The sequence below is a fragment of the Streptomyces sp. XM4193 genome (genome assembly GCF_023072595.1).
Taxonomy (GTDB): domain Bacteria; phylum Actinomycetota; class Actinomycetes; order Streptomycetales; family Streptomycetaceae; genus Streptomyces.
Map to the genome: position 1 here is coordinate 458026 of NZ_JALLGK010000003.1, position 56467 is coordinate 514492.

General features: G+C 72.4%; 50 protein-coding genes (1 of these 50 cut by a window edge). 28 read left to right on the forward strand and 22 right to left on the reverse strand.

The window, feature by feature from the left end:
* Positions 1-262, forward strand: partial view of a maleylpyruvate isomerase N-terminal domain-containing protein gene (locus MTQ01_RS13125; RefSeq protein ID WP_247489876.1) — the end only. It extends 626 nt beyond the left edge of the window; the window shows 262 of its 888 coding nt (coding positions 627-888); its start codon lies off the left edge, out of view; it ends in the stop codon at positions 260-262.
* Positions 263-693: 431 nt separating this feature from the next.
* Here the strand turns inward: MTQ01_RS13125 and MTQ01_RS13130 are convergent, their stop codons facing one another.
* Entirely contained in the window at positions 694-1347 is a 654-nt protein-coding gene (locus MTQ01_RS13130) for a CatB-related O-acetyltransferase (protein WP_247489879.1), read from the reverse strand.
* Between the two features lie 379 nt (positions 1348-1726).
* Positions 1727-3388: an ABC-F family ATP-binding cassette domain-containing protein gene (locus MTQ01_RS13135; RefSeq protein WP_247489881.1), complete on the reverse strand. Its 1662-nt coding sequence runs from the start codon at positions 3386-3388 to the stop codon at positions 1727-1729.
* A 157-nt stretch (positions 3389-3545) separates the two neighbouring features.
* Here MTQ01_RS13135 and MTQ01_RS13140 point away from each other — a divergent pair, with 157 nt between their 5' ends.
* Positions 3546-4277: a TetR/AcrR family transcriptional regulator gene (locus MTQ01_RS13140; protein WP_247489883.1), complete on the forward strand. Its 732-nt coding sequence runs from the start codon at positions 3546-3548 to the stop codon at positions 4275-4277.
* Positions 4278-4413: 136 nt separating this feature from the next.
* On the opposite strand, the gene MTQ01_RS13145 is transcribed toward MTQ01_RS13140, so the two are convergent.
* Together MTQ01_RS13145 and MTQ01_RS13150 are read right to left on the reverse strand one after the other, a co-directional pair.
* Positions 4414-4950 (reverse strand): fibronectin type III domain-containing protein, encoded by a 537-nt coding sequence (locus tag MTQ01_RS13145; protein ID WP_247489885.1) that lies wholly within the window; start codon positions 4948-4950, stop codon positions 4414-4416.
* 197 nt (positions 4951-5147) lie between these two features.
* Positions 5148-5978 carry an RNA polymerase sigma factor SigF gene (locus MTQ01_RS13150; protein ID WP_374207732.1) on the reverse strand — a complete coding sequence of 277 codons (831 nt, stop codon included), beginning with the start codon at positions 5976-5978 and terminating at the stop codon, positions 5148-5150.
* Between the two features lie 389 nt (positions 5979-6367).
* Between MTQ01_RS13150 and MTQ01_RS13155 the strand changes: the two genes are divergently transcribed.
* The 4 genes from MTQ01_RS13155 to MTQ01_RS13170 all read left to right on the forward strand — a co-directional run bounded on the left by MTQ01_RS13155 (position 6368) and on the right by MTQ01_RS13170 (position 9847).
* Positions 6368-6760 carry an STAS domain-containing protein gene (locus MTQ01_RS13155; protein WP_247489889.1) on the forward strand — a complete coding sequence of 131 codons (393 nt, stop codon included), beginning with the start codon at positions 6368-6370 and terminating at the stop codon, positions 6758-6760.
* A 223-nt stretch (positions 6761-6983) separates the two neighbouring features.
* The gene (locus MTQ01_RS13160; RefSeq protein WP_247489891.1) at positions 6984-7499 is read left to right on the forward strand and encodes an anti-sigma regulatory factor; all 516 of its coding nucleotides are present in this window, start codon (positions 6984-6986) and stop codon (positions 7497-7499) included.
* 87 nt (positions 7500-7586) lie between these two features.
* On the forward strand, positions 7587-8540 hold the full coding sequence (locus MTQ01_RS13165) for a hypothetical protein (protein WP_247489893.1): 954 nt from the start codon (positions 7587-7589) through the stop codon (positions 8538-8540).
* Positions 8537-9847 (forward strand): hypothetical protein, encoded by a 1311-nt coding sequence (locus MTQ01_RS13170; RefSeq protein WP_247489894.1) that lies wholly within the window; start codon positions 8537-8539, stop codon positions 9845-9847. Before MTQ01_RS13165 ends, MTQ01_RS13170 begins: the two co-directional genes overlap by 4 nt.
* A gap of 54 nt (positions 9848-9901) precedes the next feature.
* On the opposite strand, the gene MTQ01_RS13175 is transcribed toward MTQ01_RS13170, so the two are convergent.
* On the reverse strand, positions 9902-10801 hold the full coding sequence (locus MTQ01_RS13175) for an alpha/beta hydrolase (protein WP_247489895.1): 900 nt from the start codon (positions 10799-10801) through the stop codon (positions 9902-9904).
* Positions 10802-11097: 296 nt separating this feature from the next.
* A complete protein-coding gene (locus MTQ01_RS13180) occupies positions 11098-12597 on the reverse strand; it encodes a peptide MFS transporter (protein ID WP_247489897.1) in 1500 nt (499 codons plus the stop codon).
* A 378-nt stretch (positions 12598-12975) separates the two neighbouring features.
* Here MTQ01_RS13180 and MTQ01_RS13185 point away from each other — a divergent pair, with 378 nt between their 5' ends.
* Both MTQ01_RS13185 and MTQ01_RS13190 read left to right on the forward strand, forming a co-directional pair.
* On the forward strand, positions 12976-13653 hold the full coding sequence (locus MTQ01_RS13185) for a response regulator transcription factor (RefSeq protein WP_247489899.1): 678 nt from the start codon (positions 12976-12978) through the stop codon (positions 13651-13653).
* Between the two features lie 57 nt (positions 13654-13710).
* Positions 13711-14964, forward strand: coding sequence for an ATP-binding protein (locus MTQ01_RS13190; protein ID WP_247489901.1), 1254 nt, complete (start codon positions 13711-13713; stop codon positions 14962-14964).
* Here the strand turns inward: MTQ01_RS13190 and MTQ01_RS13195 are convergent.
* A complete protein-coding gene (locus MTQ01_RS13195) occupies positions 14896-15405 on the reverse strand; it encodes a GtrA family protein (protein ID WP_247489903.1) in 510 nt (169 codons plus the stop codon). The two genes, MTQ01_RS13190 and MTQ01_RS13195, sit on opposite strands and share 69 nt — an antisense overlap.
* Positions 15406-15555: 150 nt before the next feature.
* On the opposite strand from MTQ01_RS13195, the gene MTQ01_RS13200 reads away from it, so the two are divergent.
* Together MTQ01_RS13200 and purE are read left to right on the forward strand one after the other, a co-directional pair.
* Complete coding sequence (locus MTQ01_RS13200; RefSeq protein ID WP_247489905.1) at positions 15556-16695, forward strand: 5-(carboxyamino)imidazole ribonucleotide synthase; 1140 nt, start codon at positions 15556-15558, stop codon at positions 16693-16695.
* Positions 16692-17222, forward strand: a complete 531-nt coding sequence (gene purE, locus MTQ01_RS13205) for a 5-(carboxyamino)imidazole ribonucleotide mutase (RefSeq protein WP_247489908.1) — start codon at positions 16692-16694, stop codon at positions 17220-17222. The genes MTQ01_RS13200 and purE overlap by 4 nt, the downstream gene beginning before the upstream one ends.
* Positions 17223-17400: 178 nt before the next feature.
* Here the strand turns inward: purE and MTQ01_RS13210 are convergent, their stop codons facing one another.
* Positions 17401-18078 carry a triacylglycerol lipase gene (locus MTQ01_RS13210; protein WP_247489909.1) on the reverse strand — a complete coding sequence of 226 codons (678 nt, stop codon included), beginning with the start codon at positions 18076-18078 and terminating at the stop codon, positions 17401-17403.
* A gap of 371 nt (positions 18079-18449) precedes the next feature.
* Between MTQ01_RS13210 and MTQ01_RS13215 the strand changes: the two genes are divergently transcribed.
* Positions 18450-19646 (forward strand): dipeptidase, encoded by a 1197-nt coding sequence (locus tag MTQ01_RS13215; protein ID WP_247489912.1) that lies wholly within the window; start codon positions 18450-18452, stop codon positions 19644-19646.
* A gap of 194 nt (positions 19647-19840) precedes the next feature.
* Here MTQ01_RS13215 and MTQ01_RS13220 read toward each other — a convergent pair whose 3' ends face one another.
* On the reverse strand, positions 19841-20296 hold the full coding sequence (locus MTQ01_RS13220; RefSeq protein ID WP_247489914.1) for an RICIN domain-containing protein: 456 nt from the start codon (positions 20294-20296) through the stop codon (positions 19841-19843).
* Positions 20297-20500: 204 nt separating this feature from the next.
* Between MTQ01_RS13220 and MTQ01_RS13225 the strand changes: the two genes are divergently transcribed.
* Complete coding sequence (locus MTQ01_RS13225; RefSeq protein ID WP_247489916.1) at positions 20501-21028, forward strand: GNAT family N-acetyltransferase; 528 nt, start codon at positions 20501-20503, stop codon at positions 21026-21028.
* Positions 21029-21133: 105 nt separating this feature from the next.
* On the opposite strand, the gene MTQ01_RS13230 is transcribed toward MTQ01_RS13225, so the two are convergent.
* From MTQ01_RS13230 to MTQ01_RS13240, 3 genes are all read right to left on the reverse strand, one after another.
* On the reverse strand, positions 21134-21769 hold the full coding sequence (locus MTQ01_RS13230; protein ID WP_247489918.1) for a hypothetical protein: 636 nt from the start codon (positions 21767-21769) through the stop codon (positions 21134-21136).
* Positions 21770-21934: 165 nt separating this feature from the next.
* Complete coding sequence (locus tag MTQ01_RS13235; protein WP_247489920.1) at positions 21935-22498, reverse strand: hypothetical protein; 564 nt, start codon at positions 22496-22498, stop codon at positions 21935-21937.
* Positions 22499-22796: 298 nt separating this feature from the next.
* On the reverse strand, positions 22797-23969 hold the full coding sequence (locus tag MTQ01_RS13240) for an acyl-CoA dehydrogenase (protein ID WP_247489922.1): 1173 nt from the start codon (positions 23967-23969) through the stop codon (positions 22797-22799).
* Between the two features lie 212 nt (positions 23970-24181).
* Between MTQ01_RS13240 and MTQ01_RS13245 the strand changes: the two genes are divergently transcribed.
* The 4 genes from MTQ01_RS13245 to MTQ01_RS13260 all read left to right on the forward strand — a co-directional run bounded on the left by MTQ01_RS13245 (position 24182) and on the right by MTQ01_RS13260 (position 27252).
* Positions 24182-25522 (forward strand): UDP-glucose/GDP-mannose dehydrogenase family protein, encoded by a 1341-nt coding sequence (locus MTQ01_RS13245; protein WP_247489924.1) that lies wholly within the window; start codon positions 24182-24184, stop codon positions 25520-25522.
* 150 nt (positions 25523-25672) lie between these two features.
* Positions 25673-25867 carry a hypothetical protein gene (locus MTQ01_RS13250; RefSeq protein WP_247489926.1) on the forward strand — a complete coding sequence of 65 codons (195 nt, stop codon included), beginning with the start codon at positions 25673-25675 and terminating at the stop codon, positions 25865-25867.
* 251 nt (positions 25868-26118) lie between these two features.
* Complete coding sequence (locus MTQ01_RS13255) at positions 26119-26715, forward strand: hypothetical protein (RefSeq protein ID WP_247489928.1); 597 nt, start codon at positions 26119-26121, stop codon at positions 26713-26715.
* Between the two features lie 159 nt (positions 26716-26874).
* Entirely contained in the window at positions 26875-27252 is a 378-nt protein-coding gene (locus MTQ01_RS13260) for a VOC family protein (protein WP_247489929.1), read from the forward strand.
* Between the two features lie 96 nt (positions 27253-27348).
* On the opposite strand, the gene MTQ01_RS13265 is transcribed toward MTQ01_RS13260, so the two are convergent.
* A complete protein-coding gene (locus MTQ01_RS13265; protein WP_247489931.1) occupies positions 27349-28611 on the reverse strand; it encodes an LCP family protein in 1263 nt (420 codons plus the stop codon).
* A 205-nt stretch (positions 28612-28816) separates the two neighbouring features.
* Between MTQ01_RS13265 and MTQ01_RS13270 the strand changes: the two genes are divergently transcribed.
* Positions 28817-29368: an acyl-CoA thioesterase gene (locus tag MTQ01_RS13270; RefSeq protein WP_247489933.1), complete on the forward strand. Its 552-nt coding sequence runs from the start codon at positions 28817-28819 to the stop codon at positions 29366-29368.
* Between the two features lie 198 nt (positions 29369-29566).
* Complete coding sequence (locus MTQ01_RS13275; RefSeq protein WP_247489934.1) at positions 29567-30514, forward strand: oxidoreductase; 948 nt, start codon at positions 29567-29569, stop codon at positions 30512-30514.
* Positions 30515-30706: 192 nt separating this feature from the next.
* On the opposite strand, the gene MTQ01_RS13280 is transcribed toward MTQ01_RS13275, so the two are convergent.
* Entirely contained in the window at positions 30707-32128 is a 1422-nt protein-coding gene (locus MTQ01_RS13280) for an LCP family protein (RefSeq protein WP_308294392.1), read from the reverse strand.
* A gap of 325 nt (positions 32129-32453) precedes the next feature.
* Here MTQ01_RS13280 and MTQ01_RS13285 point away from each other — a divergent pair, with 325 nt between their 5' ends.
* A complete protein-coding gene (locus MTQ01_RS13285; protein WP_308294393.1) occupies positions 32454-33485 on the forward strand; it encodes a glycosyltransferase family 2 protein in 1032 nt (343 codons plus the stop codon).
* Positions 33486-33630: 145 nt separating this feature from the next.
* Here MTQ01_RS13285 and MTQ01_RS13290 read toward each other — a convergent pair whose 3' ends face one another.
* The 4 genes from MTQ01_RS13290 to MTQ01_RS13305 all read right to left on the reverse strand — a co-directional run bounded on the left by MTQ01_RS13290 (position 33631) and on the right by MTQ01_RS13305 (position 39776).
* On the reverse strand, positions 33631-35358 hold the full coding sequence (locus tag MTQ01_RS13290) for an LCP family protein (protein ID WP_247489936.1): 1728 nt from the start codon (positions 35356-35358) through the stop codon (positions 33631-33633).
* A gap of 33 nt (positions 35359-35391) precedes the next feature.
* Positions 35392-37155: an LCP family protein gene (locus MTQ01_RS13295; RefSeq protein WP_247489938.1), complete on the reverse strand. Its 1764-nt coding sequence runs from the start codon at positions 37153-37155 to the stop codon at positions 35392-35394.
* Positions 37156-37504: 349 nt separating this feature from the next.
* Positions 37505-38851 carry an LCP family protein gene (locus MTQ01_RS13300; RefSeq protein WP_247489939.1) on the reverse strand — a complete coding sequence of 449 codons (1347 nt, stop codon included), beginning with the start codon at positions 38849-38851 and terminating at the stop codon, positions 37505-37507.
* 175 nt (positions 38852-39026) lie between these two features.
* Positions 39027-39776: a TIGR03089 family protein gene (locus MTQ01_RS13305; protein ID WP_247489941.1), complete on the reverse strand. Its 750-nt coding sequence runs from the start codon at positions 39774-39776 to the stop codon at positions 39027-39029.
* Positions 39777-39924: 148 nt separating this feature from the next.
* Between MTQ01_RS13305 and MTQ01_RS13310 the strand changes: the two genes are divergently transcribed.
* From MTQ01_RS13310 to MTQ01_RS13320, 3 genes are all read left to right on the forward strand, one after another.
* A complete protein-coding gene (locus MTQ01_RS13310; protein WP_247489944.1) occupies positions 39925-41376 on the forward strand; it encodes a peptidoglycan recognition protein in 1452 nt (483 codons plus the stop codon).
* A 134-nt stretch (positions 41377-41510) separates the two neighbouring features.
* Positions 41511-42590, forward strand: a complete 1080-nt coding sequence (locus tag MTQ01_RS13315) for an NDP-sugar synthase (RefSeq protein ID WP_247489946.1) — start codon at positions 41511-41513, stop codon at positions 42588-42590.
* Positions 42591-42639: 49 nt separating this feature from the next.
* Complete coding sequence (locus tag MTQ01_RS13320) at positions 42640-43560, forward strand: DNA-3-methyladenine glycosylase (protein ID WP_374207725.1); 921 nt, start codon at positions 42640-42642, stop codon at positions 43558-43560.
* Between the two features lie 197 nt (positions 43561-43757).
* Here MTQ01_RS13320 and MTQ01_RS13325 read toward each other — a convergent pair whose 3' ends face one another.
* The 3 genes from MTQ01_RS13325 to MTQ01_RS13335 are packed head-to-tail and all read right to left on the reverse strand — an operon-like array spanning position 43758 to position 46616.
* Positions 43758-45113, reverse strand: coding sequence for a coenzyme F420-0:L-glutamate ligase (locus tag MTQ01_RS13325; protein ID WP_247489948.1), 1356 nt, complete (start codon positions 45111-45113; stop codon positions 43758-43760).
* Positions 45110-46084, reverse strand: a complete 975-nt coding sequence (gene cofD / locus MTQ01_RS13330) for a 2-phospho-L-lactate transferase (protein WP_247489950.1) — start codon at positions 46082-46084, stop codon at positions 45110-45112. The genes MTQ01_RS13325 and cofD overlap by 4 nt, the downstream gene beginning before the upstream one ends.
* A 13-nt stretch (positions 46085-46097) precedes the next feature.
* Positions 46098-46616, reverse strand: a complete 519-nt coding sequence (locus MTQ01_RS13335; protein WP_247489951.1) for a cupin domain-containing protein — start codon at positions 46614-46616, stop codon at positions 46098-46100.
* A 649-nt stretch (positions 46617-47265) separates the two neighbouring features.
* On the opposite strand from MTQ01_RS13335, the gene MTQ01_RS13340 reads away from it, so the two are divergent.
* The 3 genes from MTQ01_RS13340 to MTQ01_RS13350 all read left to right on the forward strand — a co-directional run bounded on the left by MTQ01_RS13340 (position 47266) and on the right by MTQ01_RS13350 (position 53080).
* Positions 47266-47529 (forward strand): WhiB family transcriptional regulator, encoded by a 264-nt coding sequence (locus MTQ01_RS13340; RefSeq protein ID WP_016910644.1) that lies wholly within the window; start codon positions 47266-47268, stop codon positions 47527-47529.
* Between the two features lie 317 nt (positions 47530-47846).
* Positions 47847-51548 carry a glycosyltransferase gene (locus MTQ01_RS13345; protein ID WP_247489953.1) on the forward strand — a complete coding sequence of 1234 codons (3702 nt, stop codon included), beginning with the start codon at positions 47847-47849 and terminating at the stop codon, positions 51546-51548.
* Positions 51545-53080 carry a DUF5719 family protein gene (locus MTQ01_RS13350; RefSeq protein ID WP_247489955.1) on the forward strand — a complete coding sequence of 512 codons (1536 nt, stop codon included), beginning with the start codon at positions 51545-51547 and terminating at the stop codon, positions 53078-53080. Before MTQ01_RS13345 ends, MTQ01_RS13350 begins: the two co-directional genes overlap by 4 nt.
* Before the next feature lie 63 nt (positions 53081-53143).
* Here the strand turns inward: MTQ01_RS13350 and MTQ01_RS13355 are convergent, their stop codons facing one another.
* Complete coding sequence (locus MTQ01_RS13355; protein ID WP_247489957.1) at positions 53144-53602, reverse strand: metallopeptidase family protein; 459 nt, start codon at positions 53600-53602, stop codon at positions 53144-53146.
* A 347-nt stretch (positions 53603-53949) separates the two neighbouring features.
* On the opposite strand from MTQ01_RS13355, the gene MTQ01_RS13360 reads away from it, so the two are divergent.
* The 3 genes from MTQ01_RS13360 to MTQ01_RS13370 all read left to right on the forward strand — a co-directional run bounded on the left by MTQ01_RS13360 (position 53950) and on the right by MTQ01_RS13370 (position 56334).
* Positions 53950-54330: a DUF3499 domain-containing protein gene (locus MTQ01_RS13360; protein WP_247490061.1), complete on the forward strand. Its 381-nt coding sequence runs from the start codon at positions 53950-53952 to the stop codon at positions 54328-54330.
* 164 nt (positions 54331-54494) lie between these two features.
* Entirely contained in the window at positions 54495-55853 is a 1359-nt protein-coding gene (locus MTQ01_RS13365) for a phosphomannomutase/phosphoglucomutase (protein ID WP_247489959.1), read from the forward strand.
* 271 nt (positions 55854-56124) lie between these two features.
* Positions 56125-56334 carry a Trm112 family protein gene (locus MTQ01_RS13370; protein WP_247489961.1) on the forward strand — a complete coding sequence of 70 codons (210 nt, stop codon included), beginning with the start codon at positions 56125-56127 and terminating at the stop codon, positions 56332-56334.
* The last annotated feature ends 133 nt before the right edge of the window (positions 56335-56467 follow it).

A 56467-nucleotide genomic window follows, 5' to 3' on the forward strand; every position in this document is an offset into this window, starting at 1 on the left:
CGGCCGTCCGCTCGCCCGTACGCTGCTGCTCCGCACCGGTGCGCTCGAACTGGCCGTCCACGGCTGGGACGTACGCCGGGCGAGGAGCGCGCCGGACGCCGGCCCGCCGCCCGGCGCGCTGGCCGAGCGGCTGCTGACGGTCCTGCCCGCGCTGCTCCCGCAGCCCCACGACCGGGGCACGCTGTTCGCGGCGCCCGTTCCGGTCGCGGCGGACGCGGACGCGGGAACGCGCCTGCTGGCCGCCCTCGGCCGCCCCCTGTGACGCGGGCGGCCGGTACGTGCGAAGCCGTGGTGCGGCACGGTCGTGACGGACAGAGCCGTGACGGACGGTCGTGGCGGACAGAGCCGACGCGCGGAGCCGCAACTCGCAAGCCGCACGCCGCAACTTGCAAAGCCACGACGCGGACGGCTGTGACAGGGCGGTCCCGACACCGGTGAGCACGTAGTCGACGACCACCGCGGCACGGCCCGGACACCGACGACCGCGACACCAACGGCCGTTCCGCGCGCGGCTCCCGCCCGCCGCTCCCGCCGGCGACGGCCGACGCGGACGTCCCGCACCGTTGAACGCCCCGCCCCGCCCCGCCCCGCCCCGCCCCGCCCCGAGCCCGCGGGCCCGAGCCCGCCCCGCCTGCGCCCCTGCCCGAGCCCGAGTCCCGGCGGTGGCGGCCCCGGGCCCGCTCCCGCCGGAGGTCACTCCTCCCGCGAGGGCGCCACCGCTTCCAACTCCTCGACGCTGCCCGCCATCACGGTGCGCACATGGGCGGTCAGATGCTCCAACGGCCAGTCCCACCAGGCCAGTTCGAGCAGCCTGCGGATGTCGCTCTCGCTGTGGCGGTGCCGGATGAGGCGGGCGGGGTTGCCGCCGACGACGCCGTAGTCGGGTACGTCCTGCACGACGACGGAGCCCGCGGCGACGATCGCCCCGTGGCCGATCCGTACGCCGGGCATCACCATCGCCCGGTAGCCGAGCCACACGTCGTGGCCCACGACCGTGTCGCCGCGGCCCTCGAGTCCGGTCAGGAGGTCGAAGTGGTCGCCCCACGAAGCGCCCATGATCGGGAACGGGTAGGCGGAGGGCCCGTCGAGGCGGTGGTTGGCACCGTTCATCAGGAACCGCACGCCCTCGCCCAGCGCGCAGAACCTTCCGATGACGAGCTTCTCCGGCCCGTAGTGGTAGAGCACGTTGTGCCGTTCGAAGGCGGTGGGGTCCCCGGAGTCGTCGTAGTAGGAGAACTCCCCGACCTCGATGAGGGGCGAGGTGACCAGCGGCTTCAGCAGAACGACCCGCGGGTGGTCGGGGATCGGATGCAGCACGGTCGGGTCGGCGGGGGCAAGCGGTGGCACGGTTTTTCCCTTCGGAGTGAGCCCGGCCGTCGGTCGGGCGAGTGGTGAACACGGTGTGCGGCGAACGCCGTTGGGGCGGCCGCGGCCTCGGGCGGACGCGCCGCTCGCCGGACGCGGCATCGGGTGGATGCGGCGCCCGGCGTCCCCGCGCGCGGTGGTGAACGCGAGTGTGCGGAGCGTGCGGTGGTGAGCGCGTGGTGGGTGGCGCACTCGATGGTGTTGCGCCGACGGTCGAGCGCGGGCTCGATCCGTGGGTGACACTGCGCGCGGCGGGCCGCCCGGTCGAGAGGACCCCAGTGTGGCCCGTGGCGGGCCCGGTTGCCGGTCGGCCACGCGCCCCGTTCGAGCGCATGGCCGACCGGAGGCGCGTCCGCGGTGGTCAGACGGGGTGTGGTCGTACGGCTGCGGCGTCCGGGGAGGCGACCGCCGCGCGGGCGGGGAGGTGCAGTCGGTCGCCCTGCCAGCGCTCCCGCAGCCGCCGGTCGTGACTGGCGACCACCACGGCGCCGGGGTACCGGGCGAGCGCGGCCTCCACCTCCTCCATCAGCACGGGGGACAGGTGGTTGGTCGGTTCGTCCAGCAGCAGCACGTCCGAGGGACGGCTGACCAGCCTGGCCAGGGCGAGTCGCTGCAACTGGCCGGTCGACAGCCGTCCGACCGGCACCGTCAGCAGCTCGCGCTCGAACAGCCCGAGCTCCAGCAGCTCCTCGGCGTGGTCGGCGGCCTCGCCCGGCAACCCCCGCGCGTACGCGGCCAGCACCGTCTCGTGCGGCCTCCCGGGAGCCGGGTCCTGCGGCAGGTGGCCCAGCCTGCCGCGGCGTACGACGGTGCCGCTCGCGGGCGGCAACTGGCCGGCGAGCACCCGCAACAGGGTGCTCTTGCCCGCTCCGTTGGGACCGGTGATCAGCAGCCGCCCGCCCGCCCCGACGGCGAGGTGCAGCGGGTCGAGCCGGTTCGGCACGGCGATGCCGGTGGCGTCCAGCACGTCGCCCGCCAGCTGTGCGGCCCGCAGCACGGGCGCGAAACGCAGCGGCTGCGGGGGAGTCGGCACGGGGTCGGCCAGAAGCCTGCGCAGCCGTTCCTCCGCGTTGCGCACTCGGCCGGCGAGCGACTGCTGCACCCGGCCGGCTGCCCGGTCGTACGCCATCTTGTTGCCGTCCTTCATCCCGCGGCCCGGGGCCACCCGACGGGCCGTGGTCGCGGCGGTCTCGCGCAGCCCCGCGACATCGGCCTGCCACTGCTCGTACGCCTGGGACCAGCGCCGCCGGCCCGCCGCGTGCTCGGCGAGGTAGCCGGCGTAGCCGTTGCCGTGCCGCACGATCCGGCGGCGGTCCGGGTCGACCTCCAGCAGGCCGGTGGCGACGCGCTCCAGGAAGGTCCGGTCGTGGGAGACGGCGACGGTGGTTCCGCGCCGGGTGCGCAGATGGTCCTCGAGCCAGCTCACGGCGCTGTCGTCGAGGTGGTTGGTGGGTTCGTCGAGCAGCAGCACCTCGGGTGCGGACGCCAGCAGCGCCGCCAGCCGCAGCCGGACGCGTTCGCCGCCGGAGAGGCTGCCCGCCGTGCGGTCGCGGGCCACCAGTCCGAGGCCCAGGCCGTGCAGCGCCCGTTCGACCCGTGCTTCGGCCTCGTAGCCGCCGCGCAGCTCGAAGAGGGTGAGCAGATCGCCGTACTCCGCCATCGCCGCCCCGTCGGCGTCCGGCATCGCGGTGTCCGACATCGCGGCCTCCAGCTCGTGCAACCGCCGTTCGATCCGCCGCAGTTCGCCGAGCGCGCGGTCGACGACCGACTGGACGGTGGTGTGCGGGTCCAGCCGCTCCTCCTGGGCGAGGTGGCCGACGCCGCCGTCGGCGCTGACGACGATCTCGCCCTGGTCGGGACGGTCCTCACCGGCGAACAGCCGCAACAGGGTGGACTTCCCCGAGTCGTTCTCGCCGACGATCCCGATGCGCTCGCCGGCGGCGACCGAGCAGGTCACCGAGTCAAGAACGACCCTTCCGCGGAAGGATCTGCTCACCGCGCGGGCGGTGATCTGCGTGGGCATGAGTGGTCTCCAAAGCATTCGTGAACGAGGCGGCTCCACGGAGCCGTGTGGCCGGGCGAACGCTTGGAACGAGCATGCGGGACTCCATTAGTGCGACAACTGATGCATTAAGATGCTGCCACACCACCACCGGCCGCTGCAACGGAGTACGTACCCCATGACTCCACCCGAGTCCGCCGATCCCATCGCCTCCACCGATCCGACCGGCGCCGAGCCGTCGCGTCCGGCGTCGACGTCCCCGCGGCGACGTCCCGGCGGCCGAACCGCCCGTACCAGAAGGCTGGTTCTCGACGCGGTGCTCGCAGAGCTCGGTGAGCACGGTTACGACGGGCTCACCGTGGAAGCCGTCGCCGCACGGGCCGGGGTCCACCGCACGACCGTGCACCGCCGCTGGCGGGACGTCGGCGGACTGTTGACCGATGTGTACGACGCCGCCGACGGCGACGACTGGCAGCCGCCCGACACGGGCTCGCTGGAGGGCGACCTCGTGGCGCTGAACCAGGAGGTCCACGACGCGCTGACCGCGCAGCCGTCCGTGGTGGGCGCCCTGATCGCGGCCTCGTTCCGCTCGGAGCGGGCCGCCGAAGCGCAGCGACGGCTCTGGGAGGGGCGCTACGGGCGCAGCGAGACGGTCGTCGAACGAGCCGTGGAGCGCGGGGAGTTGGCGGGCGCCGTCGATGCGCGGAGCCTGCTGCTGACGGCCACCGCGCCGCTCTACCACCAGCTGGTGCTGCTCGGCGGTTCCGGCGACCCGGGCCTCCCGGCCCGCGCCGCACGGACCGCCGTCCTCGCCGCCGCCGCCGGGGCCTTCGATACGCCCCCGGGCGACGGGTCCGCGGGCGACACCCCCTCGGGCGACGCGACCCGGGTGGCGCAGGCGGACGTGTGAGCGGTGGGTGCCCGTGCGGAACGGCCGAGTGCGCCGCGACTGCGCCGGGGCGGCCCGGAACGTACGTCGCCGCCCGGGCGGACCCGTCCGGGCGCCGGTGTTTCGGTCCGGCGTTTCGGTCCGGTGTTCGGTCCGGTCAGTCCTGGTCGGGCTCGGGGGAGGGGCGCTGTGCGTCGGTGGTGTCCGGCGGTTCGACGTCGGCGCGCGGCGGCATCACCAGCTCGACCCGGCGCGGTGCGGGGGAGACCCGCCCCTTCTCGTCGACCGAGTGCACGGTGAACGTGTAGCTGATGCCCGGCTCCAGGCTGCCGACGTCGGTGCTGAGGGTGTCGGCCTCGACCTCGGCGATCGGGGTGCTGGTGCCCTGCTGGAAGACCACGTAGCCGTTCACTCCGTCGTGGTCGCGGGGAGGCTGCCAGCTGAGTCGGGCCGTGGTCGGGCCGGTGGCCTCGACGCGCAGTTCGGCGGGTGCCGCCAGGCCGGGTGCCGCCGGCCGTGCGGGGATCGCCGCCCGGTCGACCGGCGAGGGCGCCGCTGTCCGTGGGGAGTCGGGGAGGGGTGGCGCCGCCTGGGCCGGCGCGGGTGCGACGCTCGCGAGGAGCGCCGCGGCGGCGAGTGCGACCGCGGTGCGTGCGGCGCGGACGGAGTGCGTCATCGGAGAACGACGGGCCACGAGCTGCCTCCCTGGCTGTGCACGGACGATTACCGGCCAATTGTCGTGTTTATGTGACCGCATACCGCAAGTCGACAGGCCGTCCGTCCGGACGAAGGCGCTCCTCGTACCGCCGCCGGGCCGCCCCGTTCGGAAAAGGGGCGGCCCGGCGGCGGTACGGCGTCGGTCGATTCCGCACGAACGCGCGGGCGACCGGCTCAGTTCTCGGTCATCAGACCCGCACGGAGCTTGCCGAGGGTGCGGGAGAGCAGCCGGGAGACGTGCATCTGCGAGATGCCCAGCTCCTCGCCGATCTCCGACTGCGTCATGTTGGCGACGAAGCGCAGCGAGAGGATCTTGCGGTCGCGCGGGGCGAGTTCGGCGATGAGCGGCTTCAGCGACTCGACGTACTCGATGCCCTCCAGTCCGTGGTCCTCGTAGCCGATCCGGTCCGCGAGGGCGCCCTCGGAGTCGTCCTCCTCCGGCTGGGCGTCCAGCGAGCTCGCGGTGTACGCGTTGCTCGCGGCCATGCCCTCGACGACCTCCTCGCGGGTGAGGCCGAGCCGCTCGGCCAACTCGCCCACGGTGGGAGCCCGGTCGAGCTTCTGCGCCAGCTCGTCGCCGGCCTTCGCGAGGTCCAGGCGGAGCTCCTGAAGCCGCCGCGGTACGCGGACCGACCAGGAGGTGTCCCGGAAGAAGCGCTTGATCTCGCCCACGATGGTGGGCATCGCGAAGGTGGGGAACTCGACGCCGCGGTCGTGCTCGAAGCGGTCGATCGCCTTGATCAGGCCGATGGTGCCGACCTGGACGATGTCCTCCATCGGCTCGCTGCGGGAGCGGAAGCGGGAGGCCGCGAACTTCACCAGGGCCAGGTTCAGCTCGACCAGGGTGTTGCGCACGTAGGCGTACTCGTGGGTGCCCTCCTCCAGCGTCTGCATGCGCTCGAACAGGGTCTTCGACAGGGCCCGTGCATCCACCGGTCCGACCTCGTCGAACGGCGGGATGTCGGCGAGCTGCTCGTAAAGCTCGTCGAGCGCCTCGCCCTCCATCTCCGGCCGGTTCTCCTCGGACGGGGTTGCCGACGGTGCGGTCCGTGCGTTCTCATGGGCGCCGTGTCGGTCGGCCTCATGAGTGGCACCAGTGGTGCGCGACTCGTCGAGCTGGGGTGACATGCTGTCCTCCATGATCCTCGGCATATGGCTGCCGAAGCCGTGACGTGCACTGCGGGGTGCGGCGCCTCCAAAGCCGGCGTTGTTGGTTGTCCCCAATAGGCCTACCCGCATTTGCACAGACATGGCAAGTGGGTTATGTCCGTATCGAGTTGATTGTCGTGGTTGTTCCGGTACCCGGCTCGGACGTCAAGGCGTAGTGTTTGAGAGGTTTCGACCCCGATCACCGGGGGACGAGAAGTGGCCGCGCGCGATCAGAAGAGGTGTACATGGACCGCGGGATACCCGGCAGCACCAGCCACCGGGGTCGACTGACGGTCGACGTGCACGACCACGGGGCCAGCGCGGTGATCGCACCGCGGGGTGAGCTCGATCACCACACCGCCGATCTGTTGCGCGCGTCACTGGAGCGCTGTGTGGAGGAGGGGCGCAAGCTCCTGGTGGTGGACTGCTCCGGACTGGACTTCTGCGACTCGACCGGCCTCAATGTGCTGCTGGGCGCCCGGCTCCAGGCCCAGGCCGCCGGCGGCAGTGTCGCCCTCGCCGACATGTCGCCGCTCGTGGCCCGCCTGTTCGAGATCACCGGCGCCGGCGCCGTCTTCTCCGTGTTCGACGCCGTGGACGAGGCTCTTTCCGCCCCTGAGCAGCCCAGCGGCTCGTGATCCGGACGTTGTGCGCGTCACACGAGCGGGTTTGAACAAGGGGGTGTTCTCCGCTCCGAGCAGGGCAGAAGACCCCCGAGCCCGTCAGCCGCACACGCTTCCAAACCCGGCCGTACCGGTCGGGGCCGAATCCAATCGGTGTGAAGCGCGCGGAAGTGGCGATACGAAACGATGTGCATGCGCGAGCAAGACGACTCGGTGAGACCGGCGAGGTGAAGCACGGATGAGCACCACCCGGCAGTCCCCGGCGGGCGATTGCGGCCCCGAAGCCGAGGAGGTCGTGACATCGGTCGAGGCATCGTTGCGTGAGGTGCGTGAGGTGCGCGAACTGCGTCAGGTGCGCCGTCTGAAGCTCGTCGGGGCCAGCGGCACCGTGCAGCGCTCCCGCGACTTCACCAGAGAGGCGCTGGAGGACTGGGGCTGGCTGCCGGCCGCGAGCGCCGACCGGCGCGAGGCCGTGGAGGACGCCCTGCTGGTCGTCTCGGAGCTGGTGACCAACGCCTGTCTGCACGCCGGAGGCCCCCAGGAGCTGCGGATAGGACACGGCGCCGGGATGCTGCGCGTCGAGGTGACCGACGACGGCGGGGGCAAGCCCTCGCCGCGCACCCCGCACCAGGCCGGACGGCCGGGCGGGCACGGCATGTTCATCGTGCAGCGGCTGTGCCGCGAGTGGGGCGTCGAGGCCGACCCGGGCGGCTCGGGCAAGACCGTCTGGGCCGAACTCCCCGCACCTGTCTGACATTTCCCCTTCCGTGCCGCGGTCGAGGCCGGAATGTGCCCGGCCTCACGGGTCGTACCCGCCGCCCGCCGGGTTAGCCTTCCGCTCATGCCGCGTCGCCTCCTCCTCATCGCACTGGCCGCTGTGCTCTGTTGGACGACGGGTACGGCCGGCTCCACGGCACTCGCCGTGGCACCCGCCGCCGGACCCGGCGACGACTGGACCGCACGGCCCCTCAGCTCCGGCCGGGCCGAGGGCGATCGGCCACTGGTCTATCTGGAGGGTGCGCCGGGCTCGGTGCTCAACGACACCCTCGTCCTCACCAACAGCGCGCAGCAGGCCCGCACCTACCGGCTGAGCGGGGCCGAGGCCCAGGGCTTCGGCGAGAGCGAGGCCAAGAAGTGGGTCGGCTTCGCCGAGGACCGGATTCGGGTGCCCGCGCGCACCCGTGCGGAGATCCCCTTCAGCGTGACGGTCCCCGGCAACGCCCCTCCGGGCGACCACCCGGGCGCCGTACGGGTCGCCGGGCCCGGCGGGGCGGTCGACGTACCGCTGCGGCTGCGGGTGACGGGCCGTACGCTCCCGGCGCTCGCCCTCCAGGACGTGCGGATCGACGGCGAGCGGGTGCGCTACACCCTGGTCAACCGCGGCAACACGGTCCTCTCGCCGAAGCTCGCGCTCAAGGCCGACGGTTGGCGCGGCACGGTTGTCGAACGCGGCCCGAAGGCACTGAAGGTCGGGCTGGCGCCGGGGGAGCGGGTCACCCGCAGCGAACCCTGGCCCGGCACGCCGGCGTTCGAACGCGTCAGCCTCACGCTGACGGTCACCGCGGGCGGCGGCGCGCAGGCCACCGCAGAGACCGGCGAGTCCACCGTTCCCTGGCTGCCGATCGGCCTCGGCACGCTGGTACTGGTGGGCGCCGCGGGCGGCGCGTGGTGGGTGCGCCGCGGGCGGCGAGCGGACGGGAGCGGCGAACAGCCCGCGGCGGAGCCGCAGTTCGAGGGCGACGCGGCGACGGAGGAGCTGGTGAGCAACCGGGCTCGAAAGGGAGCGAACACGTGACACGAGGCGTCATGTCGCGGCTGCCGGCAGCGCTGCTGCTGGCAGCCGCGGTCCTGGCCGGCAGTGCGGGAACCGCGTACGCCGCCCCCTGGGCGGCGCCGCACCGGCCGTCGGCGGAGTCGGCCTCCGACGGCGAGCCGTCGATCACGACGGAGGCGAAGGCGGGCGCCGAGGGCGGCACCGTACGGGTCAGCGGCGCGGACTGGCAGCCGGACACCGCGGTCACCCTGCTGCTGTGCGGGCAGAACGGCCTCGTCGGCACCGAGGCGTGCGCCAACAGCGACAGCAGGGCGGCGACCACCGACGCCCGAGGCGCCTTCAGCCGCACCCTGCCGGTGGTGGCGCCGCCCGAGGCGTGCCCGTGCGTCGTCAAGGCGGTCGCGGTCACCGGTGAACACGCCTGGGCGGAGGCGGAGTTCGCGGTCACCGGCCACCCGGTCGAGCCGCTTCCCGAGGACGGCCGCTCCGGCACCGAACGCCTCGCAGTGCTCGACGCGAAACTGGAGGGCTCCGAGGGAGTGCTCAACTGGTTCGGCGTCCCGCCCGAGCGGCGGCTGGTGCTGACCGTCGCCAACCAGGGCACCGGGCCGGCCCGCAACCCGGTCTTCGAAGTGGGCACCGCACAGGACGTGTACGCCCACGACTGGGTCGACCAGCGCTGGAACGGCACCCTGGAACCCGGCGAGCAGAAGACCGTGACCCTCGACGTCGAACTGGGCGCCGCCGCGTACGGCGACCACCGGGTCGGCGTGCGGTACGCGCAGACCGTGCTGGCCGAGCAGCCGTGGCAGGTCGGCCGACCGTGGGGGCTGCATCTGGTCGGCCTCCTGCTGGTGGTGGCGGGAGCCTGGGGCCTGTGGCGGGTGGCCCAACTGCTGCGCCGCCGACTGCGTCCGAGGGGCGGCTGGCGTGCGAGCGTCCACACTTCGCGGCCGGGCACCGCGGTGGGCCGCCTCCGCGACCGGATGGAGACGTACGCCGAGCCGGCCGACGACGTGGACCGGCCCCGCGAGCCGAAACCGCGCAGGAGAAGGGGCCCGCGACTGCCCTGGCTCTCCCCGGACCTCCCGGCGACGCCCGGCCAGGCCGAGTCCGGACGGCCGCCCGGCGGGCACGCGGCGACGGGGACGGGGACGGGGACTGCCACTGCGACTGCGACTGCGACGGGAACGGGAACGGGAACGGACGCGCCCGGGTCCGCCGCTGCCGAGTCCGGTGCGGAACCGGAGCCCGGTACGGACGGGTCGGCCGCTGCTTCGACCGGCGCTTCCGCCGGCGCGTCGGCCGGCAGGGACGCCTCCGGCTAGGAACCAGGAGCTGGGGACCACGACCCGGCGGGCTTGTGGCGGGGGCGGGGCGGGTCAGCGCACGCGGTCCTTGGCCCAGCGCACCATCTCGGCGGTGACCTCGGGCGACAGCAGACCGCGGCCGTGTCCGCCGCCCGGCACCACCCGTACCGTCGCCGACGGCATCCGGCCGGTGACGGCGCGGGTGTTCGCGGCGGGTACGTAGTCGTCCGAGGAGTGCAGCAGCAGCATCGGCGCGGCCTCCTTCGAGGCGTACCGTCCGACGCTCGCGCTGCGCCAGCGCTCGCGACAGGCCGGGTCCGAGCGCACCGGTCGGCAGCCGACCAGTTCCTCCGCCGCGTCGCGCAGCCGCCGCTGCCGCGGACTGGCGCCCTTGCGCCCGCCGTTGACCCAGGCCCGGTAGGGCGAGACGACCGGGGAGAGCGCGACGACACCGCGCAGCTTTCCGCGCGCGCCCGGGTGGGCGCCGAGGACGGTGGCGACGTGGCCGCCGGCCGAGGAGCCGAGGGCGACGATGCGGTCCGGGTCCACCCCCAGCCGGTCGGCGTTCTCGATCGTCCAGTCCAGCGCGCGGCGGGCGTCGTCGATCTGTGCGGGCCAACGGCCGTGGGGACTCAGGGCGTAGCCCGCGTCGAGCACCACGAAGCCGTCGTCGGCCAGGTCGTACGGCAGGCTGCTCCAGGTTCCGCGGTAGGACCAGTAGCCGCCGTGCAGCAGCAGTACGGCGGGCCTGGGCCCGGTCCCGCCGCGGTTCTCGTAGACGGTGACCCGTTGGTCGCGCCGGCTGCCGTACGCGTGGTCGGTGACGTCGGTCTCGCCCGCGGTGCGCGCGTACGGAGCGTCGGCGACGGGGACGGGGAACGAGGCCGCGGGCGGCGCGGCGGAGTGGATCGCGCTGCCGCCCGGCACCAACGCGACCGTACAGAGAGCCAGCCAGCCCGTTACGCGGCGCACCGCCACATCGTCGCGCCCGCGCGAGCCCCGGCGCGTGCGGGACGCGCCATCCGGGTGGCTCCGCCGCCGGAGCGCGGGCGGCCGTACGAGCGGGCGTGCGCACCGGCGTACCGGCGCGAACGCGGGCGGGCGTACCGGCGTACGTGTACGGGCCCGGGGGCGGCGGACGGCGGCGACCGTCCGCGGTCGGCTCGCCGCCCACCACCCCACCACCACGACGAGGGGCGGCGTCGCCCGGTGGAGACCACCGGGCGACGCCGCCCCTCTGCACTGTCGTCCGCCCCGGCGGGCCGGGGTCAGTGCACCTCGCCGGTCAGCGAGCGCAGCTTGCGGGCGCCCAGCATGAAGGCGACACCCGTCAGTCCGGCGACCACCGCCCACAGCGTGTAGTACAGCGAGTCGCCCAGCGGCTCGTTGAGCCTGGTCGCCCAGCCGTTGAGCGCGTTGCCGGTGGCCACCGCGAGGAACCACAGGCCCATGATCTGGCTGATGAACTCCTTTGGGGCCAGCTTCGTCGACAGCGAGAGGCCGACCGGCGACAGGCACATCTCGCCCATGGTCTGCACGCCGTAGACGGCCAGCAGCCAGAAGACGGTGACCTTGCCGGTGTCGCTGGCCGCGGCAGCCGCGCCCGCCAGGCCCATCAGCGCGAACGAGCCGCCGATCAGCAGCATCGCCAGCGCGAACTTCACCGGGGTGCTGGGCTCGCGGTTGCGCTGAGCGAGCTTGACCCAGAGCGAGGCGAAGATCGGCGCGAGGATGATCACCCAGGCCGGGTTCGCGGACTGGAGCCAGGACGCCGGGAACTCCCAGCCGCCGATCAGACGGTTGGTCTTCTCGTCGGCGAAGATGTTCAGCAGCGAACCGGACTGGTCGAAGATCATCCAGAACAGCACCGCGGTCATGAAGAACCAGACGAACGCCACGATCTTCGGGCGCCCCTCGGCCGTCAGCTTGGGGCTGCGGAAGATCACCACGAAGTAGCCGATCGGCACGACCACGCCGAGGACGGCCAGCGCGTTCACGATGTGCTCGATGTCGTACGTGCCGAGGAGCACGTCGATCAGCAGCGCGCCGGCCGCGACACCGGTCCACAGCAGCACGCGGTTGAGCGCGCTGCGCTTCTCCGCGTGGGAGGCCGGGTTGGTCGGCTTCGTGCCGGCGTCGCCGAGGTGCTTGCCGCCGAGGACGTACTGCACGACGGCCAGCGACATGCCGACGCCGGCGAGGCCGAAGCCCAGGTGCCAGTCGACGTGCTCGCCGAGGTAGCCGACCGTCAGCGGAGCGAGCAGGCCACCGATGTTGATGGCCATGTAGAAGAGGGTGAAGCCGGCGTCCCGGCGGGCGCTCGGCTGGTCCTGGTAGAGGTCGCCGACGAGCGCGGAGATGTTGGGCTTGAGCAGACCCGTGCCGATGGCGATCAGACCCAGGCCCAGGAAGAAGACGGCGCTGTGGGGGATCGCCAGGGTGAAGTGGCCGGCCGCGATGATGACACCGCCGACCAGGACCGCCTTGCGCGCGCCCCAGAGCCGGTCGGCGACCCAGCCGCCGGGCATCGCGACCATGTACACCACGGCGTTGTAGACGCCGTAGATCGCGACCGCGGTGGTGTGGTCGATGCCGAGACCGCCGTCGGAGACGGCCGAGTACAGGTAGAGGACGAGCAGGGCGCGCATTCCGTACCAGGAAAAGCGCTCCCACATCTCCGTCATGAAGAGGGTGGCCATACCGCGGGGGTGGCCGAAGAAGGTCTTCTCGCCCGAGGGGGCGGGGTCCTTCGACTGGATGGACGCCATGGGGTTCCTTGCTTGTGCGGGACGCACACCGGGAGTGTGGGGAGCGCCCGGACGGTGCGTACGGGCCGCCGGCCGCCGGTCCGTACGCAGTTGATCACGCTGAGTCCCGGGCGGCGGGGTCGACGTCGCCGGGACGGGCCACCTGGGGCGCCGTTCACCAATAGGTGCAATCCCCATGAAGCGCCCCCACCCTACGGCACAGCGACCACGGTTCGAGAAGTGAATGCGCCGTAGATCACAGGTAAAGAAGTCGGTAATGCGGGTCAATCAGAGGTAAAGAAGGGCCCTGGCGTGCGATTCGTCGGAAGGTGTCCGGTTGTCCACAGCTGTGCGCACACGCTGTCCCCGGGCGACCGCGTGAGGTCTACCATCGGGCGCATGACCCGAGTACTGCTCGCTGAGGATGACGCCTCCATCTCGGAACCCCTGGCTCGTGCGCTGCGGCGCGAGGGGTACGACGTCGAGGTCAGGGAGGACGGGCCCGGAGCGCTCGACGCGGGCCTGCGCGGTGAGGTCGATCTCGTGGTGCTGGACCTCGGGCTGCCGGGGATGGACGGCCTGGAGGTGTGCCGCCGGCTTCGCAACGGCGGCTGCGGATTCCCGGTGCTGGTGCTCACCGCCCGGGCCGACGAGGTCGACACCGTCGTGGGGCTGGACGCCGGCGCGGACGACTACGTCACCAAGCCCTTCCGGCTCGCCGAGCTGCTGGCCCGGGTCCGGGCCCTGCTGCGGCGCGGCATGGTCGAGCCCGTGGTGCCGCCGGCGACGCACGGGGTGCGGATCGACGTGGACAGCCATCGCGCCTGGATGGGCGAGGAGGAACTCCAGCTCACCGCGAAGGAGTTCGACCTGCTGCGGGTGCTGGTGCGGGACGCCGGCCGGGTCGTGACCAGGGATCAGCTGATGCGGGAGGTCTGGGACACCACCTGGTGGTCCTCGACCAAGACCCTGGACATGCACATCTCCTGGCTCCGCAAGAAGCTCGGTGACGACGCCGCCAACCCGCGCTACATCGCCACCGTCCGCGGAGTGGGTTTCCGCTTCGAGAAGAGCTGACGCCCCGCCTGCGGAGCAGTTCCGCCCGGGACCGACCCGAATCGAGACCCAGCCGCCATGCGCCGCCGACTGATCAACTCCACGCTCGCCGTGGTGCTCTTCGTGATCACCGTCTTCAGCGTCTCGCTCGTCGTCGTCGAGACGCAGGCCATCGAGCGCAACGCCCACGAGAGCGCGCAGTCGGACGCGGGACGGATAGTCGCGGTCGTCGAGGCGCGGATCGCCGCGGGCGAGAGCGTGACCGCGGAGGCGATGCGCAGCGCCGTGCCATCCGACCGGTATGTGAGCATCCAGCTCCCCGGGCAGCGGGCCTTCGCACTCGGGGACAAGCCGGACGACGGGGTGATCGAGGCCTCCGAGACCGGTTCGCACGGCGAGCAGGTCACCGTCCAGCAGTCCAGAAGTGTGGTGACGGACGAGGTCGGCCGCATTCTGGTCATCGTGCTGGCGGTCGGTCTGATCACGGTGGCGATCGCGGTGCTGCTGGCGGTCGGTCAGGCGCGGAAGGTCTCCGCTCCGCTCACCGACCTCGCCGAGACCGCCGAGCGTCTCGGCTCCGGCGACCCCCGCCCCCGGCACCGCCGCTACGGCGTCCCCGAGCTCGACCGTGTCGCCGATGTGCTGGCCGCCAGCGCGGAGCGCATCGGCCGGATGCTCACCGCCGAGCGCCGACTGGCCGCGGACGCGTCCCACCAGCTCCGTACGCCGCTGACCGCGCTGTCGATGCGGCTGGAGGAGATCATCGAGACAGCCGACAGCGAGCCGGAGACGGTCAAGGAGGAGGCGGCCGTGGCGCTCGCCCAGGTGGAGCGGCTGACGGACGTGGTGGAGCGGCTGCTCACCAACTCGCGGGACCGCCGCTCGGACTCCGCGATCACCTTCGACCTGGACGAGGTCGTGCTCCAGCAGGTGGAGGAGTGGCGGGCCGCCTACCGCAGCGCGGGCCGGGCGGTGGTGCACTCCGGCAGACCGGGGCTCCAGGCCGTCGGCACGCCCGGCGCCGTCGCCACGGTGCTGGCGACCCTGATGGAGAACGCGCTGATGCACGGGGACGGCACGGTGGCGCTGCGCACCCGCATCGCGGGCAACCAGGTCGTCGTCGAGGTGTCCGACGAGGGGCCGGGTGTCGCGCCCGAGCTGGGGTCCCGTGTCTTCGAACGCACCGTCTCGGGGCGCAACTCCACCGGTCTCGGCCTCGCGGTCGCCAGGGATCTGGCGGAGGCGGACGGCGGGCGGCTGGAGCTACTTCAGCAGCATCCGCCGGTTTTCGCGCTTTTCCTCAGCGGAGAGGCCGAGGAGCCGACCCGCTGAGGAGTCGGGGTCGGTGCGGAAGACCCAGGTGCGGAAGGACCAGAAGCGGAAGATCGAGGCGATCCCGAGGCCGATCACGTTCTTGGCGATGTTGTCCGCCAGCGGCGAGGTGAATCCGAAGCCGTAGTGGGACAGTGCGAGGACGCCGTTCTCGATGGCCATCCCGAAGCCGCTGAAGACCATGAAGAGCGTGACTTCGCGGCGCACCCGGTTCTTGTCGCTGTCCTGGTAGGTCCAGTAGCGGTGGCCGACGTAGTTGCAGCAGATCGCGGCGAAGGTGGCGATGACGCCGGAGCGCACGGACGCCAGCTCGAAGGTGCGCAGGCACAGGTTGAAGACGACGACGTTCACCAGAAAGCCGAAAGCTCCCACGGTGCCGAATTTGCCCAGCTCACCGGCGAGATGCCGCAGCCTGGAACGCAGCGTGCGCTTTTCACCCATAGTGATGTTGATCGCCCCGTTCGGTTGGGTGGTGCGGTCGGTCCTCGGGTCGTGCTGGTCGTACGGGGGCTCCCCCGGGTCGTGTGCCGAATCCCACCGCAGTCCGCTCCCTCATGCTAACCACGACCGGGCGACCCGTACTCTGGGACGGTGACGTACCCGGTAGTCGGCATGGTCGGTGGCGGTCAGCTCGCCCGAATGACCCACGAGGCGGGCATCCCCCTCGGCATCAGATTCAGGCTTCTCAGCGATACTCCGGTGGAGTCGGCCGCTCAGGTCGTCGGCGACGTCGTCGTCGGCGACTACCGCGATCTGAACACGCTGCGTGAGTTCGCCCGCGAATGCGACGTGATCACTTTCGATCACGAGCATGTCCCGGGCGACCATCTGCGTGCTCTTCTGGAGGACGGAATCGCGGTCCGGCCAGGGCCGGAGGCGCTGCGGTTCGCCCAGGACAAGGGAGAGATGCGGAAGCGTCTGCACGCGCTCGGTGTGCCGTGCCCGCGCCATCGGCTGGTCGCCGATCCGGCCGACGTCTCCGCGTTCGCGGCCGAGGGCGAGGGCTTCCCCGTCGTGCTCAAGACCGTGCGCGGCGGCTACGACGGCAAGGGCGTGTGGGTGGTGCGCTCCGAGTCCGAGGCCGCCGACCCGTTCCGCGCGGGGGTGCCGGTGCTCGCCGAGGAGAAGGTCGACTTCGTACGGGAGCTGGCGGCGAACGTCGTACGGTCCCCGCACGGCCAGGCCGTCGCCTATCCGGTCGTGGAGTCGGTCCAGGTGGACGGGGTCTGCGACACCGTGATCGCACCCGCGCCCGAGCTGCCCGCCGACCGCGCCGTGGCTGCGCAGGAGCTCGCGCTGCGCATCGCCGAGGAGCTGGGAGTGGTCGGCCATCTGGCGGTCGAGCTGTTCGAGACCCGGGACGGCCGCGTCCTGGTCAACGAGCTGGCGATGCGCCCGCACAACTCCGGCCACTGGACCCAGGACGGCGCGTACACCTCGCAGTTCGCCAACCATCTGCGGGCGGTTCTCGACCTGCCGCTCGGCGACCCGCGTCCGCGCGCCCGCTGGACGGTCATGTCCAACGTTCTGGGCGGCGACTACCCGGACATGTACAGCGCCTACCTGCACTGCATGGCCCGCGACCCGCAGCTGAAGATCCACATGTACGGCAAGGACGTCAAACCCGGTCGCAAGGTCGGGCACGTCAACACCTGCGGCGACGACCTCGCGGACGTACGCGCCCGCGCCCGGCACGCCGCCGACTACCTCCGAGGGACGATCACCGAATGAGCCCCGCACCACTGGTCGGCATCGTCATGGGTTCCGACTCCGACTGGCCCGTGATGGAAGCCGCCGCCAAGGCGCTCGACGAGTTCGAGATCCCGCACGAGGTCGATGTCGTCTCCGCCCACCGGATGCCGCGCGAGATGATCGCCTACGGCGAGCAGGCCGCCGAGCACGGGCTCCGAGTGGTCATCGCCGGCGCCGGGGGCGCGGCCCATCTGCCGGGCATGCTCGCCTCGGTGACGCCGCTGCCGGTGATCGGCGTGCCGGTGCCGCTGAAGCACCTGGACGGGATGGACTCGCTGCTGTCGATCGTCCAGATGCCGGCCGGCGTCCCCGTCGCCACGGTGTCGGTCGGCGGCGCGCGCAACGCGGGGCTGCTCGCCGCGCGCATCCTGGGCACCGAGGACGCCGAACTGCGGGAGCGCATGCGCCAGTTCCAGGACGAGTTGAACGAACAGGCCACCGAGAAGGGCAAGCGGCTGCGGAACAAGGTCGCCGCGGGCCAGGCGAGCTTCGGCTTCGGCGGCTGACCCGGTCCCGGTCCCGGGCCCCGGGACCGGCGACGAGCGCAACGGGCCCTGCCTCCCGAGTGGTTCGGGGGCAGGGCCCGTGTGCTTCGGCCGTGCGGTCCGCGTCGGCGCGCGGTGGGGGAGCGTCGGCGCGTGGCGGGCACGGATCTGCGCGTGTCGTGCCCGCCGGGCCGAGGGGTCAGCGCACCACGTCGCGCACGGCGTCGATGACCCCGCCGTTGGAGATCATCCCGATGTGGCCCAGGCACGAGGTCTCGCGGTTGTCCGCGCCGTCCAGAACCGTGCTGGAGATCGGGTTGATGATGAGGTCGCAGGGCGAACGGAAGGTCGTGTAGTTGACGCTGCCGGGGGTGGGGTCGCCCGCGTTGAGCTTGTTCAGGAAGTCCGAACCCGCCTTCATCTCCTGGCAGGAGGTGACGACGATGTCGCAGAAGCCGGCCACCGCGGTGCCGTGGTTGGGCCCGCCGATCGAGACCCAGTCGTCCACACGGTTCGCGCCGCCGAGCTCCTTGATGTAGTGGCGCGAGGAGAGCCCGCCCATGGAGTGGGTGACGATGTCGACCTTCGCGGCGCCGGTCTTGTTCAGTACGTCGGAGATGAAGCCCGAGAGGTTCTGCGCGGTCGTGCCGTTGGAGCGCAGCGAGTCGTAGCCGAAGACGTGCAGACGGTCGTCCGCGTAGCCGTTGGCGCGGAAGTTGTCGGTCATCGCCGAGAACTGGTCGCCCTTGCCGGCGAATCCGTGCACGAAGACCACCGGGTCGGGCGCGGCGGCGTTCGCCGTGGTCGAGGTGACGGGGACGAGGAGGGCCGCACCGACGACGGTCGCGAGGCCGGGCAGGACATGACGCAGGCGCATCTGAACTCCTGTGTGCCTGGGCAGCGTTGGGTGAGCTGCCGGGTGGGGGATCAGGTGGGGCAGGGAGCGCGCATCCCGTGGCCGGAAGCAGGCCAGTGCCTCCGCCACAGTTAGATTACTCACACGTAGCAGGGCGTTCACATCACGGAAACGTCACGGTGTCGGGGTGGTGTCGTGGTGGCCCCGGGCTCCTCACCCGTTCGCTGCGCGCCCGCGCTGCCCGTACGCCCCCGCTGCGCACTCCGCGCCGGTCGTACAACTCCCGTACGCCCGTACGGCCGGGCCGGCGACTTGGCATGATGGCGCGGACAACCAGGACCGGCGGCGGCGTGAGCACCAGCGACCACGCCCGGCACGTGTGCGGAGGCGCAGTGGCAGAGGAAAACGAACACCTGGCGACCGCGAGGCAGTTGCTCGCCGAGCACCCGGTCGTCGACGGGCACAACGACCTGCCGTGGGCGCTGCGTGAGCAGGTCCGCTACGACCTCGACCGGCGGGACGTCGCCACCGACCAGTCCGCCCACCTCCACACCGACATCCCGCGGCTGCGCCGGGGCGGCGTCGGCGCACAGTTCTGGTCGGTGTACGTGCGCACCGATCTGACCGGGGACGCCGCCGTCAGCTCCTGCCTGGAGCAGATCGACGTCGTGCGCCGACTGGCCGCCCGCTACCCCGCCGACCTCGAACTCGCCTTCTCCGCGCAGGAGATGGAGGACGTACGGGCCCGCGGCCGGATCGCCTCCCTGATGGGCGCCGAGGGCGGCCACTCCATCAACAACTCCCTGGCCACGCTCCGCGCGCTGCACCGCCTGGGGGTCCGCTACATGACGCTCACCCACAACGACACCATCGACTGGGCGGATTCGGCCACCGACGACCCCCGGCACGACGGCCTGACCGCCTTCGGCGAGGAGGTCGTGCGCGAGATGAACCGCTGCGGCATGCTCGTCGACCTCTCGCACGTCGCGCCCGCCACCATGCGCGACGCGCTCCGGGTCACCGAGGCGCCGGTGATCTTCTCGCACTCCTCCTCCCGCGCGGTCTGCGACCACCCCCGCAACATCCCCGACGACGTGCTCGCCCAGCTCCCGGCCAACGGGGGCGTGGCGATGGCGACCTTCGTGCCGAAGTTCATCCTGCCCGCGGCGGTGGAGTGGACGCGCACCGCCGACGAGAACATGCGCGCCCACGGGCTCCACCACCTCGACGGCACCGAGGAGGGCATGCGGGTGCAGCGCGCTTTCGAGGAGGCCAACCCCCGCCCCCGCGCGAACGCGGCCACCGTCGCCGACCATCTGGACCACATGCGCGAGGTCGCCGGGATCGACCACCTCGGCATCGGCGGCGACTTCGACGGCACCGCCTTCCTGCCCGACGGGCTCGACAGCGTGGCCGGCTACCCGAACCTCGTCGCCGAGCTGCTCGCCCGCAAGTGGTCCGCGGCCGATCTGGCCAAGCTCACCTGGCACAACGCCGTACGGGTGCTGCGCGACGCGGAGTCGGCCGCCCGCGAGGTGCAGTCCCGGCGGGAGCCGTCCATCGCCACGATCGACCAACTCGACGGCTGAGCAGGGGAACCGGGCCCGGCCCGAGCCGCAGACCGGGCCCGGCCGGAGCCGCAGACCGGGCCCCGCTTGCGGGCCGGGCGGGCCGAGCGAGTCGGACGGAAGCGGACCGAGCGAGCAGGGCGAACCGGACGCCCCGTACGGGCGGAACGCGCCGCACGCGCCGCACGCGCCGCACGCGCCGTGTGCGGTCGGGTTCAGACCGCTTCCAGGGTCCACCACTGGAAGGGGGAGTCGATGTCCTCGCCCTGGAGGGCGGGAGCACCCTCCTCCTTCGAGGAGTCGGGTATCTCCAGCAGCAGGCCGCTGAGGTAGCTGACCAGGGAGTACGTGCCCGGCTTCGCCACGTGCTCCTCCAGCAGCCACTCCTGGGCGCCGAAGTTGTTGGCCCGCCACTGCTGGATCGGTGCGCCCGGCTCCAGCGAGGCACCGGTCACGTCCAGCCGCTTGCCGCTCGCCACGCTCACCACGTGGCGCAGCGCGCTGCCCTCGTAGACCGGCGTGATCCGCCACAGCTGGCCGGGCAGGTCCCCGCTGCCGGGCCGGCTGCCCTGCTGCACCCGAACACCTCCGGCGGTGCGGCCCTCGTACACCTCCAGCAGCAGTCCGCTGCCGACGTTCCGCACCCGGTAGCTCCGGTCGATCTCCGACATCCCTCACCCCGTCCGCCCTCGTGGACTGCTTCGCTCGAACTGATCCACTTCGCAACCGCACCGGAGTCCACGCACCGGTCGGCTGCATGTTCGTCATGCTAGGCGCGGCCTCTGACAGCCGCCCCGAACGGCCGTTCGCGGACCACCGGGAGGCCGTGCGCGGGCCCGCGAACCGGAGCGGAGGCGTCGTGCGAGACTGCCCGGATGCTGCTGCGACGTGAAGCGCCCACCGACCTCCCCGCGGTACGTGCCCTGACGGCCGCCGCCTTCGCCGCCGTCGGCGACAACGAGAGCCGCGAAGTGCCCGTCGAGGTGCCGCTGTTGGACGCCCTGCGGGAGTGCGAGGGCTGGATCCCCGAACTCTCCCTGGTCGCGGTGGACGCCGAGGACCGGCCGATCGGCCATGTCGTGTGCACCCGCGCAGACGTCGACGGCGCGCCTGCCCTCGGCCTCGGCCCGCTGAGCGTGGCGCCCGGGCACCAGCGCGCGGGGGTGGGCAGCGCCCTGATGCACGCGGTGGTGGCAGCGGCCGAGGCACGGGGCGAGACGCTGGTCGCGCTGCTCGGCGAGCCGGCCTACTACGGCCGGTTCGGCTTTCGCGCGAGCACGGCGGACGGCGTCGTCGCTCCCGAAGCCGAGTGGGGCGCGTACTTCCAGACCCGCGCGCTGACCGCCGACGGCCCGTCCCCGCAGGGGCGGTTCCGCTACGCCGCACCCTTCAACGAGCTGTAGGGGGCGCGTTGCGCGGGGCGGCTCGGGCCGGGTCCGCGCCCGCCTTCCCCGGTTCTCGCCGTCGCGGGCCGGCCGGTGCCGCCGACCGGCCCCGCTCGCGGCCGCTCAGGGGCAGGTCTCGCCGAACTTCACGGCGGTGAAGGAGACCGGGCGCCCTTCCAGCGCCTCGCCGGCGGCCGGTTTCTGGGTGCACACACGCCAGTTGGACTCCAGCACGATCAGCCGCTTCTCGCCCGTCGCGTCCTCGGTGGAGATGCCGGACGTCTCGTCCAGCGCACCGCGGGCCGCCCGCAGGGACTTCCCCGAGAAGTCCGGCATGGTGGCGCCGGCCTTCTCCGGACGCTGGTCCTTCTCGGGGCACTCCTCGTCCAGCTTCACGGCGCCCAGGTCGACTTCCGTGCTGGTCGGGTGGGTGCCGGCGGCGGGCGACTGGAAGCAGACCTGCCAGTTGCGGGTGAACGCCTGCGCCCGGTCGCGCCCCAGCGCGTCGTGGGTCTTCAGCTTGCGGAATCCGGCGTCGCCGGCGGCCTTGCGGGCGGAGTCCAGGCCGCGGTCGACCAGGTTCGGCAGCGCGGCCTCCGCCGAGTCGTCCGAACCCTTGTCGTCGGCGTCGGAGCTGCTGTCCGCACCGGCCGAACTCCCGGTGTCGGCACGTTCGTTGTCGGCTGCGTCGCAGGCGGAGGCGGTCAGGACGAGGCCCGCGGCGAGCAGGCCGGCGAGGGAGGCGCGACGGATACCCATGCCCCGATGGTCGCCGTACGCACAGCGTGGCCGGGCGCTTACCGGTGGCTTGTGACGTTTCCGTGATGCGGGCCGGGGGCCGTCCCGGAGGCACTCGCGCCCGTGCCGCAGCGGCCGGCGGCGGTCACCGGGACCGCCGCCGGCCGCTGCTCGACTGCTCTTGCCTCAGTACTTCTTGGGACGGTAGGCGTCGTACTGGTCGGCCTTCAGGCCGTAGCTGAGCTTGCGGTAGTCGGTGCCGTGGCCGCCGCGCTGCTCGTACGCCCAGTAGGACGTCTTGCTGGAGTTGACCCACTTGTGGAAGATCACCACGTGGCGGCTGGTGTTGCTGCCCACGGGGTCGATGACCAGGTCGCCCTTCTTGAGGCTGGCCATCTTGATCTTCTTGGTGTATGAACTGGTCGCCAGGCCCACGGTGTTGGTGCCGGGCTTGCCGTACTTCAGCGCCATGCCGACGTAGCCGGAGCAGTCGGTGCGGTAGCCGCCCCAGGTCTTGCTCTGGCTGTAGGGCACCTGCTTGCCGCCGTTGGCGGTGAGCCACTTCTTGGCGCGGTTGATGACGGTCGCGCGGGAGATCGCCGCTGCTTCCGCCTTGGTCTCGACCTGACCCTGCGCCGAGGTGGCCGGCGCCTGGGTGGGCGCCTGGGCGGCGCTCGCGGCAGGGGCGAGCGGCAGCAGGAGTGCGGCCGTCGCCAGCGCGGGGACGAGGGTGCGGGTTGTGCGTTTCATTGGTCCTCCCGAGGAATGCAGCGGGCAACGCTAGTCGTGCGCATGTCAATGCGTCGGACGGTCGCCCGCGAACGACGCTCTACCCAGGCTCACGTGAAGGATTCGCGCCGCGGAACGAGCGCGGCGACCTGATGACGAGTGTCACCGCATGGATGCCGGATGCACGCGCCCCGAGCTGCCCGACCGTGCCCGCTGTCCTCCCGCCCCCGCCGTACGGGCGGGCTGCCGGGAACGCCGAACGGCCCCCGGCGCGTGGCCGGGAGCCGTTCGGTGCGAGGCGTGCGGGGGAGTGCCCGGACTACGGCAGGTTGCGCGCCATGACGATGCGCTGGACCTGGTTGGTGCCCTCGTAGATCTGCGTGATCTTGGCGTCGCGCATCATGCGCTCGACCGGGTAGTCGCGGGTGTAGCCGTAGCCGCCGAGGAGCTGCACGGCGTCGGTGGTGACCTCCATGGCCGCGTCCGAGGCGTAGCACTTGGCCGCTGCGCCGAAGAAGGTCAGGTCCTCGTGCGGGCCGCCGCCGCCGACGCGCTCGGACTTGGCCGCCGCCGCGTACGTCAGCTGCCGCGCGGCCTCGATCTTCATCGCCATGTCGGCCAGCATGAACTGCACGCCCTGGAAGTCGCCGATCGGCTTGCCGAACTGCTTGCGCTCCTGCACGTACCCCTTGGCGTAGTCCAGGGCGCCCTGGGCGACGCCGAGCGCCTGGGCGGCGATGGTGATGCGGGTGTGGTCCAGGGTCTTCATCGCGGTGGCGAAGCCCGTGCCCTCCTCGCCGATCATGCGGTCACCGGGGATGCGCACGTTGTCGAAGTAGACCTCGCGGGTCGGAGAGCCCTTGATGCCGAGCTTCTTCTCCGGGGCTCCGAAGGAGACGCCCTCGTCGCCCTTCTCCACCACGAAGGCGGAGATGCCCTTGGAGCGCTTCTCGGGGTCGGTGACGGCCATCACCGTGTAGTACTCCGATACGCCGGCGTTGGTGATCCAGCGCTTGACGCCGTTGAGCACCCAGTCGTCGCCGTCGCGCACGGCCTTGGTCTTCATGCCCGCGGCGTCCGAACCGGCGTCCGGCTCGGAGAGGCAGTAGGAGAACATCCCGTCGCCCTTGGCGAGCGGTCCGAGGTACTTGCGCTTCAGCTCCTCGGAGCCGGAGAGCACCACCGGCAGGGAGCCCAGCTTGTTCACGGCGGGGATGAGCGAGGAGGAACAGCAGACGCGGGCGACCTCCTCGATGACGATGCAGGTCGCGAGCGCGTCGGCACCGGCGCCGCCGTAGGCCTCGGGTACGTGGACGGCGTGCAGGTCGTTGGCGGTCAGCGCGTCCAGGGCCTCCTGCGGGAAGCGGCCCTCCTCGTCCACCTCCGCGGCGAACGGAGCGATCTTCGCCTCGGCGAGCGAGCGCACCGAGTCGCGGAGCATGTCGTGCTCCTCCGCCGGCCGGTACAGGTCGAATTCAGCGGATCCCGCCACGGTTCTCACTCCCTGGATTCTGCCTAAATTACTGTCTAGTAACTCAATTCTAGGCGCTGCGCCCGAGGCGGGGATACGTGAGGTTCCCGACAGCGCGCACCGCTATGCTCGCGGATTGGGCCCAGCCTTACACCCGGTCCGGCGCCCGGGCACCACGGCGGCGCGACCCGCCGACGCCACCACCCCCACACGACCTCAGGAGAAACCGTCACATGGCTCCCAAGCTCACCGTGATCGGTACCGGCTACCTCGGTGCCACCCATGCCGCCGCGATGGCCGAGCTCGGGTTCGAGGTGCTGGGCCTGGACGTCGTCCCGGAGAAGGTCGAACTGCTCTCCCGCGGCCGGGTGCCGATGTACGAGCCGGGGCTGGAGGAGCTGCTCGGCCGGCACGTCGCCGGTCTGGAGGGCGCGAGCGGGCGGTTGCGCTTCACCACCTCCTACGAGGAGGTCGCCGAGTTCGGCGATGTGCACTTCGTCTGCGTCAACACCCCTCAGAAGCAGGGCGAGTACGGCTGCGACATGTCCTTCGTCGACTCCGTCGTCGAATCGCTCGCGCCGCTGCTGCGCAGGCCCGCCCTGGTGGTCGGCAAGTCGACCGTCCCGGTCGGCAGCGCCGCCCGACTCGACGCCCGCATACGGGAGTTGGCGCCCGCGGCGCAGGACGTCGAGCTCGCCTGGAACCCGGAGTTCCTGCGCGAGGGCTTCGCGGTCCGCGACACCCTGCACCCCGACCGGATCGTCGTCGGCGTCGAGTCGGAGCGGGCCGAGCGCGTGCTGCGCGAGGTGTACGCGACGCCGGTCTCCGAGGGCTCTCCCTTCGTGGTGACCGACTTCCCGACCGCCGAGCTGGTCAAGACCGCCGCCAACTCCTTCCTCGCCACCAAGGTCTCGTTCATCAACGCCATGGCCGAGGTCTGCGAGGCGGCGGGCGGCGACGTGGTGAAGCTCGCCGAGGCGATCGGGCACGACGACCGGATCGGCGCCAAGTTCCTGCGGGCCGGCATCGGCTTCGGCGGAGGCTGCCTGCCCAAGGACATCCGGGCGTTCATGGCCCGCGCCGGAGAGCTCGGCGCCGACCAGGCCCTGACCTTCCTTCGCGAGGTCGACTCCATCAACATGCGCCGCCGCGGCCACATGGTCGAGCTGACCAGGGACGCGGTCGGCGGGGCGCTCCTCGGCAAGCGGATCGCCGTGCTCGGGGCCACCTTCAAGCCCGACTCCGACGACGTACGGGACTCGCCCGCGCTCAACGTCGCGGGCCAACTGCACCTCCAGGGCGCCCAGGTGACGGTCTACGACCCCAAGGGCATGGAGAACGCCCGCGCTCTCTTCCCCACGCTCGCCTACGCGGACAGCGCGATCGAGGCAGTGCGCGGCGCGGACGTGGTGCTGCACCTCACCGAGTGGCGCGAGTTCCGCGAGCTGGACCCGACGGAGCTCGGCGAGGCCGTCGCCGTGCCGCACATCCTGGACGGGCGGAACGCGCTCGACCCGCAGCTGTGGCGCAAGGCCGGCTGGACCTTCCGCGCGCTCGGCCGCCCGACCGCCTGAGGCCGCCGCGGCGGCGCGGCGGCGGCCCCGAACAGGGGTCGGCCCGCAGTGCTGTCGGCCTCGCTCGAACGCAGCAGTCCGAAAGGCGACCCCCGGGGCCCGGTGCCACGCTGGCAACGCCACGCAGGCACACCGAGCCGAGGAGTCACCATGGGTATTGCGGACGAGTTCAAGGACAAGGCCGAGCAGATGAAGGACAAGGCGCAGGACTCGATGGGCAAGTCCGGCCAGTCCGACAAGGACAAGGGCAAGGAGCGCTCCTCGCAGGACAAGGACCCGAAGGACAAGGCGCGAGGAATGGCCGACAAGGCCAAGGACCACATGCAGGACCGCCTCGGCGACTGACGCCACCTTCCGGTCCGGCCGGGCGCCCCGTGCCCCTCGTCGACTGACGCTGCCCCGCCCGGAGCCTTCCGGGCGGGGCGGCATCGCGTCGGGCGGCCCTGCGTGCGGGAAGGCGCGTGTCGGGAGAACCGCGTACGTCGGCGTCGAACCTTTCCGGCCCCGGTGCGAGCACCTCGTACCGGGGCTGCGGCGCGCTCTGCTCCCCCGTGTTCGAGGAGTCAGGCGCTCGATGAGGCGAGTGGAAGAGCTCAGTGAAGCCTTTCGTGGTCCCCGTCGTCGAGCCAGTAGAGCGCGGCAAGGCCTCTGTCCACGCTCGTTTCTCGCTCTCGCTCAGCGAGTTCCATCCCGGGTGTGCGGTGGTCCGTTCGGCCACCCACTCCCATCTGCTGATGTTTCCCGAGAGCCGGTATGTCTCTCGCCATGCTTCCGCTCTGCCGGGTTTTCCCTCTTCCTCGTGGGTTGCGACAATGTTTTCGAGCAGGCTTGTCAAAGAGCCGGCGAAAAACGGACTTCCGGCGAAGACATCCGCCGATCCCGGTGGGGGAATGTACTGGAAGGACGTCTCCTGGATGTCGTACGGCTTGTCGCTCCACGCGGAGGAACTGGCGCACATGTTTCCCGGCGGTGCGCTCTTCGAAGTGCTCGATTTCTCGTTTCCCCTTGCGGACTACAGGCCGGAGGTGGCGGCTCTCGCTGTCGACGGGTGGCTTCGGGAGAACCTCGGTCTGCGATCCGTCGGGCCGTCGGTGTCGTTCAACGAGGCAGTGTCCGGGTACGAGTTTTACTGGCCTCACGACGATCCGTTCTCCGAACATCCGGGTTCTCCCGGCGAAACGGGCGGCGAGTAGGGCCTGTCGCGGTCCGGACTTTCGGGTTCCTGTCGCGGCCCCGGGCCGGGCGGTGGGTCGGGCGGTGGGTCGGGCGGCCAACTCCGGGTCGTTGTCGGTGGGCTGGGAGAGACTGTGGCAGTAGCAGGAACACCACCAGCTCAGACAGAGAGGTCGACGATGGCTGCCATCACCATGGGCGTGACCGCGCTGGACTGTCCGGACCCGCATGCCCTGGCCGCGTTCTACGCCGCCGTTCTCGATTGGAAGATCGACCCGGAGAGCGACGACGAGTGGGTGGAGCTGATCGGTCCGCAGGGCCGGACCCTGGCCTTCCAGCGCTCGGAGGGGTACCGAGCGCCGCAGTGGCCCGGCGTCCAGCACTCCCAGCAGATGCATCTGGACTTCGACGTCTTCGAGGAGCAGATGGACGAGGCGGAGGCCCAGGTGCTGGCGCTCGGGGCGACGCTGCTGGAGGGCGACCACGACGGTGCGCGCGCCTGGCGGGTGTACGCGGATCCGGTCGGCCATCCGTTCTGCCTCTGCGCCAACGGCTGAGCGCTCCGCCGGGCGCAGCACGATGCCCCGGTCGCTCTCCCGCGGCCGGGGCATCGTCGTGTGCGTGTGCGCTGCGGTGCGGCGCCCGCGGGTGGGTCAGTCGCCCTTGACGGTGATCTTCTCGCCGTCCTTCAGCTCCTGCACCAGCTGCTTGACCCGGGTCATGTCCCATTTGAGCGCGGAGCCGGCGGGGCTGCTGACGTTGCCCGCGATCGGCATGTTCATCTGCGTGCCGTCACCGCCGGAGACGCCCTTCATCGCCCAGAACATCCTCAGCAGCTCGTACAGGCTCATGTCCTTGTCGACGATGAGCGCGTCGAGGCCGGTGCCCATGGCGGGGTAGAGCTTGAAGGGGTTGAGGACGGTGCTCGGGGTGGCGCTCTCGTTGGCCAGTGCGGAGAGCAGCTTCTGCTGGTTCTTGGTGCGACCGAGGTCCCCACCCTCCGCGTTGTAGCGGTTGCGGACGAAGGCGAGGGCCTGGGCGCCGTCCAGTTCGTGGCAGCCCTCCTGGAAGTCGGCGCCGGAGTTCTTGTCCTTGACCGGCTTGTCGAAGCACATCTCGACGCCGCCCAGGGAGTCGACGAGCCCGGCGAAGCCGCCGAAGCCGATCTCCGCGTAGTGGTCGATCTTCAGGCCGGTGTTGTACTCCACGGTGCGGACCAGGAGTTCGGGGCCCTCGATCGCGTAGGCGGCGTTGAGCTTCTGCTGCTGTGCGGGGATGCGGCGGCCGGAGGAGGAGCCGGTGAACTCGGGGATGGTGATGAGCGAGTCGCGCGGCAGGCTGACCATGGAGTTCCCGCTCGGCCCGCGGTGCAGGATCATCATGGAGTCGGTGAGCTTGCCGGTGCCGGAGCCGGTTTTGAGCCGCTTGCGGTCCTCGGCGCTCAGGCCCTCGCGGCTGTCCGAGCCGACGATCAGGTACGTCGTTCCCTCGCCGCCGTCCGGCCGGTCCTCGACCTGGCTGAGGTCGACCTCCCGGCGCAGCTTGCCGTCGGCCCAGAAGTAGGTGGCGACGCTGGTCACCAGCAGCACCACGACGAGCGTGAGCACGGTCCACTTGATGCGCCTGGCCCAGTTCGGGCGCGGCCGGGCGTCGCCGTCGCCGTACCCCCGGCCGTACTCGTCCCCGGGCCCACCGGGTCCGCCCGGTCCGGCCGGACCGTTGCCGTACACCTGACCGTCGCTGTAGCCGGAGTCGTAGCCCCCGCGGTTCTGGGCCGGGACGCCGGGGGTGCGCACCCCGCCCGGGTTCACGGTCGGCATGACACGGGCGCCCTCCGGACGCGCGCTACGGGAGCCGCGACCGTATCCGTCGCCGCTCCTGCCGTCGTTGCTCAACCCCTGGGGCCACTCATTCATGCGGTGCAGTCTGCCTCCGACCGCGCCCCGCAGAACAGTCCGGGTGCCGCACTGGAGCAGTCCTGTAGCAGAGCCGTGGAAAAATGCCCGGCTTATTTGCTTTTGCCGGCGGGTCGGACCCGTCGCGCGGTGGCAATCGCCACAACGGCGGCCCCCGGTCCGCTTCCGGCGATGTTTGGCCGAAACCCGCCTCTACCCTGGAGCAATGACCGACCCCGCCACCAGCGCTCCGGAGAGCGAGCTGCCCGGAAAGCCGACGGCCGCCTCCCGCACGACGCTCAGCCACATCATGTCCCACAACGACACCAACCTCCTGGGCACCGTCCACGGTGGCGTGATCATGAAACTGGTCGACGACGCCGCGGGCGCGGTCGCGGGCAGGCACTCGGGCGGCGCCGCGGTGACGGCCTCCATGGACGAGATGGTCTTCCTCGAACCGGTACGGGTCGGGGACCTGGTCCATGTGAAGGCGCAGGTCAACTGGACCGGTCGTTCCTCGATGGAGATCGGGGTCCGGGTGCTGGCGGAACGGTGGAACGAGTCCACCCCCGCGACCCAGGTCGGAACCGCCTACCTCGTCTTCGCAGCGGTCGGCGCGGAAGGCAGGCCGAGGACCGTACCCCCGGTGATCCCGGAGACCGAACGCGACAAGCGGCGCTACCAGGAGGCCCAGATCCGCCGTACGCACCGCCTCGCCCGCCGCCGGGCGATCAAGGAGCTGCGCGACCGGCGGGCCGCCGAGGGCCTGTCCGACTGAGCCCCCGGCGTGGGGCGACCCCGGAACCGGGCACGGCGGCCCCCGGGCGGTGGGGAGGGCGACCCGGGACCGTTCACGGCGGCCCCGCGAGTGGTGACGGTGGAGCCCCGGCGCCGGGAGGCGAAGAGGCGGCTGGCATCGTGGGCCGCCCGCGGCGCAGGGTCTCCTGCGCGACCGCGCACCGACGACGGGAGCGAAATGAACGGCTGGGACGCCCGCGACATCCCCGACCTCCACGGCCGCACGGCGGTCGTCACCGGGGCCAACAGCGGGATCGGCCGGGCCACTTCGCTCTATCTGGCGCGCGCCGGCGCGACGGTCCTGCTCGCCTGCCGCGACACCTCGCGCGGCGAGGAGGCGATGGGCGCCATCCGTGCCGCCGCGCCGCGTGCCGACCTCGCCCTGCTGCCACTGGACCTCGCCGACCTCGCCTCGGTGCGCACGGCCGCCGAGCGGATCACCGAACTGGCAGACGGTCGACTCGACCTGCTGGTGAACAACGCGGGAGTGATGGCGCTGCCGCTGCGGTACACCGCGGACGGCTTCGAGATGCAGTTCGGCACCAACCACCTCGGCCACTTCGCTCTCACCGCACGACTGCTGCCGATCCTGGGCGTACGGGGCCCGGCGAGAGTGGTGACGGTCTCCTCGCTCGCGCACCGCTACGCGGCGATGGACTTCGCCAACCTCAACGCCGAGACCGGCTACCGCAAATGGACGGCCTACGGACAGTCGAAGCTCGCGAACCTGCTGTTCACCGACGAGTTGGGCCGACGTGCGCGCGAGGCCGACCGTGAGCTGACCGCCTGCGCGGCCCACCCGGGCCTGTCCTCGACCGAGTTGGGGCAGGCGGGGCTGCGGATGTCCGGGCACGCCCGGCTTGCGCGGCTGGAGCGCCTCACCCGCTTCTACACCCAGACCGCCTCCGCGGGCGCGCTCTCGGTGGTCCGCGCCGCCACCGACCCCACCGCCGGCAACGGCGCGTACTACGGACCGCGTCGCGGGCTGGAGGCGTGGGGCTCACCGGCCCCCGCCAGGCTCTCCCGCAACGCGCGCAGCGTCGAGGACGCCGCGGCGCTCTGGGAGGCGAGCGTCCGACTGACCGGCGTCGCCCCGGACTTCAGCCCCGAGGGCTTGACGGCCTGAGGGCTTGGGGGCTTGGGGAGCTGAGCGCTTGACGGCCTGACGGCTTGAGGCGCTGAGTCTCCGTCCGCAGCTCCGCCCCGTCCCGGCTACTCCGCCCGCCGTACGCGGGGAAGCCCGAGCCGGCAGCCCGAACCCGTGAGCAGTGTCGGGCTGCCGGGCTGCCGGGCTGCCGGACCGCCGGGCTGTTGTGCGTCAGCCGCAGCTGACCTCGTCGCCGCTCACCGCCCCGAACCGGTTGCCCTTGCCCGCGGCGTCGAGCGGTTTGTCCTCGCGCACCGGCGTGACCTTCTCGAAGTCCTCGCCGAGGGTGACCTTCATCTGTGGCCCCCGCCCCTGCTCCTTGCGCAGTTTGGCGCCGGGCAGCGCGGCGGCGAGTGTCCTGGCGGAACGGTCCCAGCGGGGGTCGTAGGAGATCTCGGTGCGCTCGACGTCGTCCTTACGAGCGTTGCCGGGGATCCCGGTCGTCCGGAACCCGGTGGCCCGCAGCTCCTCGTCGGCGCGATGGCCGAGACCTGCCCGGCCGGTGCCGTTCTCCACCTGGACCCGGATGCTGCCGGGCGCGACCTCCACGAGCACGGCCTTCCGGTCGGCCCGGCCGCCGTCCCCGCCGCCCTTCTCCTTCTGCGACTTCTCGGCGACCGGTGCCAGCGGCTTGTCCTCGCGCAGCGCGCCGAACAGCTTCTTCGACTTGGGGCCGTCCCAGCGAACGGTCTCGCCGAGACCCGGCACCCGGTGCTTGGAGTCCGCGACCGGCACCGTGGTGAACTCCGAGGACGAGGCGTCGAAGTCCTTCATCGCCTTGCCCAGCGCCAGCATCTCGTCCTTGCCGAAGCCCCGGTCGGCGCGCACGGATCCGAGCACCGCGCTGCTGACCCGGCGGAACCGCACCGGGTTCAGCAGCACCTCGTTGGAGGCAGCCTCGTCGATCAGCGAGGCGACGAACCGCTGCTGGCGCTGCATCCGTCCGATGTCGGCGGCGCCGTCGACCGAGCGTGCGCGCACGTACGCGAGCGCTCCCGCGCCGTCCAGTTTGGTGGTGCCCGCTGGCATGTCCAGGCCGGCCTTCTTGTCCTTGAGCGGTCGTGTGCTGCACACCGGTACGCCGCCCACCGCGTCCACGGTCCGCATGAAGCTGGCGAAGTCCACCTCCAGGTAGTGGTGCACATGGACGCCGGTCATCCGCTCCACCGTGCGGACGGTCAGGCTCGGACCGCCGCGCGAGTAGGCTGCGTTCAGCTTCTGGCGGCTCTCCCCGCGACGTTCGCCGGTGGCCGGATCGTGGTGCGGCGGCAGCTCGGCGAGCGAGTCACGGGGGAGGCTGACGACGCTGGCGCGGTCCCGGTCCTCGGAGAGGTGCACCAGCATCATCGTGTCGGTGCAGTTGCAGGAGGCCCCGCCGAGGCGGAGCTTGGCGCGCTCCTTTTCGGTCAGGGCGTCCCGCTGGTCCACGCCGACGACCAGGAAGTTCACCCCGCGGCCGGCGTCCGGCCGGTTCTTCAGGTCCTGGAAGGGGTCGACGCGGTCGATGCCGGCACCGATGCCGTTCACCAGCAGATGGCCGGCGCCGCTGACCGTGAGCACGGTGCCCGCGGTGAAGAGGGTCAGCCGGCGCACCCAGCGGCGGGGTCCGCCTCCCGGGCGTCGGGCCGGGGGAGCGGCGGAGCGTCGTACCCGTCTGGAGGGGCGGGACGGACGGGCAGGGCGTGCGGAGCGTGCGGTGCCTGCCGGTCGGGCGGGGCGGGGGCGAGGTGTGGGGGACAAGAGCGGCACCTCATCTTCGGCCGACGGCCGCGCGGGCTGCCGGCCCGGGTCGGGGCTGTGACTGGCCTGCCGACGACGGTTGACACCACCGCCTCGGCGGTACTGCACCGTAAGCCCGCCGCCCGGGCCCCCACGGCTGCCGTGCGGCCCCTTCCCCCGTTCGCGGTAACGTGACCCGGTGACCTCCGCAGTAGACGAGCCCGACACCACGCCCGCCGTATCGGTGATCATGCCGGTCCTCAACGAGGAGCGGCATCTGCGCACCTCGGTCCGGCACATCCTGGAGCAGGACTACCCAGGCGAACTGGAGGTGGTGATCGCCCTCGGCCCCTCCGAGGACCGTACGGACGAGATCGCCGCCGAGCTGGTCGCCGCCGACCCCCGCGTGCGCACGGTGGCGAACCCGACGGGCCGGACACCGGCCGGTCTGAACGCGGCGATCGAGGCGTCCAGCCACGACGTGGTGGTGCGTGTCGACGGCCACGGGATGCTCTCGCCCGGCTACATCGCCACCGCGGTGCGGCTGCTGGCGGAGACCGGCGCCGCGAACGTCGGCGGCATCATGCACGCCGAGGGCGAGAACGCCTGGGAGCAGGCCGTCGCCGCCGCGATGACCTCTCGCATCGGCGTCGGCAACGCCGCCTTCCACACCGGCGGCAGCGCCGGCGAGGCGGAGACCGTCTACCTCGGGGTGTTCCGCCGCGAGGTGCTGGAGCAGCAGGGCGGCTACAACACGGAGTTCATCCGCGCCCAGGACTGGGAGCTGAACTTCCGCATCCGCCAGTCCGGCGGCCGGGTCTGGTTCTCGCCGGAGCTCCTGGTCTCCTACCGGCCCCGTCCCAACGTGCGCGCGCTGGCCAAGCAGTACCGCAACTACGGCCGTTGGCGGCACGTCGTCGCCCGCTACCACTCCGGTTCGATCAACCTGCGCTACCTCGCCCCGCCGGCCGCCGTGCTGGCGATCGCCGCAGGCACGGTCGCGGGCGCGGTGCTGACGCCGTGGGCGCTGGTGGTCCCGGGCGGCTATCTCGCCGCGATCACCGCCGGTTCCCTTCCCGCCGGACGCGGTCTGCCGCCGGCGGCCCGGGTCCGGATCCCGCTCGCGCTGGCGACGATGCACATGTCCTGGGGCTGGGGGTACCTGACCAGCCCGAAGAAGCTCGCGCGCAAGGTCATCGCCAGCCGCAGGGAGCCGGTCCCGAGCCGCTGACGCCGTACGGGCGCCCGGGCAGCGGGCGCCGGGCGCGGGGGCAGCGGGCGCCCTCCCGAGCCGCCCGCCGCACGGCGCGGAACGCACGACACGAGGGAGGGGCCCGACGAACGGTCGGGCCCCTCCCTCGTGTCGTGCGCCCGGTTCACCAGGTGTGCTGGCGGCTTACGTTCATACAGGCCGAGTCGTCGTCGCCGTTCATCCCGTCGAGGCTGTCCGGCGCCTTGCCGTCGTCCTCGGGCTTCTCGTCGGACGAGCCGCCGGCGGGGGCGGGGTACGAGCCGCCGGTGCGCCAGTCGGCGCCGACGACCAGAGTGATGCCCTCTCCCTCGGAGGACCGCTTCACGGCCTTCTCCGGGATTCCCAGCGCCTTCGCCACAGCCTGTGCGTCGCCCTCCAACTCCGGGTCGGAGTAGCTGAGTTGGGTGTCCCACTTGGAGGTGGGGGTCTGGTCGGGGTAGGCCCGGGCGAAGCCCTTGCCCTGCAACTGCGAGCTGATCGCGTTGGCCCGTCCGGTGACCGGTGTCTGTGTCGAGGTGCCGGTCCCGTTCATCACCCGCACGGATATCTCACCGGGCGGCGCCGCGGTGTCGGCGGGCTCCGGCTCGTCCGGCACCTTCTTGCCCTTGTCCTTGCCGTCCAGCGCGATGTCGGCGCGGATCATGCTGAACACCCGCTCGGCGTCGGCCTCCTTGGGCAGTACGTAGCTGCCCCCCTGCGAGTACGTCCACGGCATCGTCGCCATGGTGATGCGCTTGGTCGGCACCCGCCGCAGGTCCTCGCCGAGGTCGTAGAGCTTCATCACGGTGTTGAGGCTGTCGTCCACGGTCAGCGCCTTGGTGCCCTCCTCGGCGAGCTTGCGCAGCTTTCCGGGGTTGGTGAGCTTGGTGCCGGCCTTCAGCTCGCGGACCATCGAGTTCATGTACATCTGCTGGGCCTTGGCACGGCCGATGTCGCTGCCGTCCTCGAAGCCGTGCCGGGTGCGCAGCCACTGGAGCGCCTGCTCGCCGCGGACGACGCTCTCGCCCTTCTCCAGCTTCAGCCCGGACTTCCGGTCGTGGACGTTGGCGTCCACACAGACCGGTACGCCGCCCACCGCGTCGGCCATCGAGACCACACCGGAGAAGTCGACCATCATGAAGTGGTCGATGGATATCCCGGTGAGCTCCTCCCAGGTCGCCACCGTGCAGCCCGGACCACCGTTCTGCAGGCTGGTGTTGATGCGGTCCGAGCGCTGCTCGTAGACCTTCCCGTCGTCGGTGTCGGTGCACTTGGGGATGGTCACCCGGGTGTCCCGGGGGATGGAGAGGACCGACATGTTGCTGCGGTCGGCCGACACGTGGACCAGCATCTGCACGTCCGCGAGCGGGGGCCGGCCGGCGTCGGCGTGCGAGCCGCCGAGCCGTACGTTCTCCTTGCTGTTCCTGCTGTCGGAGCCCAGCAGCAGGATGTTCATGGGGGTCTGGCCCTCGGCGTTGGGCTTGTTCTTCTCGAGCTTGTTGTCGCCGAGGTGCAGGGCGTCCTTGGTGAGGTTGCCGTTCAGGTGCTGGTAGTAGAGGAAGCCGGCGCCTCCGGTGCCGAGCACGATCACGGCCAGGCCGATCACGGTCCACTTCAGGGCGCGGCGCTTCTTGCGCGGCGGCCCGGCCTCCGGCTCACCGTCTTCTCCGCCGCCTCCCGCACCGCCCGCCCCCGCGCTGCCCGCCCCCGCGCCGCCTCCTGCGCCGGCTTCGGCCCGGCGCAGCGGAACGGTGTGGCCCGCGTCCTTCGTCTTCCCGTTCTCGGGCAACCGGTCGCCCGCTCCGTCCTCGGTACGGGCGCCGGCCTGGCGTATGCCCTTGTCGTCGTCGCTCTCAGTGGTCCGTCGTCGCACAGGACCCTCCCCCTCAATCAGTCCTCGTCCGACTCACTTGGCGCAGACGTCTTTGTCGTCGCCGTTGATGTTCTGCACGCCGTCCGGTGCCTTGTCCGGGGCCTCGATCGGTGTGCCGGCGGCCTTGAAGTCCGCTCCCAGCGTCAGGGTCATGGGAACCGAGTCGCCCGCGGGTGAGGACTTCTTCTTCAGTGCGGACTTGGCAAGTCCCATGAGGTCGGCGAGCGTCGCCGCCTGCGCCTCCTGGTCCGAGCCGAATTCCAGTGTGGTGGTGTCGAGTTGGGCCGGAGCGTTGCCGGAGTTCGTGGACAGACGCACGCCGTGGTCGTTCTGCAGCCAGCTGACGGTCTGCTGTGCGGAACCGATGGGCCCACCCCCGTTGTAAATGTCCACCCGGACTTCACTCTTGGGGGCCTTCTCGATCTGCTTCCCCTTCTTGTCTGACTGGTTTTCGTCCTTCTTGGTTCCAGCCAGGGACTTGTCCGCCTTGATCATTTCGAACAGGGGGGTGGCCTTGGCGTGGTCCAGGACGACCGTCGACTTCACCGTCTCGTTGGGGTTGTCCAGCACCGGGACGGTGGCGAAGGTGATGTTCTTCGGGCTCACGCTCTGCAGGTCGGAGGCGAGAGCGGCGAGCTTCTTGACGCTGCCGATGCCGGTGTCGACGGTCAGCGCGTCGGTTGCGGCGTTGGCGAGGTTCCACGCCTTCTTCGGGTTGGAGAGCGAGCCGCTGCTCTTGACCTCGCGGAACATCGAGCTCAGGAACTGCTGCTGGAGCTCGATCCGGCTCAGGTCGCTCCCGAGCCCGACCGAGCCGCGGGTGCGTACGAAGGCCAGCGCGTCCTCGCCCTGGACCTTGTGCTTGCCCTTGGTCAGCTTGAGCTTCGACTTCTTGTCGTCGATGTCCTTGGCGACGCACACCTCGACGCCGCCGACCGCGGTGGAGAGTTCCTTGACGGCGTTGAAATCGGCCATCATGAAGTGGTTGATCTTTATCCCGGTCAGTTCCTCGACCGTTCGCCAGGTGCAGCCCGGGTCCCGACCGTTCTGGCCGAGGCTCTCGTTGAAGCGCGCTCCGCGGCTGCCCGGTACGGTCTGCTCGCCCTCGTCGGTCTGCGTCGGGCAGTCGGGGATGTCCACCACCATGTCGCGCGGGATGCTCAGCGCGGTGGCGTGCGAACGGTCCTTGGCGACGTGCAGCAGCACGGTGGTGTCCGCGTGGCCCTTGCTGTCGCGGTCGCCGTAGCCGTCGTTGCCCTTGCCGCTGCGTGCGTCGGTGCCGAGGATCAGTATGTTGACCGGCCCGTCGGTGGTGGCGTCGTTCTTGATGCCGACGTCGACCTTGTCGATGTTGTTGTTGAAGTGCTGGTACACCAGGTAACCGGTGGTGCCGAGGACCACCAGCAGCAGCGCGAGCGAACCGCCGCCCCAGCGCAGCACCTTCTGCTTCCGGCTGAGGCCGGGCTTGCGCTTGCGCCGGCTGCGGCCGGCCTGCGGCTCGGCGGCCCTGCGCCGCGAGCGCTGCCCGGGAACCGCCGCCCGGGAACGGTCCTCGGACTCCTCGTCCCCGCTCTTCGGCGAGGGCCCGGATATGTCACCCGGTTCGGTGTCCCGGCGCCGCCGCCCGCCACCGGTGGCGTTGCGTTGGCCTGGAACAGCGGAGGGTGACCCCGTATGGTCGTGGCCCGGTCCGTCGGGGGCGTTCAGTCGCAGTTCGTAACTGCCGGTCTCGGGGTCGAACACCCACTGATCTGCGGGGTCCACGTCTCCCGAGCGTCCACGGCCATGCGTGTCCACGTCGCGCGAGTCCTCCGTTGCGGCCCGGTACGCGCCTCTCCCCTCGGAGCGCTCCGGACGGTCGGGGCCGTATGTTTGAGCGCACACCTTATCCGCCCAGTTCAGCGGCGGACTACGTCGGTGAGGCTTTATCGGGCGCTACATGCGGGGGTATCCGGGCATATCGCCCCGGACCGGTGGGTGATTCCCCCGACCTCGTGCCCCGGCGCCGCTCCCGCCCGCGCTCCGGGGCCCCGCCCCGCGCTGTTTCGTGCCGCTCGCGCCGGGTTCGCAGTGCTCCTGACGCCCGGTTCGCGGTGCTCCTCGCTCCGGGCTCGCGGTGTCGCTTGCGCGCCGGGACCGCGGTCGTTCAGTCGTCGTCCGCGCAGACTCCGCCGCTCTCCGTCGGCGAGGGCTCGTCCCCGTCGGGTGCCGGGCTCTGCGAGGCCGGATCCTGCGGCGAGGAACTCTGCGTACGGGCGCCCTCGTTCCGTTCCCGCGCCCCGGTGCGGCCGCCCTCGTCCACCGGCCGGTCCGCCCGCAGCTGCGCGAACAGCCGGGCCGCGTCCGGCTGTCGCAGCTCGTCCCGGTTGGGGTTCTGGCGGTAGGGCTGCCGCGGCACGGTCATGAACCGCACGTCCTCCGCCGGGATGTTGCGCACGCTGCGCACCAGGTCGTACAGCTCGGTCAGGGAGTTCATGCCCGAGTCCGCAGTGACGGAGGAGGTCGCGGCGTCCAGCACGGGGAAGAGCTTGGCGGGGTTCATCAGTACGCCGTTGCCGCGCACCTTGCGCACCAGCGAGGCCAGGAAGTCCTGCTGACGGGCCATCCGGTCGGTGTCGCTGCCGTTGCCGAAGCTCTGGCGGGCGCGTACGTAGCCGAGGGCGTCCTCGCCCCGCAGGGTCTGGCGCCCGGCCGGCAGGTCGAGCTTCGCGTCCCGGTCCCTGACCGGGTCCGGCAGGCAGACCTGCACGCCTCCCACGGAGTCGACCAGCCGTTTGAAGCCGTCGAAGTCGATCACCATGTGGTGGTCCACGCGTACGTCGGTGAGCTTCTCGACCGTACGGATCGTGCAGGCCGCCCCGCCGAACTGGTAGGCCCAGTTGAACTGGGCGAGCTGCCCCTTGGCGCGGGAGCCGTCCGGGCGGTCGCACGTGGGGATGTCCACCATCAGATCGCGGGGCAGCGAGACGGCCGTGGCCCGGTCCCGGTCGGCGGACAGGTGCAGCAGGATCGCGGTGTCCGAGCGCGCCGTGCCGTTGTCCCTGCCGTACCGCCGGTTCTGGCCGCTGCGGTCGTCCGAGCCGATCACCAGGATGTTGGAGGCGCCGTCGACCTCGGGGTCGGGCCGCTCCCGTTCGTACTTCTCCAGCAGTTCGGCGGTGGCGGTGTCGGTGGTGATGTTGCCCTCCAGCCGGTGGTACATCACCCAGCCCGTGCCCGCGCCCGCCAGGATGACCACCGAGGTGGCGAGCGCCGCCCACCGCAGCCACCGTCCCGCGCCCGCCCGCCGTCCGCCGCCGTTCCGTCCGTCGGGGCTGTCGGGGCTGTCGGGGCCGCCCGGTCCGTCGCCCCGACCGTCCGGGCCGCCCGGTCCGTGCGAGCCTCCGCCCGGGCCCGGTCCGCCGGGGCCTTCGCCGTTCGCGCCTTCGGAGCCCGCCACCGGTCCGGGCTGCCGGTGCGGTGTTCCCTCCGGGCCGGTCTCGGCGTCGCTCACGGCAGTTGTCCATCCCTCCGGCTCGGCGGCGTACGCCCCGGAGCGCCTGGGGGCTCGGGCCGCGGGCGGCCCTGCCGGGCAGCCGGCGACCGCCGGGGTGTGCGAGGACCCGCCCCGAATCCGGGACAGGTCCTCCAGCGATCCTCGGGGCGTCCGCCGCCGCCCACCACCGCCGCTACGCCGTGTGAGTGATGCGCTCGCTCTCCCGGCGGGCGGCGAGCGCCTCGGCGTCCAGCCGGTCGGCGTTGCGGTTGAGCACCACCGAGGCGCCGGCCGCCAGCGGGGCCAGCAGGCCGCGGGAGATGCCGGTCCAGTCGTCGTAGTCGCGCACCGAGAGCACTCGGGAGCCCGAGGTCAGTCCCAGTGCGGCGGCATCCCCCCTGGCCTGTTCGACGACCTGCGTGCCGCTCAGCGTTCTGCCGCCGATGACCAGTGACGGGGCGCCGCCCTCGACCGGCATGTAGGGAGCGAACCGGTCGCCCTGGCCCGGCACTTCGACCGCGTAGTCGACGAAGCCCTCCGGCGGCTGCGGGAACCGGGCGCCCATCGGGCGCAGGCTGAGCGCGATCCGCTCGCCTCCGCAGCGCCGCGCCTCCTGGAGGCTGTCCGGGCCGCTGACCACGAGGTCCGCCGCGCCCGGATCGCCCTGCGGCTCCACCAGCACTCCCACCGACGAGCCGGCGAGCAGCCAGACCGCGGTCTGCCAGTGCGCCGGAAGCAGCAGCGCGAGCCGGTCGCCCGGTTCGACGGACAGCTCGTCCTGGAGGAGGTTGGCGGTCTTCGCCACCCAATTGGCGAAGGTGGCGACGGAAAGTTCCACGCGCTCACCGGTCGCGTCGTCGTAGTACGTCACCAGCGGGCGGGAGGGGTCCGCCGCGAGGGCCGAACGCAGCAGGTCGGCGGGGGTGGAATCAGTGGCGTGCATGGGGGTCAGCGTATCCAGCGGGCGGCCCGCGCGCAGTCGTCGGGACCCCGCCGAGGTGGACGGGTCAAGCAGAAGTGACGGCGTGTCAACCGACGGATCGTCAGCTGACGAATAGACAGATCTGTCCCTGTATGTACAGGCTTTTGGTATGCGTGCACTCCTTGCTGCCACAGTCGGCTCCCTCTGCACGGCCGCGCTGATCGTCCCGCTGGCCCAGCCCGCGGCGGCCCAGCCCGCGCCTGCCGTCGAACTGCCCACCCGTACCGACACCACCTCCGCCGTTCCGGCCGGCCTCGCCGCGTCGGACGCCGCGACCCGGGCACGTGCCGAGAGCGCCGGCCGGGCCGAACGCCCCGCCCGCACCCGGACGTTGCCCCTCTCCTCGCTGAGCGGGAAGGACCGCGCCGGGCTCACCGACGGCGGCCGGCTCGGAGCGCGGGAGGTCACCCCGTTCTCGATGCTCGGCGTGGTGTGGGACGACGCGGAGCAGGAACTGGCGGACCACGTCGAGGTGCGCACCCGCTCCGGCGCCGACGGGCGGTGGACGGGCTGGACCGAGCTCTCCCACCACGCCACCGACGCCCCCGACCCGACGTCGGCCGAGGGCGGCGGCACACGCGGCAGCACAGCCCCGCTGTGGGTCGGCGAGTCCGACGCGGTCGACGTACGGCTGGCATCCGGGAACGGCGGCAGCGCCGCGCTGCCCGACGGGCTGCGGCTGGCCCTGATCGACCCCGGCACCGAGGCCGATTCCGCACGGCCCGCCTCCCGGGCCGGCCATGCGGCAGACGGGGGCGGACGCTCTGGCCCGGGCGCCGTGCTGCGCGCCGCCGTCGACGGAAAGCCCGGCGGCCCCGCCTCCGGGCTCGGCGGCCAGGCCGTCGCCAGCAGCGCGATGAACTCCCAGTTCGCCGCGCTGGGCGCCGAACGGATCCCGCCGGAGGCCCCGCGGCAGAACCTCGCCGCGCCACAGGGCGGGACCGACACCAACGCCGCGCCCATCGGGCCGCGCCCGGGCATCGTCACCCGCGCGGGCTGGGGCGCCAACGAGTCCTGGCGCGAGCCGGGCTTCGGCTACACCACCACCGTGAAGTCCGCGTTCGTCCACCACACCGCGGAGAGCAACAACTACACCTGCGCACAGGCCCCTTCGGTGATCAGGAGCATCTACCAGTACCACGTGCGCAGCCTGGGCTGGCGGGACATCGGCTACAACTTCCTGGTCGACAAGTGCGGCCAGATCTACGAGGGCCGGGCCGGCGGCGTGGCCAAGGCGGTGCTCGGCGCCCACACCTACGGCTTCAACAGCAACACCACGGGCATCGCGGTGCTCGGTTCCTTCGGCTCGACCGCGCCGCCGAAGGCCGCGGTGGAGGGCGTCGCCAAGCTCATCGCCTGGAAGCTCGGCCTGCACGGGCTGAACCCGGTCGGCAGCGTCACCCTCACCTCGGGCGGCGGCAAGTGGCCGGCCGGCACCAAGGTCAAGATGCGGGCGGTCGCGGGACACCGTGACGGCTTCGCCACCGAGTGCCCCGGCGCCAAGCTCTACGCCAAGCTGCCCGAGATCCGCACCCTGGCGGCACGGCTCCAGGGGCGCTGAGGGTCGCGCACCCGCGCTGAGCGGTCGTGAACGACGGGAGGCTCCGGGCATCGGCCCCGGGGCCTCCCACTTGCTCGTTTGCTTACACTGGCCGTTCGATGAGCAGCCCCGACCCGGCAGGAAGCAGAAGCACGGTGACAGAAGCGATACTCCTCGTCGGAGGCAAGGGCACTCGGCTGCGCCCCCTGACGGTCAACACCCCGAAACCGATGGTGCCCGCCGCCGGCGTGCCGTTTCTGACCCACCAGCTCGCGAGGGCCAAGGCCGCGGGCGTCGACCACGTGGTGATGGCGACCTCCTACCTCGCGGAGGTCTTCGAGCCGTACTTCGGAGACGGCTCGGCGCTGGGCCTGGAGCTGGAGTACGTCACCGAGGACGAGCCGCTGGGCACCGGAGGCGCGATCCGCAACGTCGCCCCGCGACTGCGCTCGGCCGCCGACGAGCCGGTGCTGGTCTTCAACGGGGACATCCTCACCGGCCTGGACATCCGGGCCCTGGTCGACACCCACCGCGGCAGCGGCGCCGATGTCTCGCTCCATCTGACCCGGGTCGCGGACCCGCGCGCCTTCGGCCTCGTCCCCACCGACGGCGAGGGCCGGGTGACGGCGTTCCTGGAGAAGCCGCAGACGCCCGAGGAGATCGTCACCGACCAGATCAACGCCGGTGCGTACGTCTTCACCCGCTCCGTCATCGACAGCATCCCCGCCGACCGGCCCGTCTCCGTGGAGCGCGAGACCTTCCCCGGACTGCTCGCCGAGGGCGCGCACCTCCAGGGCATGGTCGACTCCACCTACTGGCTCGATCTCGGCACCCCGCAGGCGTTCGTCCGCGGCTCCGCCGACCTCGTGCTCGGCCGCGCCCCCTCGCCCGCCGTACCGGGCCGCCGCGGCGAGCGTCTGGTGCTGGACGGCGCCGAGGTCGCCCCGGACGCCAAGCTCACCGCGGGTTCCGTGGTCGGCAGCGGCGCGCGGATCGGCGCGGGAGCGGTCGTCGAGGGCAGCACGATCCTCGCGGACGCGACCGTGGCGCCGGGCGCCCAGGTGCGCAACTCCCTGGTCGGCGCCGGCGCGCACATCGGCGCGGGCACGGTCCTGGACGGCGCGGTGATCGGCGACGGCGCGATCGTCGGCGAGGGCAACGAGCTGCGCGAGGGCGTACGCATCTGGTGCGACGCCCGCATCCCCGACGGCGCGGTGCGCTTCTCCGCACCGTGAGCAAGCGGCACCCGGCCTCGGCCGTGCGGCACGTGCCGGGCGGTGCTTCGTGACCGGCGCCGTCGTACGACGCTGGGAGCCGTCCGGCCCGTACGACCTGCCGGGCAACCTGCGCGTGCTGCGCCGCGGCCCCGGCGACCCCACCCACCGCCTGCGCGACGGCGAGCTGTGGCGTACGAGCCGCACCCCCGACGGGCCGGTGACGCTGCGGCTGACGTCCGAGTCGGGGGCGGTGTGCGCGCAGGCGTGGGGGAGCGGCGCGGACTGGGCGCTGGACCGACTCCCGGCGCTGCTCGGCGAGTCGGACCGCCCCGAGGAGTTCGTCCCCCGGCACCGGGTGGTGCTGCGGGCCCACCGCGCCCGGCCCGGGCTGCGGCTGGTGCGCACCGGGCTGGTGCTGGAGTCGCTGATCCCCTCGGTGCTGGAGCAGAAGGTCACCACCGACGAGGCGTACCGCGCCTGGCGGCTGCTGGTCAGGCGCTACGGCGAGCCGGCGCCGGGCCCCGCGCAGCTGATGCCGCCGGGCATGTACGTGATGCCCGGCCCGCGCGAGTGGCGGCACATCCCGTCCTGGGAGTGGCACCGCGCCGGTGTCGACGGCAAGCGCTCCGCCGCGGTGCTCCGCGCCTGCCGGGTCGCACCCCGGCTGGAGGAGGCCGCAGGGATGCCGCTGCCGCAGGCCCTGCACCGGCTCCAGCTCGTGCCCGGCATCGGCCCCTGGACGGCCGCCGAAACCCTTCAGCGCAGCAACGGCGATCCGGACGCGGTGACCGTCGGCGACCTCCATCTGCCCGGCATCATCGGCTACGCGCTGACCGGTCGACGCGGTCTGGACGACGAGGCGATGCTGGAGCTGCTCGCCCCGTACGCCGGCCAGCGCCACCGGGCGACCCGGCTGCTGCTGGCCGAGGGGCCGGTTCCGGCACGCCGCGCTCCCCGATTCCCGGTGGGCGACATCGCCCGGCTCTGAACGCACTCCCACCCGCCACCGCACCCGACTCCGGGCCCGCGGACCACAGGGGGCACGTGTTCTGCCTGCTCGGCCGCGTACGGACGCGAGCCCCGTGGGCGCTCACCCGCGGGCCCACGGCCGTACGCGATGCGCGCTGCTGTACGGCCGCCGCGACGGCGGTCCGCCGCGTTGGCGGCACACCGGTGCCCCAACGGTCAGCGCGTCACCAGGAAGTCGGCCGCCTGCCTCGGCGGCCTCGGTGCGGGACCGGCGGCCGGGTGGCCCACCGCGACCGCGCCCATCGGGTCCCACTCCGCCGGAAGCTCCAGCACCTTCCGCACGACGTCGCGGCAGAACATCGTCGAGGACACCCAGGCCGAGCCCAGCCCTTCGCCGGCGAGGGCCACCAGCAGATTCTGGACGCCCGCACCCGCGGCGACGACGAACATCTCCCGCTCCGCGGCGGACCTCCGCGCGTCCGGGTACTCGTGCGCGCCGTCCGCGACCAGACAGGGCACCACCAGGTACGGCGCCCGGCGCAGCACCTCGCCGCGGCGCACCCGTCGGGCGATGCTCTCCTCGGTCTTGCCGTCGGCGCGCAGATCGGCGATCCAGGCGTCCCGCATGGCGTCCAGCAGCTTCGTCCGGCTCGCCTCGCTCTCCAGCAGCACGAACCGCCAGGGGGTGGTGTGGTGCGGTGCGGGTGCGGTGACGGCGAGCGCCACGGCGCGGTGCACGGCGGCGCTGTCGACGGGGTCGGCGGTGAAGTCGCGCACGGTGCGACGCAGCGCGACCGCCTCGCGCACGGCCTCCGACGTGCCCAGCCGGAACATGTCCATGGACGCCTCGCGCACCAGTGACCGCGCGCCCTCGAAGAGGGTCGGGTCCTCGCCCTCCGGAGCGCCGGCCCCGACGTTGTCCGGATCGGCGAAGGTGTGCTGGGGGAGTCCGCGCAGCACGGCGACGGGCAGACCGTCGGCCTTGCCCTTCACCAACTCGCCGGCCCCGGCGAGTTCGTCGCCGACCGCGATCACCGTGACCTCCAGCGGGTTGCCGTGCGAGTCGGTGCCGCCGCGCTGGTCGTCCAGCACCCGCACCCCGGCCGCGCCGATGGCGACGTCGGTCTGCCCCTCGCGCCAGGGCCTGCCGAAGGTGTCGGTGACGATCACGCCGACCTCGACGCCGAGCAGCGCCCGTACGCCGGCCCGGATGCGCCGGGCCGACTCGTCCGGGTCCTCGGGCAGCAACAGGACGGTACCGGCAGGGGTGTTGGAGGCGTCCACGCCGGCCGCGGCCATCACGAAGCCGTGCCGGGTCTCGACGATCCGCGCGGGCCCGCGGCGGGCGACGACGCGCACCGTCTCGTCGTCGATGGCGGCCTCGCGGTCGTCCGCGCGCACCACCCGGCCCTCCGACTTGCTGACGATCTTCGAGGTGACGACGAGCACGTCCCCGTACGCGAGCCCCGGCATGCCGTCCGAAGTGGCGGCGTCGGCGATCAGGGCGGCGAGGTCGTCCCCCGGAGCCACTTCGGGGATGCCGGGCAGCGCCCAGACCTGGTAGCCGTTCATCCGGCCACCTCGGCGGCCAGCTCCAGCGCTTGGGCGGCCATGCGCGCCGTCGTGTCCGGGTCGGACATCATCAGCGGGACGGCCCGGCAGCGCACCCCGGCCGCCTCCACCTCGGCGACGGCCTCCGCGTCCGTGGAGTCGACCAACCAGCCGTCCAGCAGCCCCGATCCGTAGTGCAGCGCCACCGCCGCGGCGGTGGTCTCCACACCGATCGCGGCCAGCATCCGGTCGGCCATCCCGCGCACCGGGGCGCCGCCGACGATGGGGGAGAGGCCGACCACCGGCACCCCCGCGTCGGCGATGGCCTCCCGGACGCCCGGTACGGCCAGGATCGTCCCCACGCTGACCACGGGGTTCGACGGCGGGAACAGCACGACGTCGGCGGCGCCGATCGCCTCCAGCACGCCCGGCGCCGGGGCGGCCTGGTCCGCGCCGATCGGGACCACGGCCCGGGCCGGGACCTCGGCGCGCATCCGCACCCAGTACTCCTGGAAGTGCACGGCCCGTCGGCCGCTGCCGCCCTCCGCCTCCGGGTCGTCGACCAGCACATGGGTCTCGACCCGGTCGTCGGTCATCGGCAGCAGCCGGACCCCCGGCTGCCAGCGCCTGCACAGCGCCTCGGTCACCGCGCTGAGCGGATAGCCGGCCGAGATCATCTGGGTGCGCACGATGTGGGTGGCGAAGTCGCGGTCGCCCAGCCCGAACCAGGACGGCCCGACCCCGTACGCGGCGAGCTCCTCCTTGACGGTGAAGGTCTCCTCGGCCCGCCCCCAGCCCTGTTCGTCGTGGATGCCGCCGCCGAGGGTGTACATCACGGTGTCCAGGTCCGGGCAGACCTTGAGCCCGAACAGATGGATGTCGTCGCCGGTGTTGCCGATCACGGTGATCTCGGCGTCGGGTGCTGTCTTCTTGAGGCCGAGAAGGAATCGGGCGCCGCCGATACCCCCGGCCAGAACCACAATGCGCTGCATGCCGATCAGTGTGTCAGCTGACCCCGACGTCCCCGAGTGCCTTCGGTGGGACCGCGGGCGCGGAAGCGGCCAACGGCCCGTCGTGCATGGGCATTTCGGTCAGCCCCGGGAAGTAGACGTGCAGGCTGACGGCCGGGAGCAGGGCGTCGTTGGCCACCTCGTGCACATGGCCGGGGGTGACGAAACGCTGCGAACCGGGCCGCAGCGCAAGGGAGTTGGCGCCGGCCCGCTCGACGAGCTCGCCGTCGAGCACGGTCAGCACCCCGGAGGAACTGCCGTGGCTGTGCAGGCCGCTGCGCTGTCCCGGGAGCCAGCTGAGCAGCCACACCTCGTAGCCGGGCCCCTTGCGCAGCCGGTGGTACCAGCGGGTGGTGGCGTCGTAGCGAACGAGCGCGCGCCAGCCGGCCTCGTCGGCCGCGAGCGTGCGTGCCAGTCCGGCGAAGCCGGCGACGGTGGTGGGGTGCGCCGGGGCGGGCGGCAGGAGGTGGGTGACGGCGAGCAGGTCGCCGGCGATCTCGACATCGCTGTTCACGAGACGGTGTCCTTGCGGGAGTTGGCTGCGCTGGGGGTTCTTCGGGACGCGGCGCGTGAGGCGGCGTCGACCGGGACGCGGGACCGGGCGGTCCTCAACAACAGCAACAGCGACAGTGACCCGGGGCAGCGCGAAGGGACCCAGTGGTGTGGGTCGTGCTGAGCGCGGGGTTCACCGACATGCACAACAGGAGAGCGCGAGCCTTCTGACGCTGTCAACCTGATGTCCGTTGTGAGTGCAATATTTCACTCCATCCGGGCTGTCTCGTTGCTGAAAGGTTTGTGCAGTGAGGATCCCGGTTACATGGCGCATCACTCGCGCAGTCAAACGCCGTTGCTCTTCCGTGATCCATCTGTGATCAACGTCCCTCCGGCGGGGGTGACGGAACTCGACAGGTGGACGCCTTCGTCTCACTCGGTGAGGAGGTGCAAGGGTGTGATCACGAGCGGGGTCGTCGCCGGTTGTCGAGTTTGTGGCGATTTGAACACTTACTGCGATCCCTTGGTTCCGCAGAGTGAATAACGGCCCCAATAGCAGATCTCGGCTTGACTGGCCCGGATCGGCGCACTTGTAATTTCACCCGTGTCGTTCAGGTGGAATCGATAACAACGACGTCACGGGGACATAAAGACCGACGAGGGGCGCGCGCATGACCGAGCTGTTTCAGCAACTGCTGGTCGAAGAGGCGGACGAGGAGCTCGGCTGGCAGGAGCGAGCGCTGTGCGCCCAGACAGACCCGGAGTCCTTCTTCCCCGAGAAGGGCGGCTCCACCCGTGAGGCGAAGAAGGTCTGCCTCGCCTGCGAGGTGCGTTCCGAGTGCCTGGAGTACGCCCTGGCCAACGACGAACGCTTCGGAATCTGGGGCGGTCTCTCCGAGCGGGAGCGCCGCCGCCTGAAGAAGGCCGCCATCTGAGAACCGGGCTGCGGCCGTGCCCGATGCCGCGGCACGGCGGCCCCGGGCGGCACGACCGGTGCAGACCGTACGTCCGGCGCGATCCGCGCGAGCGGCGGGGGCGACGGCCGTGAGGTCGGCGGGAACAGCGGTGGCGGCGCCGTGACGGTCGCGGGGGCGAACCGGTCCAAGCCGTAACAAACAACAACACTCCGCCTGTTGGGCCACCCATCGGTCCGCTTCCCGCGCACGCACGCGGGAGGCGGACCGCATTAGTGTGGGGCACCGTCCGCGACGCCAAGCGTCGACCCGCAACCCAACACCGGGGCCGTAGCTCGATGTCCGTGCACAGCCACTCGGCGGCCCACCAGGCGTCGGCCGCACCCGAATTTCCGCAGCATGTCGTCACCGCCGTGCTCGTCGCCCACGACGGGGAGCGCTGGCTGCCCGACGCGCTGGCGGGCCTCGTCGGCCAGATCCGGCCCGCCCAGGACGTCGTCGCCGCCGACACCGGCAGCGCCGACAGCTCCGCGCAGCTGCTCGCCGACACCCTCGGCACCGACCGCGTCCTGCACCTCGCCCGCCGCTCCGGCTTCGGCACCGCCGTCGACGAGGCCGTGCGCACCGCCGCACCGCTGACGCCGGACCAGCTGACGTATCTCAAGCGGCCCAGCGGCTGGGACCCGGTCAGCCGCACCTGGCGCGACGAGGCGTACGACATGCCGGAGCTGCCGTACGGCGAGCCCGTGCAGTGGCTGTGGCTGCTGCACGACGACTGCGCCCCCGAGCCGGACGCCCTGCTCGAACTGCTCAAGGTCGCCGACGCCACCCCCTCCGCCGGGATCATCGGCACCAAGCTCCGCAGCTGGTACAACAACCGCCAGCTCCTGGAGACCGGCGTCTCCATCGCCAACTCCGGCCGCCGCTGGACGGGTCTGGACCGCCGCGAGCAGGACCAGGGCCAGCACGACCAGGTCCGTCAGGTGCTGTCCGTCTCCACCGCCGGCATGCTGATCCGCCGCGACCTCTTCGAGGAGCTGGGCGGGTTCGACCGCAGGCTGCCGCTGATGCGCGACGACGTCGATCTGTGCTGGCGCGCACAGAACGCCGGCCACCAGGTCCTCGTCGCCCCCGCGGCGGTGCTGCGGCACGCGGAGGCCTCCGCGCGGGAGCGGCGTCCGATCGACTGCGCCGGCCGCACGGTGGTCGGACCGCACCGCGTCGACAAGGCCGGCGCCGTCTACACCCTGCTGGCCAACGCCCCCGGCCGCACCCTGCCGTGGGTGCTGCTGCGACTGGTCGTCGGAACGCTGCTGCGCACCCTCGCGTACCTCGTCGGCAAGGTGCCGGGCCAGGCGGTGGACGAGGTCACCGGACTCGTCAAGACGCTGCTGCGGCCCGGGCTGATCGTCAGCGCCCGACGCAAGCGGGGCCGCCCCGTCGTCGAACGCGGCGAGTTGCGCCCGCTCTTCCCGCCGCCCGGCGCCACGGTGCGCGCCACCGTCGAGCAGGTCGCCGCCAACTTCTCCGGTCGCAGCGATCCCGACCAGTCCGCGGGCGGCCGGCACGGTGCCGTCGAGTCCGGTCCGGGCGGTGACGACGCCGACTTCCTCGAGGTCGAACAGTTCGCCAGGATCAAGCGGGTGGTGCGCAGACCCGCGCCGGTGCTGTTCGCCGCGCTGCTGCTGGTCTCGCTGGTCGCCTGCCGCGGTCTGCTCACCGGCGGTGCGCTGTCCGGCGGTGCGCTGCTGCCCGCTCCCGGCGACGCCGCCGATCTGTGGCAGCGCTACGTCGGCGCCTGGCATCCGGTCGGCGTCGGCAGCACGGAGACCGCGCCGCCGTATCTGGCGATCCTCGCCGGAATGGCGACACTGCTCCTCGGCAGCACCGGGCTGACCATGACGCTGCTGCTGGTCGGCTCCGTGCCGCTCGCGGGCGTCTGCGCGTACTTCGCCTCCCGCGGACTCGTCGCCTCCGGCGTGCTCCGCGCCTGGGCCTCGGTCGCGTACGCCTTCCTGCCCGCCGCCACCGGCGCGCTCGCCGCCGGGCGGCTGGGCACCGCGGTGCTGGCCGTCGTACTGCCGCTGCTGGCGCGCACGGGCGTGAGGGCCGCCGAGGGCCGCGGCTGGCGGCCGGTCTGGCTGTTCGCGCTGCTGCTGACGGTCACCACCGCGTTCACGCCGGTGAGTTGGCCCATCGCGTTCGTCCTGGTCGTCGGAGTGCTGGTGTGGCGGCTGCGGCAGGGCGGCGGTGCGACCGGTCTGATCGCCAGGGCCGCCGCTGCGCTGCTCACCCCGATCGTGGTGCTCGCGCCCTGGTCGACGGCGCTCTTCGCCGACCCGTCCCGCTTCTTCGCCGAGGCCGGTCTGGCCTTCGATAACGGCTCGGCCGCGGCGCTGGACCTGGTACTGCTCGACCCGGGCGGGCCCGGGACCGCGGGCAGCTTCCTGCTGGTCGGTGTCGTACTGGCCGCGCTGGCGGCACTGCTGCGCGAGGAGCGGCAGTGGCACATCCGCGCCGCCTGGGCGGTCGCCCTCACCGGCTTCCTCTTCGCCGCGCTGACCGGTGACTCCGGCTGGGCCGGGCCGAGCACCCTCGTCTACGGGCTGGGCCTGATCGCCGCCGCCGTCCTCGGCGCCGAGGGCGTGCGCACCCGGGTCGCCTCCCAGAGCTTCGGCTGGCGGCAGCCGGTGGCCGCGCTCATCGGCGTCACCGCCGTCGCCGCGCCACTGGTCGGCGGGCTCGGCTGGATGGTCTCGGGCGCGGGCGACCCGCTGGGCCGCGGCTCCACGGTGCAGGTCCCCGCCTTCGTGGCCGAGGAGAGCGCGACCCGTGACCGGCCGCGCACCCTGGTGCTGTCCGGGCAGTCCGACGGCGAGGTGTCCTACTCGCTGGTGCGGGGCTCCGGCGCCCGTCTGGGCGACGGTGATCTGGCGCGCACCGCGGACGGCGACAGCGGCCTGGACGCGATGGTCGCCAACCTCGTCGCGGGCTCGGGCGCGGACCAGACCGAACGGCTCCGCGGCTACGGAGTCCGGTACGTACTGGTGCGCGGGGGCGAGGCCGGGGAGTCCGAGACGGTCGGCGTCCTCAACGCCACCCCCGGCCTCGAACGCCTCAGCCAGCAGTCCGGCGGCCAACTCTGGCGCGTGGAGAGCACCGTGGCCCGCCTCATGATCGTCGCGGAGGGCGCCGACCCGGTGCCCGTCGCGGCGGGCCCGGTCGACGCGCGCGCCAAGATCCCGGCCGGCAGCGGCAAGCGCACGCTGCGCCTGGCGGACGCCGAGTCCCCTGGCTGGACGGCGACGCTGGACGGCACCGCGCTGACCGCCACCACCGTCGACGGCTGGGCGCAGGGCTTCGAACTCCCCGCCGAGGGCGGCACGTTGGAGCTGACGCACGAGTCGCCGGCCACCCGTACCGGCTGGGTGTGGGCCCAGTGCGGCCTCGCGGTGCTGGTGGTGATCCTCGCGCTGCCCGGCCGCCGCAGGGAGCACGACGACGATCTGCCCGAGGCGGAGGCGGCGGCCCTGCCGCAGCAGTCCGCCGAAGCGGGCACCGGACGACGCGCCCGCCGACTGGCCGCGACGGCACCGGCGTCGCCCGCGGGAGGGGCGGACGGTCCCGTGCCACCGCCCGCCCCGGCCGCGGCCCCGGAGCCGGACGGCCAGCAGGCCGGCGGACCGCCGGACGCCCCCGCCGGGCCGTACCGGGACACCGCCCCGCACCCGGACGCGCAGCCGTACGCGGCGGACCCCCCGTACCCGGACTCCGGCCCGTACCCGGACGCCCCCGCGCCCGACACGCAGCCGTACCCCGACGCGCCGGCGGGGCCGCCGTACCCCGGTGACCCGTACGCCCCGCAGAGCCCGTACGCGCAGGCACCCCACGATCCGCCCGCCACCGACCCGTACGGGCCCGGACCGCAGGGCGACTCCGCGCGGGGCGGCCACGGCCACCCGCACCCGCCCGCACCCGCGGCCGAACCCGGCGCCCACTGGAACCAGGGCGGCCCGTACGACAACCGGAGCGAGCAGTGAGCCTCAACCGCACGACCCTCAGCCTCATCGCGGCGCTCGTCGCACTCGCCGCAGTCACCGGTGTCGCTTCGCTCACGGCGCCCGCCGCCGGCAGCGACGGTGAGCGCGAGGCGGCGAGGCTGCCGGTGCAGCGCACCTCGCTGGTCTGCCCGCAGCCCGCCAGTTCCGATCTGGCGAACACCACGTACACCGGGTACTCGGCGCCCTCCGAGAGCGGCGACGCCGACGGCGAGGACGCGGCGGCCGGTCTGCTGCCCGCGCGCCGGACGCTGGACGGCGGCCAGGGCGAGGAGGAGTCCGAGAAGGAGAAGAAGCCCAAGCCGCTGCTGGCGCTGAAGAAGCCCGGCACCCCGCTGGTGCACGAGACGGACCGGGCGGACGCCCCCGCGCTCACCGGGTCGGCCGAGGGCGTGCTGGCGCCCGGCTGGACGGTGCAGCAGACCACGAGCATCAGCGCGGGTCCCGGTCGCGGCCTGCTCGGGGTCAACTGCACCGCGCCGGACACCGACTTCTGGTTCACCGGGGTCAGCACCGCCGAGGGCCGGCACGACTACGTGCACCTCACCAACCCGGACAAGGCGCCCGCCACCGTCGACCTCCAGGTCTACGGCAAGGACGGCGAGCTGCGCACCGACAGCGGCACCGGCCTCAACGTCCCCGGCGGCGCCACCATCCCGGTGCTGCTCTCCACTCTCACCGCCAAGCCGGCCACGAACGTCAGCCTCAATGTCGCGGTCCGTGCGGGCCGGGTCGGCGCCCAGATCCAGGCGGTGGACGAGGAGTTGGGCAGCGACTGGATCGCCGCCTCCGCGCGGTCCGAGGAGCGGCTGGTGCTGCCCGGCATCCCGGCGGACGCCACCGGGGTGCGGCTCGTCGCACACGCCACCGGCGGCAAGGACGCGGAGCTCGCGGTCAAGTTCGCCGGCCCCACCAGCTCGATCTCCCCGGCCGGGAACGAGACCCTGCACGTCAAGAGCGGAATGACGACCGCCGTCGATCTGAAGAACCTCACCAGGGGGGAGGCGGGTTCGCTCGTCCTCGAACCGAGCGAGGGCGGCTCCGGCTCACCCGTGGTGGCGACCCTGCGCGTACTGCGCGGCAAGGGCGAGAAGCAGGAGACCGCCTTCATCCCCGCCACCGAGCCCGTCACCTCGCGCGCGACCGCGGCGGGCAGCGAGGGCGAGGACAGCTCGCTCTCCCTGGTCGCTCCGGCCGGCACCGCGAAGGTCAGAGTGACGGCCTCGGCGGGCAGCGAGGGCGGCAAGCCGGTGAAGAAGACCTACACGCTGAAGGCCGGCACCACCAGGCTGGTCGACGACCTCCGGCCGGACGGCGCCGAGGGGCACTTCGCCTACACCGTGGAACGGCTCTCGGGCGGCCCGGTTCACCTGGCGCGCACGGTGAAGGCCAAGGGCAGCGGCAGCGCCAAGGACGTACCCATGTTCACGGTGCAGACCTACGCGGACGACCGGAGCACGGTCGCCGTACCCGGCGCGCGACAGGACCTGACGGTGCTCAACGGCGGGGGCTGACCGACTGCGGGCGCCGACGGTGCTCAACGGCAGGGCCGACTCGATGACGGGGCTGACCCCGGGTCAGTCCTGCCCGTAGCGGGGGTCGACGGACTCGGGCGAGAGCCCCATCAGCTCGGCGACCTGCTCCACCACGACCTCGTGCACGAGCAGTGCCCGCTCCTCGCGGGTCTTGGTACGCAGTTCGACGGGCCGCCGGTAGACGATGACGCAGTCCGGGCGGTCGCCCTTGGCCGGCAGCAGCCGCCCGAGCGGCACCTGGCCGCCCGCCTCCTCCGCGGCGCCGGCGGGCTTCGGGCCGAGCAGCGGCACGTCCTGCACCGCGAAGTAGACGCCGGAGAGCTGCGGCCACTGCCGCTCCAGGCGGTCCGCCGAATCGCGGACCAGATTGTCGAAGGAGTCGGCGCGACTCAGCGAGAGAGGGACCTGAGGGGGCGCCACCGGGCCGCGCATACCGCGGCCGTGGCGGTCTCTGTGAGGCGCCCTGCGGGGAGTCCGGCCGGGCGGGACGGCGTTGCTCATCACCCAGAGCGTATCGGTCCTGACGCTTCTCCTCAGTGTGAAAGCCACCGCCGGTCGCCTCTCAGTGACGTCGGATGTCCGCGAATGACCGGGCTCTTCGCACTTGTGCACGCTTCTCCTGTCATATCCGGAGCGATATCGTTCGATCCTCGGCCGTCCAGAGGCGAGACCGTGGCATCTGGCGGATGGCCGCCCGTGGATCCACCGCCCTGTGCAGAGACGATTCTGCATCTTTCTGCAGGTCACACCCGCAACTGCCGTTCCGGGCATAACGGGCCAAGGGGGCGACACGACCGGGTGACGGTGCGGAGAGTCATCGCAGCCCGTTCAAGAGTGCGGTACCGTCCATCGTCGTGAGCCCTGTACGTCGCTGTTCGCGCACCGCGTGCGGCCGTCCTGCCGTGGCGACGCTGACGTACGTCTACGCGGACTCGACGGCCGTACTGGGTCCGCTCGCCACTTACGCCGAGCCCCACTGCTACGACCTGTGCGCAGAGCACTCGGAGCGGTTGACCGCTCCGCGCGGTTGGGAGGTCGTACGCCTGGCGGTCGACGCGGGCCCCGCCCGCCCCAGCGGCGACGATCTGGAAGCGCTGGCGGATGCCGTGCGGGAAGCGGCGCGCACACCGCGCCCCCGTCCGACGAGCGAGCCGAGAGGCCGCAGCGTCGATCCGATAGAGGTGGCCAGGCGCGGGCACCTGCGCGTGCTGCGCTCGCCCGACCCCTGAGCCGCCCGGCCCGCCGAAGGGTTGTGTGTCGAAGTCCGGTCCGGGCGGGGTGGGTTGGTCGGTCCGGTCGGTCGGTCCGGTCGGTCCTGGAGTCCGAGCCGTGAGGCCCGCCCGTCGTGGGCGGAAGGTACTTTGGGCCCTCCAGAACTCAGGAGGGGTGGACTGTGCCCGACTTGTCGCAGATCGTGAAGGCGTACGACATCCGCGGAGTGGTTCCCGACCAGTGGGACGAGGCCCTGGCGCAGCTCTTCGGAGCCGCTTTCGTCGAGGTGACCGGGGCGGACGCGATCGTCGTCGGCCACGATATGCGCCCCTCGTCGCCGGGTCTTTCGCGCGCGTTCGCGCGCGGCGCCGCCGAGCGCGGTGCCGATGTGACCGAAATCGGCCTCTGCTCCACCGACCAGCTGTACTTTGCCAGCGGTCAACTCGACCTGCCCGGCGCGATGTTCACCGCGAGCCACAACCCGGCGCAGTACAACGGCATCAAGCTCTGCCGCGCCGGAGCCGCGCCGGTCGGTCAGGACACCGGGCTCGGCGAGATCCGCGAACTCGTGAAGAGCTGGGCCGAGTCGGGCCCGCCCGCGACCGAGGCACCGGCCGGCTCGCTGACCACCCGTGACGTCCTCGACGACTACGCCGCCTATCTGCGCGGACTCGTCGACATCGGCGGCATCCGTCCGCTGCGCGTGGTGGTCGACGCCGGCAACGGCATGGGCGGCCACACCGTGCCGACGGTCTTCGACGGGCTGCCGCTGACGCTGGACGCGATGTACTTCGAGCTGGACGGCACCTTCCCCAACCACGAGGCCAACCCGCTCGATCCCGCCAACATCGTCGATCTGCAGCAGCGGGTTCGCGAGACCGGCGCCGACCTCGGCCTTGCCTTCGACGGAGACGCCGACCGCTGTTTCGTGGTCGACGAGCGGGGCGAGCCGGTCTCCCCCTCCGCGATCACCGCGCTGGTCGCCTCCCGCGAGCTCGCCAAGCACCACGGCGGCACGGTCATCCACAACTGCATCACCTCGCACTCCGTGCCCGAGGTGGTCGCCGAAGCGGGCGGCACCGCCGTGCGCACCAGGGTCGGCCACTCCTTCATCAAGGCCGAGATGGCCAGGACGGGCGCCATCTTCGGCGGCGAGCACTCCGCGCACTACTACTTCCGCGACTTCTGGAACGCCGACACCGGCATGCTCGCCGCGCTCCACGTGCTCGCCGCGCTCGGCGGACAGCAGGGCCCGCTCTCCGGCCTGGTCGCCGAGTACGACCGCTACGCGAGCTCCGGAGAGATCAACAGCACGGTCGAGGACCAGGCCGGCCGTCTGGCCGCGGTCGAGGAGACGTACGGCGACCGCGAGGGCGTGACCCTGGACCGGCTGGACGGGCTCACCGTCACCGGACCGGACTGGTGGTTCAACATCCGCGCCTCCAACACCGAGCCCCTGCTGAGGCTCAACGTCGAGGCGAAGGACGAGGCGGGAGTCCGGCAGGTGCAGGAGGAAGTGCTGGCGCTCGTACGCGCCTGAGGCTCTCCGGGCCGCCGGCGACACGGCGGGCGGCCCGGGTCCGGACGAGTGTCGGCCCGGGCCGTACGTCCCCGGCGGGCGCACGCCCCGGTCGGCGGCCGGCCCCGGCCCCGGTCCAGCCTCAGCCCCGGCCCCGGTCCGGTGGACGGCGGGTACGAGCCGTGGGCGCGAGCCGCTGTCGTCGTCCGTCGGTGATCACGCCGGGGAAGTTGCGGGCCGGGCGCCGGCGGTACCCTGGGGCCAGCCGTAAAGCCCACCCGAAGGGACGCTCATGCCGCTCGAAGCCGGTCTCCTGGAGATCCTCGCCTGTCCGGCATGCCATGCCGCCCTCCGCGAGGAGCCCGCCGAGGCATCCGCAGACGACAAGGACGAGCCCGGGACCGAGCTGCGCTGCACCGCCGAGGCGGGTTGCGGTCTGGTCTATCCCGTGCGCGACGGCATCCCCGTCCTGCTCGTCGACGAGGCCCGCCGCCCCGGCTAGCGCGCAGGTCCGGGCACGGGCCGCCGGGTCCGGTTCTCCGGGCGCCGGGAGGTCCGGGCCCGCTGCGGCGCGGCAGCCGGCCGCCGACGCACTGCGAGACGGCGGGCCCGCGCGGTTCCCCGATCCGGCACGA

Excerpts from the sequence above, each read along its gene's own strand:
- MTQ01_RS13185 (WP_247489899.1), top strand. The coding sequence starts at position 12,976 with ATGACCCGAGTACTGCTCGCTGAGGATGACGCCTCCATCTCGGAACCC.
- MTQ01_RS13325 (WP_247489948.1), bottom strand. The coding sequence starts at position 45,113 with ATGAACGGCTACCAGGTCTGGGCGCTGCCCGGCATCCCCGAAGTGGCT.
- MTQ01_RS13155 (WP_247489889.1), top strand. The coding sequence starts at position 6,368 with ATGGACCGCGGGATACCCGGCAGCACCAGCCACCGGGGTCGACTGACG.
- MTQ01_RS13165 (WP_247489893.1), top strand. The coding sequence starts at position 7,587 with ATGCCGCGTCGCCTCCTCCTCATCGCACTGGCCGCTGTGCTCTGTTGG.
- MTQ01_RS13190 (WP_247489901.1), top strand. The coding sequence starts at position 13,711 with ATGCGCCGCCGACTGATCAACTCCACGCTCGCCGTGGTGCTCTTCGTG.
- MTQ01_RS13310 (WP_247489944.1), top strand. The coding sequence starts at position 39,925 with ATGCGTGCACTCCTTGCTGCCACAGTCGGCTCCCTCTGCACGGCCGCG.
- MTQ01_RS13160 (WP_247489891.1), top strand. The coding sequence starts at position 6,984 with ATGAGCACCACCCGGCAGTCCCCGGCGGGCGATTGCGGCCCCGAAGCC.
- purE (WP_247489908.1), top strand. The coding sequence starts at position 16,692 with ATGAGCCCCGCACCACTGGTCGGCATCGTCATGGGTTCCGACTCCGAC.
- MTQ01_RS13305 (WP_247489941.1), bottom strand. The coding sequence starts at position 39,776 with ATGCACGCCACTGATTCCACCCCCGCCGACCTGCTGCGTTCGGCCCTC.
- MTQ01_RS13270 (WP_247489933.1), top strand. The coding sequence starts at position 28,817 with ATGACCGACCCCGCCACCAGCGCTCCGGAGAGCGAGCTGCCCGGAAAG.
- MTQ01_RS13140 (WP_247489883.1), top strand. The coding sequence starts at position 3,546 with ATGACTCCACCCGAGTCCGCCGATCCCATCGCCTCCACCGATCCGACC.
- MTQ01_RS13345 (WP_247489953.1), top strand. The coding sequence starts at position 47,847 with ATGTCCGTGCACAGCCACTCGGCGGCCCACCAGGCGTCGGCCGCACCC.
- MTQ01_RS13195 (WP_247489903.1), bottom strand. The coding sequence starts at position 15,405 with ATGGGTGAAAAGCGCACGCTGCGTTCCAGGCTGCGGCATCTCGCCGGT.
- MTQ01_RS13275 (WP_247489934.1), top strand. The coding sequence starts at position 29,567 with ATGAACGGCTGGGACGCCCGCGACATCCCCGACCTCCACGGCCGCACG.
- MTQ01_RS13355 (WP_247489957.1), bottom strand. The coding sequence starts at position 53,602 with ATGAGCAACGCCGTCCCGCCCGGCCGGACTCCCCGCAGGGCGCCTCAC.
- MTQ01_RS13260 (WP_247489929.1), top strand. The coding sequence starts at position 26,875 with ATGGCTGCCATCACCATGGGCGTGACCGCGCTGGACTGTCCGGACCCG.
- MTQ01_RS13265 (WP_247489931.1), bottom strand. The coding sequence starts at position 28,611 with ATGAATGAGTGGCCCCAGGGGTTGAGCAACGACGGCAGGAGCGGCGAC.
- MTQ01_RS13230 (WP_247489918.1), bottom strand. The coding sequence starts at position 21,769 with ATGGGTATCCGTCGCGCCTCCCTCGCCGGCCTGCTCGCCGCGGGCCTC.
- MTQ01_RS13180 (WP_247489897.1), bottom strand. The coding sequence starts at position 12,597 with ATGGCGTCCATCCAGTCGAAGGACCCCGCCCCCTCGGGCGAGAAGACC.
- MTQ01_RS13250 (WP_247489926.1), top strand. The coding sequence starts at position 25,673 with ATGGGTATTGCGGACGAGTTCAAGGACAAGGCCGAGCAGATGAAGGAC.
- MTQ01_RS13210 (WP_247489909.1), bottom strand. The coding sequence starts at position 18,078 with ATGCGCCTGCGTCATGTCCTGCCCGGCCTCGCGACCGTCGTCGGTGCG.
- MTQ01_RS13220 (WP_247489914.1), bottom strand. The coding sequence starts at position 20,296 with ATGTCGGAGATCGACCGGAGCTACCGGGTGCGGAACGTCGGCAGCGGA.
- MTQ01_RS13225 (WP_247489916.1), top strand. The coding sequence starts at position 20,501 with ATGCTGCTGCGACGTGAAGCGCCCACCGACCTCCCCGCGGTACGTGCC.
- MTQ01_RS13370 (WP_247489961.1), top strand. The coding sequence starts at position 56,125 with ATGCCGCTCGAAGCCGGTCTCCTGGAGATCCTCGCCTGTCCGGCATGC.
- cofD (WP_247489950.1), bottom strand. The coding sequence starts at position 46,084 with ATGCAGCGCATTGTGGTTCTGGCCGGGGGTATCGGCGGCGCCCGATTC.
- MTQ01_RS13135 (WP_247489881.1), bottom strand. The coding sequence starts at position 3,388 with ATGCCCACGCAGATCACCGCCCGCGCGGTGAGCAGATCCTTCCGCGGA.
- MTQ01_RS13340 (WP_016910644.1), top strand. The coding sequence starts at position 47,266 with ATGACCGAGCTGTTTCAGCAACTGCTGGTCGAAGAGGCGGACGAGGAG.
- MTQ01_RS13245 (WP_247489924.1), top strand. The coding sequence starts at position 24,182 with ATGGCTCCCAAGCTCACCGTGATCGGTACCGGCTACCTCGGTGCCACC.
- MTQ01_RS13235 (WP_247489920.1), bottom strand. The coding sequence starts at position 22,498 with ATGAAACGCACAACCCGCACCCTCGTCCCCGCGCTGGCGACGGCCGCA.
- MTQ01_RS13150 (WP_374207732.1), bottom strand. The coding sequence starts at position 5,978 with ATGGAGGGCGAGGCGCTCGACGAGCTTTACGAGCAGCTCGCCGACATC.